Consider the following 45,092-nt stretch of genomic DNA (forward strand, 5'->3'; position numbering starts at 1 on the left):
TTATAATAATTGTTTTACGAACTTTTTCAATTTCATCTTTTTTAAGGAAATAGCATCCTCTTCTCTTAAACTCAGCCTTAACTTCATCATAAATCTTAGCATCTACGATGGCTGACTGCTCGGAAGCACAAATCATTCCATTATCAAAAGTCTTTGAATGGATGATTGAGTTTACTGCCATAAGAATATCTGCTGACTCATCAATAATAGCAGGAGTATTACCGGCACCTACACCGAGTGCAGGCTTTCCTGATGAATAAGCACTCTTAACCATTGCAGGACCACCGGTGGCAAGAATACAATCACATTCTTTCATAACCATATTGGTCATCTCAAGACTTGGAACATCAATCCAGTCAATAATTCCCTCAGGAGCACCGGCCTTAACTGCCGCCTCAAGCACTACTCTGGCAGCTTCTGCTGTACATTTTTTAGCTCTTGGGTGTGGACTTATGATAATACCATTTCTTGTCTTAAGAGCAATAAGAGTCTTAAAAATAGCGGTTGAAGTAGGATTAGTTGTAGGAATTACAGCTGCAAGTATGCCAAGAGGCTCTGCAACTCTGGTCACGCCAAATTCCCTGTCTTCTTCTATAACACCACAGGTCTTAGCATTTTTATATTTATTATAAATATACTCAGATGCATAATGGTTTTTAATTACCTTATCTTCCACTATACCCATTCCTGTCTCTTCAACTGCCATGTGTGCAAGAGGAAGTCTCTGCTGATTGGCTGCTGTAGCTGCAGCAAAGAATATTTTGTCTACCTGCTCCTGTGAATAGGTAGCAAACTTTTCCTGTGCTTCACGAAGTTTCTTAAGAGCCTTCTCAAGTGCTTCAACACTGTCAATGATGTTACGAGTCTTATTTTCCATCGAAAATCTCCCTTCAATCTACTAGATTACCATCGGTTTTAACCGAATAAAATAGCTTGTTATTTTTTTAACTAGCTTGTTAAAATTTTATCATTCTTTCTTCATTCTGTCAACTGTAATTTATTATGATACAAGTATCAACAGTATAAAAATTCGATATAGGCTTGCTTATAAGAGAATTTATTATCTTTTAATACTCACATCTTATTACAATTATAAAGGTAACCTTTAAAGTTTTCTGTTTATTTATTAATAATATCAAATCTTTATCAGTCGCCATTCTAACTATATCATTAATTAAGTCCACTTTCTAGTAAAACTTTTAGATGATTTATACCAAAATTATATCGCAAAAACTATGCATTATAATATTTGTTTAAATTATTCAAAATCTAATTCAACAGGACAGTGATCACTTCCTAAAACTGATGAATGAATCTTCGCCTCCTTAAGCCTGTCCTTAAAATCATCAGAAGTGATAAAATAGTCAATACGCCAGCCTGTATTCTTTTCTCTCGCCTTAAAGCGATATGACCACCATGAGTAAATATTCTCAAGGTCGGGATAAAAAAATCTAAACGTATCTACGTAGCCGGCCTCCAGAAGTTCTGTCATCTTTCCTCTTTCTTCATCTGTAAAACCAGCACTTCTGTGATTGGTCTTTGGATTCTTGAGGTCAATTTCTTCATGTGCCACATTAAGATCTCCACAAAGAATTACAGACTTTTGTTCTTTCAACTTATTTAAATAATTTCTGAAATCATCTTCCCACACCATTCTATATTCTAACCTCTCTAATTCTTGTTTTGAATTAGGAGTGTAGCACACTACCAAAAAATGATCCTCGTATTCTGCTGTAATTACCCTACCCTCATGGCTATGTTCTTCTATTCCTATGTCATAAGTCACACTAATCGGTTCTTTTTTGGTAAATAACGCTGTCCCTGAATATCCTTTCTTCTCAGCATAATTCCAATACTTATGGTATCCCGGTAAATCAAGCTCTAACTGTCCTTTAGAAAGTTTTATTTCCTGTAATCCAAAAGCATCAGCATCTATTTCATTAAAAAAATCCATAAATCCTTTAGTAATACAAGCTCTAAGTCCATTTACATTCCAAGATATATATTTCATTTTATTTCCTTTCTAAATACGCACAACTTGTACTTTACAGGTTTATACAAGTTATTCATTCCTCAGAGAGTTTTTGTTTAATAAAAAATTGGAGAGAAATTTCCTACTAACAATAAAAAAGTCCCTGAAAACAGGGACTAAATTTATTTCGCATAATCAACAGCTCTGGACTCACGTATTATACTTACCTTTATCTGACCCGGATACTCTAATGATGCCTCAATTTTCTTAGATACATCACGAGCCAACAATACCATTTCTGAATCTGCAACCTGATCCGGAATAACAACAACTCTTATCTCTCTTCCAGCTTGAATTGCAAATGATTTATCAACGCCTTCAAATTCATTGGCTATATCTTCAAGTTCTTTAAGTCTATTGGAATAAGTTTCCAACGTCTCCCTTCTAGCACCAGGACGTGCCGCTGAAATTGCATCTGCTGTCTGAACCAGATAAGAAATCAGATTATTAGGCTCAACATCACCATGATGTGATTCAACTGCATTAATAACCGTTGATGATTCCTTGTACTTCCTGCACATTTCAACACCTATCTGTACATGAGAACCTTCCTGTTCTTTATCTACTGACTTACCAATATCATGAAGAAGTCCCGCTCTTTTAGCCAATTTAACATCACATCCACATTCAGCAGCTAAAAGACCTGATAATTGAGCAACTTCAATAGAATGTTTCAACACATTCTGACCATAACTGGTTCTAAATTTCATTCTACCAAGTAACTTTATCAATTCCGGATGAATTCCATGTATACCACATTCAAGCGCTGCAGCTTCTCCCTCTTCTCTAATCTGAACTTCTACTTCTTTCCTTGCCTTTTCAACCATTTCTTCAATTCTAGCCGGATGTATTCTTCCGTCCACAATTAGTTTTTCAAGAGCAATCCTGGCAACTTCACGTCTTACCGGATCAAAGCCTGAAAGAACAACCGCCTCAGGAGTATCGTCAATTATAAGATCCACCCCTGTCAATGTTTCAAGTGTTCTTATATTACGCCCTTCTCTTCCTATAATCCTGCCCTTCATTTCATCATTAGGAAGCTGCACAACAGAAATCGTAGCTTCAGCAATATGATCAGCAGCACAACGTTGAATAGCTGTAACAACTATTTCCTTAGCCTTTTTGTCAGCCTCTTCCTTTGCTCTGTTCTCAAGTTCCTTTACCATAACTGCCATTTCATGTTTTACATCATCCTCAACTGACTTGATAATGTAATCTTTTGCTTGTTCGGAGGTAAGTCCCGATATTCTCTCAAGCTCAGCCAGTTGTTTTACATGAAGATCCTCAACAGCCTTCTTGTCCTGCTCAAGTTCTACTTCACGCTCATTAATCTTTAACTCTCGTTTCTCAAGCAGCTCACTTTTCCTATCTGTTGCCTCTTCCTTAGATAAAACTCGTTTCTCATACTTCTGTAGTTCTGCCCTTCTCTCCTTACTTTCCCTCTCAAATTCATTCTTTACTTTCAGAGATTCCTCTTTGGCTTCGAGCAAGGCCTCGCGCTTTTTAGTCTCAGCTTCTAAATTAGCTTTCTCTATTATATCCCTAGCTCTTTCTTCTGCAGTTCCAACCTTAGCTTCATAATTTTTAACACGATTAGAAATTGCAATTTTCCAAACAGTAGGAGCAGTAACTGCAGCAGTAACCACGACAGCAACCACTGCTGTGATAATTGGTTCCACTGGAGCACCTCCTTATTTAATTTTCATTGTACAAGAAATCTATGCCAAATTACCTTTACATAATTCAACCGACACATACAACAGTTAAATTCTATACTTTTTAACTAAAAAAGTCAAGTATCATAGAAATAATCACTGAGTACACGTGATATAAGTTCTGTATCAAATCCCTTTCTATATAGGTAAGAATACAGTTTTCTCTTTTTATCCAAATCTATTTCTTTTAAATTTTTAATTTTCTTTTTAATTAAATTATGTAAAGCTTCTTCATCAGTTCTATCATCTGTAATAATTTGTTCTATAATATCACTGTCTATCCCTTTTGAAAACAACTCCATTTTAATCTGTCGCAAGCTCTTTGAATTGCTCTTATAGTTGATAAAGTTCTCAGCATATCTTGCATCATTCAAATAATTAAACTTTTTAACATAAGATATTGCATTTTCAATCACTTCAACTTGATAATTTTTTAAATATAACTTTTTTCTTAAATCTGCTTCTGAACAATCCGCCCTACTTAGGATCTCTAATGCTTTTTTTCTGGCTCTTGGAATCATAGTTTTATTGATAAAATCCTCATAGATTTCATCAGGTAACTCTGTAGACTCTTTTATTGCATATTTCCTTATATCACTTTGATATACATAAAAAACAATATTTTCAGCCTTTATTTTATATCTATATTTCCCTATCTTTTCAACAGAATCGATAAACATTATAATTATCCCTATTCTTCATCATCAAAATCATCTAAATCATCTTCATTCTTCTCTAAAACCGGTTCCTCTAAATTTGTACTAGAATCTTTCTTTGTATGCAGTTCCCTAACTTTTCCTTCAATTTCCTTAAATACATTAGGATTAGTTTCAAGATAAAGTTTTGCATTTTCTCTTCCCTGTCCAATTTTTTCACCATTATAAGAGAACCATGCTCCCGATTTAACAATTATATTATCATCCACTGCAATATCAAGCACATCTCCTGTACGGCTTATACCCATTCCAAACATAATATCAAACTGTGCTTCTTTAAAAGGAGGAGCTATTTTGTTCTTAACAATTTTTATTTTAGTTCTATTTCCGATAACATCTCCACCCTGCTTTATCGCATCAGCTTTTCGAACATCCATTCTTATAGATGCATAAAACTTTAATGCACGTCCTCCAGTTGTAGTCTCCGGATTTCCAAACATAACTCCAATTTTTTCACGTAACTGATTAATAAAAACAACTATACAATTCGTTTTACTGATAACAGAGGTAAGTTTCCTCAACGCCTGACTCATAAGGCGTGCCTGCAAACCAACATGAGAATCACCCATGTCTCCATCAATTTCAGCCTTAGGAACAAGTGCTGCTACTGAATCTACTATAACTATATCCATAGCCCCACTTCTTACCATTGTCTCAGTAATCTCTAAAGCCTGTTCACCACTATCAGGCTGAGAAATATAAAGCTCATCTATATTTACTCCAATTGCCTTAGCATATACCGGATCAAGCGCATGCTCAGCATCTATGAATCCTGCTATTCCCCCTGATTTTTGAACTTCTGCGACCATGTGAAGTGCAACTGTAGTTTTACCACTTGACTCAGGGCCATATACTTCTATTATTCTTCCCTTAGGTATACCGCCAAGCCCCAGTGCCAAATCTATACTCAGACACCCTGTAGGAACTACCTCGATATTCATTTTTTCTAATTTAGCTCCCATTTTCATAATAGAGCCTTTTCCAAAATCTTTTTCTATCTGTGCAATTGCAGCTTCCAACGCTTTTTTCTTATCACCACCTGTATACACAGTTTTTTCCTTAGAATCTTTTGCCATAATTACCTCACTGTAAAATATTATTCACAAACAAATGTTCTTGATATTGTATATTATAAAACATAAGTTCGATAAAGTCAACTAAAACATTCTTAGTTACTTTATTTTTAATTAATATAAAGTAATTAAAGTATAATACATTTTCTCAATTCTGTAATCGGCAAATCAAACAATTTTTTTGCTTTTTCCTATACAAAATGAACAAAAATTAACTTCCACATTGTAAATACCACTCTATAATATCTTTTCCCCAAAATAGCGACACTAATATTCCAGCAGACAAATACGGTCCCAATGCCAGAATATTTTCTGATTTATTTAATTTCATTCTTATAGAGTGAATTATAGATGCAAATACGCATCCTAAAAAAAATGCAAGAACCACCTTACCAAAGCCTAAAAATAATCCAGAAACAGCCATCAACTTTATGTCACCGCCTCCTATAGCCCTTCCTTTCGTAACTAAGTATACCAGTATTAATAATAGACTTATCGAAAAAAAACCTAATACATAATCCACTAAATTAGTAAAATCTGTTACTATTTTTAATACTCCAATTAAGAATATAAAAAAATTTATTCTAGGTGGAATCTCATATGTTATCCAATCTATAACTGATAGCATTATTAGAGATAAAATAAATAAAATATTAATACATATTGTAACAACGTTTAAATCCATTTATTTTCCTTCAGTTAAATACACTTCTCCTCTTCATTTCGCAGCATTCTGGTGATGAATTTCTTTTTCCTTATACATCCTTTCATCCAACCTTTTTAGAAAAGCTGATGAAGAACCATCCACCTCACAGTCATACACTGCATACCCCAAGCTGAAAGATATGTCAAATGGAAATTTGCCTAGAGCATTGAAATCATCAAGACTTCTTCTAAGCCTATTCATAGCCACTTCAATTTCAGCCTCATCGCAGATATCTGTAAGTATACAAAACTCATCTCCTCCATATCTGGCAACAATATCTGTCTTTCTAAAATTTTTAATTACGATATCCGAAAACGCCTCTAGAGCATCGTCTCCAGCCTGATGTCCATAAGTATCATTAATATATTTAAATCTGTCAATATCTGCCATGATACCCGAAAACTTAACTTCACTAGCATTATTAACCCTTTTTGTAAGTTCTGCATCAAACTTTCGCCTATTTACTGCTCCTGTCAAAAAATCTGTATTCAAATCCCTACTCTGCATATAAATATAAAGCAAAACTGAATAGAAAAATACATCTGCATAATTATGAATCATGTTTTTCATTGAAAACTGCAAAATTGTAACAACTAATGCATATATAGGAAAAATCCACAAAACTACAGATAAATCATGTTTGTTCTTTTTATTCAAATATATTGTATATACCTGCATACTCATATACTCAATAGCAATTAAAAATATTCTTATATCATAGAATATACCTTTACCATATGTTGTTCCATCGAATTTATACAGAAGGTCTAATGAAAAAATTTGTGAAATACAAAGTATGATAAAATTTACAGCAGAAAATAATAAACAAATAATCAGTAAAATATTAGTTTTATTTTTACCATAATCCATACATTCATTTGAGTATTTTATTATAAAGCATCCTACAAGTGGTGTAAGTGCAAAAAGTAAAAAAGTTCCTGTCAAAGAAATGATATTTGAAATTACACCACATACTGCTACTTCACTCATTAGTTTTGAGATAACTATCATAAATAAGACTACAATTAAGTATTTGTACCACTTTTCTTTTTCTCTATTATTATTTTTACTTATGAATGCAAATATAGCAACAATAAACATCAGATTATATATATCTGATAGCAAACCACTGGAAATTTCCATAACTATCCACCCCCCCCCAAAAAAAAAAATACAACTATATTTTTAACAATACATGCGTTGTTATTATAACATAATACGGTTACATTTCGGTTACATTTTCATATTTTTATTACAATATTAGAACCGATATATGCAAAATTTCATATATTGACAAAATTACTTAATTGTGATTTAATCTTTTCTATAAACTGTGACGGGAAGAAGTAAGCTAGATGTTCACTTACAGAGATTAGCCGGTTGGTGAGAGGCAAAAGAAAGAGTCTGACTGAATACATCCCTGAGTTTCACACTGAACGTTTCTACAAGTAGGCTGTGACGGTGGACTTCCGTTATAGGGTCAGGGTATAGATAGATTGTACCTGTAAGAGGCAGATATTCTGCGAAATAAGGTGGTAACACGAAGCTTACGCTCTCGTCCTTTGTAGGATGGGATTTTTTATTTTAAAGGAGGAAAATATGACAGTTTATGAAGAACTTAAGGCAAGGGGACTTATTGCTCAGGTAACTAATGAAGAAGAAATCAGTAAGATGGTAAATGAAGGAAAAGCCGTATTTTATATAGGTTTTGACCCTACTGCAGACAGCCTTCATGTAGGACATTTTATGGCACTCTGCCTTATGAAAAGACTTCAGATGGCAGGTAACAAGCCAATAGCCCTGATGGGGGGTGGAACAGGTATGATAGGTGACCCTTCAGGCAGAACCGATATGAGAACTATGATGACTAAGGAAACTATCGAACATAACTGCGAATGTTTCAAAAAGCAGATGGAAAAATTTATTGATTTTGGCGAAGAAAAGGCTATTATGGTTAATAACGCCGACTGGCTCTTAAACCTCAATTATATTGAATTCTTAAGAGATATAGGACCACATTTTTCCGTAAATAGAATGCTTGCTGCCGAATGTTATAAACAGCGTATGGAAAAAGGACTTAGTTTCTTAGAATTTAACTACATGCTTATGCAGGGATTCGACTTTTATATGCTATACCAGAAATACGGATGTAATATGGAGTTTGGTGGTGATGATCAGTGGAGTAATATGCTTGCAGGTACTGAGCTTATAAGAAGAAAACTTGGTAAGGATGCTCATGCTATGACTATTACTCTTCTGCTTAATTCTGAAGGTAAAAAAATGGGAAAGACTGCCAATGGTGCTGTATGGCTTGACCCTGAAAAAACTACCCCTTACGATTTCTATCAGTACTGGAGAAATGTTGATGATGGTGATGTTCTAAAATGCCTCAAACTTCTTACCTTCCTTCCAATAGAAGAAATTCTTGCTATGGAATCTTGGGAGGGAGCTAAGCTTAATGATGCAAAAGAAATACTCGCTTTTGAACTTACCAAACTTGTCCATGGAGAAGATGAGGCTAATAAGGCTCAATCTGCCGCTAAGGCTCTTTTTGCAGGTGGAGGCAATCTCGAAAATATGCCTTCCTTTACTATATCTATGGAAGATACCAGAGACGGTCTCTTTGATATAGTTACTATCCTCCATAAATCAGGTCTTGTAGCTACTCGTTCAGAGGGCAGACGTGCTGTAGAGCAGGGTGGTGTTGTTGTAAATGATGATAAGATAACTGACTTCGCAGCTACTTTTAGGCCTGAGGAATTACAAGGCGATGGACTCATTGTGCGCAAAGGCAAGAAAAAATTCTGTAAAGTTGTGCTTGGCTAAATTGCATTTATTTTCTGATTTTTAAGAAAATTTCAGGCTGTTACATTAAGAATTTGGGATTATTATTCTTTAATGTGACAGCCTATTTATTTTTTAGTTATTATTAATATTTATTTATAAGTTCTCTATACCTAGGTTTATCTTCCTCCGAAATACCTACTGCATCAAGTGCCTGATCTAGATTCAACTTCAAATTTACCATAAGCTTACTCACAGCTGACAATAATGCATCTAACCTACCTTTATCTATTCCTTGTTCTATCCCTTGTTCTATTCCTTGTTCTATCCCTTGTTCTATTCCTTGTTCTATCCCCTGTTCTATTCCTTGTTCTATTCCCTGTTCTATTCCTAGCTTTATCCCTCTCTCCAGTCCTCTATTTTCTATTTTATCTAAAACTTCTTTTATATCACACATACCATCACAGCTCCTTTCTCCATATGAGGCAATTATACTTTCTCTTATTTCTTCAAACCTTTCATCCCCAACAAAAGCTCCAAAAAAATCTAACATCTCAGGTAAATGGGTTATAGTTTCTGTTTCTACTTTTAGGTTATCACCATTTTTTAAAAAGTCAACTATAATCTTAAAATCCCTTTTAAGCCTTGCTATTTCTTCATCCGGAATAGTCCCAAGATTATATACATTTACCTTATATTCCGGAATTATATTCTTTAATTTATCAGGAATATTTAATCTTTTTCTAAGTGACAATGGTGACTCCCATTGCTTTTTACCATAATATAACACTATAGTTATAACCGGATATACATCTTGTATTGTACTTAATTCTTTTTCAAGCTTTTCCTTCATCTTTTTACTGTTTTCATCCATTTTATTCTTCAACTTACAAAGCTTATTTCTTATTGTTTCTTCTTTATTTATCTGACTTTTATAAGACATAATATCATACCCCATAACTCTAAATATCATATTTTTGTCTATTTCAGTTTGATTTTCAAGTCCAAATAAAGAGATAACTACTCCACCTTTTTTCCAGAGTTTAGATACATCCCTTTCCTGATAGCCTAATCTACCATCAGCTTTTCTCAGATTACTTTTAGATGGAATATCCTCCAGTTCTTCCTCTTTTACTACTTCTTCTCCTGAAAATAACAATCCGTTTACAGCATCTGCAAATACATCATTAAATTCAAATAGTTTTCTTTCAGATAAATCTTTCTGCCCCATAAACCTGCCTTTCTTAAATTTTTAATTTCTGTTTTAGTTTTGAAAATTTTTAGATACTTCCCGAACTTTCTTAATTTAAAATAATTGATTTAGTTCTTTGAAATATAGATATTTTTTATATCTTTAAGAATATTATAGGCTAATTTTAGAAACAAGGCAATTAGTTATTATTCTGAATTTGAGGTTTGATTTTTGTGGTATATGTACAAAAAGGGCTGCAACCATCATAGTTGCAGTCCTTAAGAATTTGATGTTATTGGGTTAATTCCTCTCCATAAAATATCTTATAAAAATCTTTTAGTTTAAAATTATTACCGTTATTTGTCCCTTCAATAAAAAATTTATTACTTTTAGCCTCAGCTCCCATGCCAGCTTTCAAATATTCTTTCATATTACTTACATAAAGACTATTCTGATTTCTAGGAATTATCCATATATCAACTGTAACATTGGATTCTTTTCCATCCCAAAAGTCTTCACCCACACCATCCCCTTTAACAGGTATAAATTTATCAAGTTCTATTGAGGTAGTATGATGATTCACAGCAACCATGCTTCTTTTGTCATTATTCTTATTTTCTTTAATTCTTTTTGCCACTGAGCTCAATTCTGTATATTCAAATTCATTCTCAACATTTTGGTAATCATTTTCCGTAGAAGTAAGGTTATATGAACCTAAATTCCCCTCACTAGCTAAAACTGAAATTCCTGCGATAATATCGTATGTAGTTGCATTATCTACCTCATCCCACTTCAATAGCCACTTTCCACTTTCATTAACAAGTCTAATTGTATTCCCAGTACCATCTTTATGCTTAAACTCATTTCCATCATATTCATACACAGGTGGTCTATTTGAGTCACCACCCCACTTTTTCTCTAGCAGTTTCACTTCTTTTTCATTAGACTTTCCTATCTCCACACCTTTTAAATGCTTAAAGTCCTTAACAAGTTTTACAATATATTTACCAACTCCTGCCTTTCTCATCTGTTTCAAAAGGTCAATCCTATCTACTCCTGCTTGTAGGTCTTTGCTTTCTATCGTATTGTTTTCATTTTTAATAAGCTCATACTTTGCTGCCACATTTAATACATCAAATAAAACAACTCCATTATCTCCTATTGTAGGAGCACTAGCTGTTCTCTTAAACTCTTCAATTTTCTTATACTCTTCAACTTCAGCTTTTATCTCATTATATAAGTCTACATTACCTAATTTTGTCTTAAAAGCTTTTTCAGATATAGTCTTTCTTTTCTCTTCAATGGCATCTACTGCTGTCTTAGCTGTCTCCGGATCAAGGTCATTACCTGCTTTAATATTTTCATAAGCATTTCCTATCGCCTGTACAGCTGCATTCTCAGCATCTTTTAAATTTCTTATTTTTTCTTCTAATTCTTTTACCTTAGTTTCAACATTCTTTTTGTGCTCTGCCCAATTCGCTTTATTATCATGTCCATTTATTTTTTCTTGAATTTTGGCTGTAAGCTCTGCACCCATATTATTAACATCTTCATAGATATCCTTATTAAGCCTATCAGCAGTATAAGTTAAATACTCTTTTATTCTATTTTCTAAAGCATTTGAATCCTGATTATTAATTGTTATCTCTGTTTCAGCTTTAACATTACTTCCACTAACTTTAGCCTCTATCTTGCATGTTCCATTAGCTAAAGCCTCTATCTCAGCCTCATTAGAATTTGAAGAGATTATTTTGGCTATACCTACGCCTTCCTTTATAGTCCATACAAGATTTTTATCAGTGGCATCTGATGGTTCGTATGTAACTGTAATCTTGGTCTTACCTGCATCAGTTGTTATATCGCTAGTTTTGTTTAAAGTAATTTTTGTAGTCTTTTTCTCTGGCTTGCTTGGAGTAAATGAGCCACCTCCTGCACTTCCACCACCATAATAACCACCACCTGTATTACCTGTTGGCGTAGTTTCTTTAGTTTTTTCTTTTTCTGCTTTTTCTTTCTCAGCCTTTTCTTTTTCTGCTTTTTCCTTCTCAGCCTTTTCTTTCTCTGCTTTTTCCTTTTCTACTTTTTCTTTCTCAGCTTTTATTCTTTCAGTTTCTTTATCTTGAATACTGGAGCCGGCCTCATTTTTTATGTCTCCAACCTTCTTCTCTATGTCAATAACAGCTGTATTAGCCTTTTTACTTGTTTCAAGAGTTTCTGCATTTATATTTACAGTTAGAGAAACTGGACTTTCTACTCTTATCTTTGATATAGATGCATCTTCGCCCTTTCCTTTAATATTTAATTTTGAAGTTATATCTGCTTTTTTTACTACTACACTCGCCTTACTATTTCCCATAGTAAGAGCAATATCAGTAGCCTTACCTAATTCAGCTGTGATTTTTTTGCCATATTCCGACAAATCTACTTTAGCCATAGTATTTTTAGCAACTTTCAATATCAAATTCTTATTATTAAAATCAGATTCTTTATTAAGCTTTATCTTTGTATCTGTTCCTGTAATTTTGAGAGTTTTTACAGAAGATTTAGATGATTTTAATACATAATTTCCTTTTTCAAAAGCCAGTTCGCCTGAAAGCTTTACATTTTTAAGCTGAATTGTAGCCTTGCCTACACTTTTCTTAATAACTATCGACTTAGCTGTCTTTTTTGATATAACAACCTTTCCATTTTTTACATCTTTTTTTGTTACATAAATTACGCCCTTTTTCTCAGTCATGGCCTTAGCAGTATAAGGCAGGGTTGAAAATGTACTTGTTATAGCTGTAGCTAAAATTAAACTACATATTTTTGCTTGCTTACTTCTCATTACAATCCTCCTTGAAATAATTACTTATTTTCAGTTACATTTTTTAAATATATTTAATTAAATATAATTCATGTAACTTTTTTAGTCAATGATTTAAACATAAATTTTAAGTTTAAATCATAAATTAAATTTAATAATCTAAGCTATTTACCCATATTAAGAGCAAGCTTTCCTATAATAATCAGTTGCTAAACAGATATAAGTATATTAAAATATTCATATGCAATGCTATTATATGATGTGGGTGTCAAAAGATAATAAATTCTCTTGCAAGCAAGCCCCAATCGAATTTTTATACTTTTGACACTTGTATCATTATATAAAATAAATAAAATTTAGGAGATTTATGATTAATAACGAAAAAGTTGCTGCAATTATTGCTGAATACAATCCTTTCCATAACGGTCATGCTTATCATATCAAAGAAACCAAAAGACTTACCAACGCCAAATATATCATCATACTCATGAGTGGAAACTTTGTGCAAAGGGGCGAGCCTTCCATCATAGATAAATATCGAAGGGCAGCATCTGCCCTTCTTTCCGGTGCAGATGCTGTGTTTGAGCTGCCTGTTACCGTATCTACAGGGAGTGCTGAAATTTTTGCTGATGGCTCAGTTGCTCTTGCAGAGAAACTTGGCATAATCGACTATCTCTCTTTTGGAGCAGAAAATGATAACATAACAGATCTTATAGAATGTAGCAAATTACTTATCCAAAAAAATCATAATAAAGACATTGCTAAGATTATGTCATCCGGTACTGCCTTTCCAGAATCAAGAGATATTTATCTTAGAAAAAATGGTTATGTAAAAGAGGCCGATTTACTTAAAACCTCAAATAATATACTGGCAATATCATATTTAAACAAGCTTAACCTCCTCAATTCCAATATTGTTCCAATCGCCATAAAAAGAGCTGAAGTTTTACATGATTCTGAAATTATTGATGATAAAAATTTAACAATTGCTTCTGCCAAAGCAATCCGTAAAGATTTGCATGACAGCTTAACTAAAAACAGCCTTAAATATATGCCCGACTCTACTATAACCAGATTAAACCCAAATGGATTTTATATTAAAAATAATGATTTTTCTGATATTTTATTCTATAAACTGGGAGAAATTATTTATAAAAATAACAAGAAAGATGCAATAAGAATTTTAAGCAATTACAGTGATGTAACTACTGATCTAGCCTGTAGAATTTATAATCTATTTGGAAAATCAAGTTCATATGATGAATTTGCAGCCTCCTTATGGTCTAAAAATTATACCTATGCAAGAATCGACAGAGTTTTATTCCATATAATAGGAGGAATAACCAGAGAACTTATTGAAAATAATAGGGCTTATGGTTTCTGTCCATACATCAGACCTCTTGCAATCAAAAATGAGTCAATAGATATATTAAATTCTATTGGAAAATTATCCAAAGCTAATGATGATATAAAACTGATTGCAAGGATAGGTGACGCTAAAAAACTTGAAAATAAAGCAGCCATAGAAACTTTTAGAATAACAAGTTTTATGACTGCCTTATATAATCAGATTTCATTTAATAAGTACAACTTAAAATGTCATGACGAAGTATCTGAGAGTTTTATCCTTCGACAAAAATTCTAATCTTCTTCAAAATCATCTGAATTAACATTTACTGTAAATTCTTCCTCTGTTTCCTCAACCTCAGTATCATCTTCGTCAAAATCGTCTTCTGCCTTGATAATCTGAGTTTTAATTTCACTGCGATTATTCTTTACAATTTCTAATGTACTCTTCAATTTATCTATAACACTGCTTGAACCGGCCATCACAGTATCAAGATTATGTGAAACCATTTTCTCAACAGTAGCAAGCATTTCTTCTGCATAAGAAAGTGCTCCAAGTTTTATCTGAACAGCCATTTCTTCTGCTTCTTTCACAATATTGTCAGCACTTTTTTCAGCATTTTCAATAATATAATCTGCTTCTCTTTCTGCTGCAATTACGATTTCATCATCCTGAATAATCGCATTAATTTTTTCTTCTGCCTTAGCCTCTATTTTAGCTGCCTTGCTTTTTGCAGCTCTCAAAATTTCATTCTTAGCCTCATTTACCTTCTTTGCCTCTTCAAATTCTACTCTTACAGCCTGCCTAAGCTCATCTGTAAAATCAAGTAATCTTTCCTTAGAAATTTTTATCCTATCTTTTGACAGTGGTACAATATTCTGATCATCAATGTATACTGCCATCTTATCTATAAGTTTCAATATCCTATCTTCTGCCATAGCCAACTCCCCAAATTTATTTTTTTCTTAAAAACAGATGTCTACTATTTTTATACAGCTTATCTTTGACAATTTTAAGACCAAGTTCATCTATATATAAAAAATCAGTATTCTTACTTGCTTCAACTATTATTATAACATCCTCGTTAAGTATGGAAGAATTTACAAGAGCATTTAGCACACTCTGTTCCACTCCCTTATCGTATGGAGGATCCATAAAAACAAGGTCAAATTTCTTTTTTTCAATCTCCAAAGTCCTTATTCCAGATAAAACTTCCATCTTAAGGACTAGAGCCTTATCATTAAACTTTGTTTTATTAACATTATGCTTAATACATTTGATCGCTTCGTCTGATTTTTCGATAAATGCTGCAAAATCAGCTCCACGACTTAAAGCTTCTACACCTATCTGTCCACTTCCTGCAAATAAATCTAAAAACGACCCTCCCTCTACATATCCTTGTAGCATATTAAACAAAGTTTCTTTTATTCTATCTGAAGTAGGCCTAGTTTCTAAACCTGTAGGCGTAATTAGTGGAACAGTCCTTGCACTACCTGCTATGACTCTCATTATACACCACCTTTTCTTAAAATTCAAAATCTTCAGCTGTTATTATTGATAAATCTTCTATGGTAGGCTCTTCTAAGTGAGATAGTCTATTTGCCTGCCCCACAAGCATTTTTTCAAAAAGATTTCTTATACCTCTTGCATTTCCAAATACCCTTTTAGAAGTTTTATCCATCCCTGAGAGATAGCTCCTGAGCTTTTCCACAGCCTTATCTTCAAGTTTCATTTCCATTTTTCCGGACATAGCATCCATAATTGCGATAAGATCGTCTTCATTGTAATCCTTAAATTCAATAAATTTATTAAACCTTGAAATTAATCCTGTATTAGTCTGAAGAAAATCATTCATCTCCTTGGTATAACCTGCAACTATAACCACCAAGTCATTTCTATGATCTTCCATAAGTTTTACTAATGTATCGATAGCTTCTCCACCAAAGTCATTTGCAGCCCCCGGAGCTGAAAGCGAATAAGCCTCATCTATAAATAATACTCCACCAAGTGCTTTATTTACTACTTCAGTTACCTTCAGTGCTGTCTGTCCTACATATCCGGCAACCAAGCCGGAACGATCTACCTCTACAAGTCCTCCCTTAGAAAGCACTCCCAACTCTTTGTAGATACTTGCAATAAGCCTTGCTACAGTTGTCTTGCCGGTTCCCGGACTTCCTGTAAATACCATATGGTAGGAGATAGCCGGAGAAGGGAGCCCCTTCTTCTTCCTTAGCTGTCGAATATTTATAAGATTTATTAATGAATGAACTTCATTTTTAACATCGTCCAATCCTACTAAAGCCTCTAACTCAGCAACCAGTTCATCAAGCCTCTTCTTCCTATCCTCTTCCTTAATTGGAATAGGCTCCGGCTCTGCCTGTTTAGGCAGTTCTTCATTTTTTATCATATTCTCATTTGCCCTAACTTCTTTTAGGATAGGAACAGCCTCATCTTTTTCTTCTTCAACATCCTCATCCTTAAATCCTTCCCCCGGCATTGTAATATCGCCTGAGGCCTTACGGAACAAGTACCTTTCGTTTATGCGTTCTGCCCTGTCTGAAAAGAAAATAAAGGCCTGAACTGAATGGTAGTAGTCCATTATAAATTGTGGGAGAAACTCATCCCTATTAGCATTTAAATATGACATTGCAACTATAATATTTAATATCATATCCATATAGGCACTGGACATATTAGAATTTTTTTCTCTATCACGCAAAGAACAAAGCTGCATTATTATCGGAGGCGATTTTACCACTGATTCAGCCTGTCTTATTATTTCATTACTTATGTCTTCAACCTCAGAAATGTCATACTGTTTGCTATCCGGCAGAGAAACAATAAATTTTACCTCATCCTCACCTAATTTCCCACCATATATCGCAATATTGATTAACATTGACTGTATATACAGATCCAAAGTCTGAAAAATAGTCTTATGCAAAATCTTCTCTGCCTGCATAAAATATCCTTCACTCTCAAGCTTAGAGCAATAACCAACCAAAGTTCTGTAATTAGCTTTTGCTATATCAAAAACCTGTCCTGCATTTGTATACATATACATCCCCTATCTTATAATATGGTACACTTCTAAAGTGTCATTATATCTTCTCCGTAAACAAAACCATTTTTATAAAAATTACTCCCTCTATAATAACATTCATTTTTGATTTTGTCACTCATGCATTTTACAGTTTCCGAAGTAAGTTTTAAAATATCTGCATCTCCTATCACATCTCCCAGATTAAATGCCATTTCACCACTCTGTCTTATGCCGAACACATCGCCCGAACCACGCATTTTCATATCCTCTTCTGCTATTTTAAAACCATCATTAGATGTGTTCAATATTTTCAACCTTTCCATCGCCTCTTTTGAAGTATTTCCTGACATAAATATGCAATAAGACTGTGCACTACCTCTACCTATTCGTCCTCTTAACTGATGAAGAGAGGCAAGCCCAAACCTGTCAGCATTTTCAATCATCATCACTGTTGCATTCGGAACATTAACACCGACCTCTACTACTGTAGTAGAGATAAGTATATCTGTCCTTCCACTTGCAAAATCTTCCATTATCTCATTTTTTTCATCATTCTTCATCTTTCCATGAAGATATCTGATTCTTGCTCTATTACCTATAAGTTCCGTTAGTTCTTCAGTATAGCTTATTACATCTGCTAATTCATCATTTTCTTCTGATTTTTCAACCATCGGGCAGATAATATAAGCCTGATTCCCTTTCTTTACCTCATCTAATATAAACTTATACGCAGTAAATCTATAATCTTCATCTACAACACAGTTTTTTATAGGCAACCTGTCAGCAGGAAGTTCATTTACTATGGAAATATCAAGGTCACCATATAAAATCACTGCTAAAGTTCTTGGAATTGGAGTTGCACTCATTACTAAGATATGAGGTTCATTCCCTTTATTCGCCAATTTTTCACGCTGCTTTACCCCAAATCTATGCTGCTCATCCGTTATTACAAGGGCTAGATTATCATATGCAACCTTTTCTTGTATAAGAGCATGCGTGCCTATAATAATATCAGCATCATGTTTTTCAATCTTTTCTAAAATGTCTTTTCTTTCTCTGCCTTTTACAGAGCCTGTCAATAATACAACCCTTATTCCTAAGGGTTCTAGCATTGTAAAAAAACTTTCAAAATGCTGTCTTGCAAGAACTTCTGTAGGAACCATTACACTTGACTGGTAGCCATTTTCAGCCATTAATAAACAAGCAAGGATAGACAGTATGGTTTTTCCTGAACCAACATCACCCTGAATCAGCCTGTTCATTCTAAAGCCACCTAAAATATCATTTTCTATTTCTTTCCAAACCTGTAACTGTGCATTTGTAAGTGAAAACGGAAGATTTGATATAAATTCTACCACTGTAGACTTTCTTTCTATAATAGTAGAATTTCTAAATTTTTCTCGCTCACCCTTTAACCTGTCTATTGCAAGCGCAAACAAAAAGAACTCGTCAAACACCAATCTTCTCCTTGCATCAACTAAGGTAGTGTAAGACTTTGGAAAATGAATTTCATGTAAAGCCTCTTTTAATGAAATTAAAGAATTTTCTTGTTTAATTTCTTTCGGTAAATATTCTATCTTAGAAGTTACTTCTGACAGTACCTCAGTTATAGATTTTCTAAGCAGATTACTTGTAACTCCTTTGGTAAGTCTATATATAGGCTGTAAAACCTCAGATTTTCTGTAATACTCAGGTTCAGTAAGAATTTCAGGCTGCACAAGCTGTAAAAATCTGCCTTTCTTTACCACCCTTCCTCTAAAAATCATATGCACACCTTTTTTTAGTTTTGCCTTCATAAAGGGCATATTAAACCAGTTTAGTTCAATTGTTCCACTTCCATCACTTACTTCACAGGTTAAAATACTCTTCCTTCCCATCTGTTTGAGTATAGGTACTGTAACAGGCATCGCAAATATTACTGCCATCATTCCTGTTTTAATAGTATTTATAGGCATTATCTTACTATATTTATCATAGTTTCTTGGAAAATATCTTAAAATATCACCTTTTGTGTATATCCCAAGTTTATTTAGGAGGGCTGCAGTTTTATTTCCAATACCTTTTATGGCAGTAATATTTTCTTCTAAAACCATATTTCCTCCTAATTATGATAGTGTTATTTGAATATCAGTGCCTTATCTTTGTCTAAATCAACCTGTTTTTTTAGAGCACCTAAAGATTCAAACTTCATTTCAGGCCTTATAAAGTCCAAAAATTCTACTTTTGCAAAATGCCCATATACATCCTCATTAAGACCAAAAAGCCAAGTTTCAATTCCTACGGAATTATTCTCACTTATAGTAGGCTTTACACCGATATTGGTTATGCCCCTATATACCTTTCCATCCAGTTTTGTATCAGAGGCATAGACTCCGTATGGAGGAAGTATTTTATATTCTTCAGGTTTTATATTTATAGTAGGCATACCTATCGTATGTCCTATATGATTACCATGTACAATCTCTCCTGAATAAGAAAATGCCCGTCCCAAGAGTTCGTTGGCTAGTTTAATATTACCTTGTCCAATAAGATTACGGATTCTTGTACTTGAAATCTCCTCTCCATACATTATCTTTTTCTCTATAACTTTTAATTCATAACCTAAATCTGCTTTTCTTTTTTCAAGAAGTGTAACATCTCCCAGTCTACCCTTACCAAACCTAAAATCAGTACCTACTACAAGTTTTTTTGCACCTAGTTTATTATGAATTATTTTTTCTATAAATTCATTTGCATCTGTATCAATAACATCTTTAGTGAATGGAAAATTTATCATATAATCTAAGCCAAATGCCTCAGCTAATAGTTTTCTTTCTTCATTAGTATCTATTACCTTCATATCCTGTTCAAAAAGAATGCCAAAAGGATTTACCTCAAAAGTAAATAACACCTTCGTAAGTCCACTGGTTTTAAGCACTTCATCAATTAGTTCCTTATGCCCTAAATGAACACCGTCAAATTTACCCAAGGTTACAACTGTATCATATAATTTAAAGTCACTTCCCTGTATATACTCCATTCACCTACCACCTTAAAACATCTTATCTATTTTAAATGCCTTAAGCATCTCATTATAACTGTAAATAGCCCTAAACTCACCGTTATTATACATCCTAAATTTTTCACCATCTATCACATCAGAGCTTATATCTATCTGTTTCACTTCTTCTAATTTTATAATTCCACCATTTTCGAGTAAAATCCCTGAATAGCCTGAAACATCAATACTTCTTAAATCCTTAAATATATCTTCTATAGGAATTACTATTTCATCTAGCCTATTTTCGCTCACTATCTTTTCTATTTCATCCAATTTATAGCTATTTTCAAGATAAAAATCCCCTGTCTTTGTTCTTAATAGACTTTTCATAGCAGCTTTACAACCTAAAGCCTCTCCAATATCTTTGCACAAGGTTCTAATATAAGTACCCTTTGAACAAGCTACTTTTATAGTAATTTCTCTATTTATAATATCTGTATTTTTAATTTCTATACCATAAATAGTAATCTCGCAGGGCTTTCGCTCTATTACCTTGCCTTCTCTTGCTAACTCATACAGTCTTTTTCCATTTATCCTCTTAGCCGAATACATAGGTGGTGTCTGAAGTTGTGTACCAAGAAACCGACTTATAACTTTTTTAAGATTATCACCTGACATCTGATTTTCGTACCATTCTTCAGCATAATCCGTACTTTCAATAATCTCACCTGTAGTGTCTTCTGTATCAGTAGCTATGCCCAGTTTCATTACTGCAACATACTCTTTTCTATGGTCTGTAAGCAATTCACATAGCTTTGTTGCTTTACCAACACACATAGGCAGCACACCTTCGGCTGCAGGATCAAGTGTTCCTGTATGTCCGACTTTGCGCTGCCTAATAATGCCTGTAAGTCTAGTTACTGCATCTCTTGAAGTATAACCTACTTCTTTATATACATTTATGACTCCATTTATCATTAAATATAACCCTTTGTCTTTAACTGGAATTGTAATTGTTTTGTAATATTATTTATTACATCATGCACCGTTCCACTTGATATGGTACAACCAGCAGCCATCTTGTGTCCTCCGCCACCAAAGAATGCCGCAACCTTGCTGACATCTATGTCTGTTACAGTAGAACGCATACTTACCTTAAACAGATGAGGCTCTTGTTCTTTGATTAAAATAGCAACCTTCACTCCCTCAGTAAGCCTAAGCTGATCTATAATTCCACCTGCATCATTGGAATCAATCATATAAAAATCCATTTCCTTGCGTGTAAGATAAGAAACTACACCCACACCATCCCAAAGGATCATACTTTCCATCAAACATCTACCAAGTACCTGATTCTGTTTATATGTTTTGGAATAAAAATTATGATCTATAATATGTCCAAAATCTATCCCCTTGTCCATAAGTTCACCTGCAATCTGCATTGTACGCTTTGATGTACATCCATGATGAAACACACCTGTATCATGAATAATACCAGTATAAAGGCAGGCTGCAACATCTTTATCTATTAAATCCAAGTCCATCATTTCGAATACAAGTTCACAAGTGGAACTAAGTGAAGTAATAATAAAATTCTCATCAGCTACACCCTTACTTGTTATATGATGGTCTATACAAACAGTCTTTTTTGCCTTTGAAAAAAGTTCAGATACTACTCCTATCCTGTCTACATCTCCAAGATCTAACATAAAAAACACATCATAAACTGTATCTTCAGGTTCATTTTTTATGACCTCAGAACCCGGCAATTCGTTAAACTCTTTGCCAATTGGCTCTAAATACACATCCACTTTTTTACCCATCTTTGTAAGATAATTGTATATAGCCAATGTAGAGCCTATACAATCTCCATCCGGATTATTATGACCTGTAACAGCAATAGTTTCAGCATCTTTTACAAGCTCTAAAATATGAACCAAATTATAATTTCCTATAAACATCCTGTCTCCTCTCTCAGGCTGTTAATCGTTGTCTTCTGTATCCTTATCTTTTACTTTAACCTGATCAATAAGTGCAGACATATGCATTCCATACTCAATAGAAGTATCTAACTGAAATCTGAGTTCAGGAGTATTTCTTAAATTTATACTCTTTGCAAGCTGACTTCTAAGGTAGGGCATGGCACTCTTAAGTCCATCTAAGGTGTCTTTCTGCTTTTTTTCATCTCCGAGAACACTGATAAATACCCTGGCAGTCTTCAGGTCAGGAGCTACTTCAACATCTGTTACCGAAGTAAGCGAGCTTACCCTTGGGTCTTTTACTCCCATTCGGATAAGTTCACCAAGAGCCCTCTGTACCTCGGAATTTATTCTTACATTTTTAATACTGTTTTTACGCATTTTAACTCCTTGGAACTTCTACCATCTGATAAAGTTCAACCTTATCTTCCTCTTTCACATCATTAAACTTTTCAAATACAAGACCACATTCATAGCCTGCATTAACTTCCTTAACATCATCCTTAAATCTCTTAAGTGATGCAAGATTTCCTTCAAAAATAAGCTCTTTATCTCTTGTAATTCTAGCTTTACAGCCTCTTATTATCTTACCGTCAAGTACAAATGAACCTGCTATATTTCCAATACCCGATGCCTTAAATACCTGCCTAATCTCTGCATGTCCGATTACCTTTTCTTCATAAATCGGCTCAAGCATACCCTTCATAGCTGACTCAACATCAGATATAATATCATAGATAATCTTATAAAGCCTTACATCAACCTTTTCTCTATCTGCTGCCTCCTTAGCCACTGCATCCATTCTCACATTAAAACCGATAACAATAGCATTTGATGCACTTGCAAGAGAAATATCAGATTCATTGATAGCACCAACTGCTCCATGAATTACCCTTATAGCAACCTCATCATTATTTAATTTAGTAATACTCTGTTTAATTGCCTCAACCGAGCCCTGAACATCTGCCTTAATAATAACATTCAGGTCTTTAACTGTACCGGCCTTAATCTGGTCAAAAAGTCCGTCAAGAGAAAGTTTCTTTCTACTCTCGTCAATAAGCCTTGCCTTATCCTGAGCAATAAATGTCTCAGCAGCAGCCCTTGCTTCTTTATCATCCTTAAAACTAAGCATGGTGTCACCTGAATTAGGAACTCCGTTTAATCCAAGTATTTCAACAGGTATAGAAGGTCCGGCCTCTGTAACATTATTTCCCTTATCATCAATCATTGCTCTCACCTTACCAAAGGAAGAACCTATAGAAATAGAATCACCTACATGTAAGGTACCTTTCTGTACAAGAACTGTTGCAACAGGACCTCTGCCCTTATCAAGACTAGCTTCTATAACGATACCCCTAGCATCCCTGTTTGGATTTGCCTTATAATCAGCCACGTCTGCTGTAAGAATTACCATCTCAAGAAGTGTTGGTATTCCTTCTTTAGAATGAGCTGAAACCGGTACAAACACTGTAGAACCGCCCCAGTCCTCTGAAATAAGCTCATGCTCTGTAAGTTCCTGTTTTACCTTATCTATGTTTGCACTAGGCTTATCTATTTTATTAATTGCAACGATAATTTCAACGCCGGCAGCCTTAGCATGATTAATCGCCTCTACAGTCTGTGGCATTACACCATCATCAGCAGCTACTACAAGAATAGCTATATCAGTAGACTTAGCACCACGCATACGCATTGCTGTAAATGCCTCATGTCCCGGAGTATCAAGGAAGGTAATCTTATTACCATTAATTGTTACAACAGACGCACCTATACTCTGTGTAATTCCACCAGCCTCACGACTTGTAACATTTGTCGAGCGGATTGCATCAAGCAGAGAAGTTTTACCATGGTCAACATGACCCATTACACAAACTACCGGAGGTCTCTTCACCATAAGAGCCTCATCTTCTTCATCTTCCTTAAGAAGTTCTGCAACTAAATCAACAGGCTCTTCAAGTTCACAGATTATATTATACTCTAAAGCAATCTCTTCTGCCTCTTCAAAGCTAATATCCTGAGTTACTGTATACATCTTACCCTGTAAGAAAAGTTTTTTGATAATTGCAGAAGGCTGAATCTTCATCTTATCTGCAAGTTCTTTAATTGTAAGGGTATCAGGAATAATAATATTTTTAATTGTATCTTCTTCAGCCGGTTTTACTACAACCTCAGGCTTAATAAAAGCTCCCTTTCTGTTAGGATCTTTTTTCTTTCTATGTGTTACATTTTCATCATCATCTATGTTTGAAAGAACCTTATTCTTATCAAAACGCTTACTAAGATTTTTCTCTGAACGCTCTCTCTCTTTAGCTTTTTCACGCTCACGCTCACGCTCTCTATCACGAGAACCTGTCTTTGTTATGATGCGTTCTTCTCCACCAGATGCACCTTGAGTCCTTGTCTGCCCACCTCTTGCCTGTGTAGTTCTTCCTCCTGTATTGCCTCCATGATTATTTCCTGATGGCTGCCTTCTCTCATTAGAACCGTCTTTATTAAAAGGTCTGTCATTCTTTTGTCCCTGAGGTCTGTCAGAATTTCTATTGCCCCTAAAATTCTCATTGTTTTTATTCTGACCATCTCCCTGTCTTGAACGATTCGCTCTAGTTCCTTCCTTATTAGAATCTTTCTGATCTTTTTGTCCCTGAAACCTGTCATTTCTCTTTTTATCTCCAAATTTCTGAGACTTATTATTAGATCCGGTATTTTTAACTACCTTATCATTATTTAAAGCTGCAGCCTGACTTGCCTTCTTTCTTGCAAACGCAATAGCAGCCTCTTCAGGTGTCATTGCAGGTTTTTCAGGAGTCTGCTTAACTTCTACAGTTTTAACTTCTGTATTTTTATCATTAGTAATCTTTACTTCAGAGTCCGGCACTTCTGAAATTATTGTTTCTGATTTTTTAACTTCTTTCTCCAATTTTTCTGCTTTTTTCTTTACTTCCTTAACAATTCCCTCTTCTTTTTGTAAAGTTTTCTTGCTCTCTTTTTCAGCAGAATTTTTCTTTGCCTTTCTTTCTGCTGCTTCACGAACCTCTGGAGACCTACCATCAAAAGTCTGTTTCATAGGCTTTGCAACAGCTGCAGGCTTTGTCTGTTTAGGCTTAGCTGCTGTTTTAGGTTCAGGCTTAGCCTTTTTAATACTTTCAGGAGCATATTGCATACGCACTGTTGTCTCTTCTTCATCAGTCAACACACTGTTCATATTCTTCACATTGTCATAACCTTTTTCATGAAGAAAATCAACAATCTCTTTACTTTTTAACTTTATCTCAACTGCCAGTTCACTTACTTTCATTTTAGACATTTTATCGCCTTTCCCATTTAATAGCTAATTCAATATATTTAAGATAGCTTTTGAAAACCCTTCATCAAGTACTGCCATTGATGCCTTTATCGCAGCTCCTGTAGCATTTCCAAGTTCTTCTTTAGTTCCATAAAACTTAATTGGCACTTTATGATGTGTGCATCTGTCAGTAAATTTTTTCTTAGTATTGTCAGATGCATCTTCTGCAATTATTACAAGAAATGTTTTTTTTGCATAAATAGCATTTTCGGTAAGGAATTCACCCGTTGCCAACTTTCCTGCCTTTTTTGCAAGTCCTAAATAAGATAATACCTTATCCATCTTCACCTTCCTATAATAAATTTAATTCATCAATCAGTTTATCATATACTTGTGCAGCAATCTGCGATTTGAAAGAACGGTCTAAACCTTTTGTTTTTTTTAATATTTCAAAACACTTTATATCATTACAGATATAAGCTCCTCTCCCATTCTTTCTACCTGTTTTATCGATTTCTATCTCTCCTTCTTTAGTACGTACAATCCTAATAAGTTCCTTTTTTTCCTTTATATTTCTGCAGGCAATACAAGTTCTTTGTGGATTATTCATACTATACCTCTTTATTCAGATAATATCTGTGATTCACTCTTAATATCTATCTTGTATCCGGTAAGCCTTGCTGCCAATCTTGCATTCTGTCCTTCCTTACCTATAGCAAGTGAAAGCTGAGAGTCAGCAACAACAACCTTAGCTGTTTTTTCTTCCGGATTAGCCTCAACTGAAATTGCCCTTGCAGGAGAAAGTGCATTCATAATAAATACTCTAGGATCTTCACTCCATACAACTATATCAATTTTTTCTCCCCTAAGTTCCCTTACAACTTCTTCAACCCTAAAACGATTTAATCCTACACAGGCTCCTACCGCATCCACTTCCGGATTATTAGAATATACTGCTATCTTAGTTCTTGAGCCTGCTTCCCTTGAAATACTTTTTATCTCAACTGTTCCATCCTTAATTTCCGTAACAACTGATTCAAAAAGTCTTTTAACTAAATCCGGATGAGTCCTTGAAACCGTAATTTTAGGGCCTCTTGAATGATCTTTTACTTCTACTACATACAACTTAATTCTTTCTGTAGGTCTAAACCTCTCTGTCCTAACCTGTTCAGCTTCTGACAGTATTGCATCTACCTTTCCAAGATTTATATTAATACTACCTCCATTATATCTTTGAACTATTCCTGTCACAATATCATGTTCCTTAGCAAAATACTGATTAAAAAGTGATTTTCTCTCTTCTTCTCTTATCTTTTGTATTACAACCTGTTTAGCTTTTTGAGCAGCAATCCTTCCAAAATTCTTAGGAGTGACTATCCAGTTTACAACCTGCCCTTCCACTGCATTAGGAAAAAGTGTTTTTGCATCCTCTAAACTTATCTGAGTTGGCTCATCTTCGACCTTATTTACAACAGTTTTTTCTGCAAATACATTTATTTTACCATTTTCTCTATTGATAATAACCTTGATATTATCAGCTTTTCCAAACTGATCCTTGCAGGCAGCAAAAAGTGAATTCTCAACTGCTTCAAGTATTTTTTCCTTACTTATATCATTTGCTTTTTCAAGCTGATTCAGAGCTTTTATCAGCTCCATTCCATCATCTATCTGTGCATTTTTTCCCATTTTCCAATTACCTCTCTTTATCAAAAATCAACAGCTAATCTTATAAGAGCTATGTTCTTTCTTTCAAATGTCTTTTTTATATCATTTTCAAACTCTAGTGTCACAGTCATCTCATCATAAGCATCTAAAGTCCCTGAAAACTCTTTTTGTTCTTCAATAGCCTTGTATAGCTTAACTTCAACCTCTTCTCCTAAACTTCTCTCAAAATCTTTGTCTTTCTTAAGAGGCCTCCCAAGTCCGGGAGAACTTACTTCTAATATATAGGACTCTTCAATAAAATCTTCCTCATCTAAAAGATCTGAAAATTCACGACTTACCTTTTCACAATCATTAACAGTGAAACCACCCTCTTTATCTACATAAGCTCTTAAATACCAGTTAGATCCTTCTTTTACAAATTCTACATCTACCAGCTCATAATTATTTTTTGTAATGATTGGTAAAATAAGCGTTTCTGCTTTCTTCTCATATATTTCTCTTTTATTCATTCAAGACTCCTTTTATTATAAAAAATTCAAAGAAAAACCCCATTTAACAAAAAAAGCGAACCTCCAACGGTTCACTCTTATAAAAATCATAGCCTGTAGGGGAATCGAACCCCTGTTTCTGCCGTGAGAGGGCAGCGTCTTAACCCCTTGACCAACAGGCCTTAACTTGTTGCATTGCTTAACAATGCAAAGCAAGTATACAACATAAAGAATAATATGTCAATAGGGTTTTAAATATTTTTTTGTGAAATTTATTTAAAATAGAACAAGCCGGCATAAATACCGACTTATTCTTATTAAAGCAAACCCTACTTTTATAAACATAAGTTAGATTTTATTTCCTTTCTTATCTACGCACTCAAATTCTACTGCTATAGGATTTACGATATAAGACAGCATTCATAAATACACATTATAACTTTCCCTATCTCCTCTGCCAACGGCTTTTGGGCAGAAAGTGTTAAATGAATCCCATCCTTCCCCACAGGTAAATCAAGATTTCCTGCATCTGCAAAGTATAAATCTAATTCCTCCGCAACCTTTTTCAAAGCCTTTGACAAATCTCCGTTCGGAGTACTAAATTTTTCATAATACCTATCTCCTGTAAAATCTAGCTTAGGTGGAGCTATAAGTAATATTTTTGTCTTTCTACTATTGTAGACTTTATTTTTAAATAATCTCCTTATAAAATCCCTCATCCTGTCTGCAACCCTATTAACATCAGGCTTGCTATAACTTAAATAATCATTAGTACCAAGCATAATTGCTAATAAATCTATTTCCCCTGCTTGCTCAAGTATTGTTTCAAACTCATTAAGCTCAAATTCCATAGACGGAATACATCTTCCTACCTTCGCCTCTACTACAAACTCCCACTCAGCTTTCAGCTTTTCCTGCAAAATACTTGTAAACCTTAAATTTTCTGGGTATCTTGCACCGCTATGCCCTCCTTCAGCATCAAATCCATAAGTGTTGGAATCCCCATAAAATAAGCACTTTTTCATCCTAACCTCCATTAATAAATAAAAGGAAGTTATCCCAAAATATTCTAATAAATATTTCAGGATAACTCTATACTATAATTCTTTGATATTTACTTTATAAAGCCCTGCTATTATTCTCATAATATCTTTACATCCGTCCGACTGTCTGTTTTTCTTCTCAGTTACCATATATAGTTTTCTATATCCCCCCTCTTTACTAAGCTCAAATTCAAGAAGTTCACCTCTTTCAAGCTCTCCTGTCACAGCAAGTTTTGACATTATAGCTATTCCAAGTCCATTGATAACTGCATTAATAACTGTTACCGTTTTCCCAAAAGTAGCACTTATCTTTAGTTCATCCTGAGATATTCCACAGCTTTCAAGCAGTTTCATTGCCTCTCTTCTCGTACCTGAGCCGGTTTCTCTCATAATGAAATCTTCATCTCTTATCCAATTAAGACCTGCCTGTGTTGCTTTAATTTTTCTGTATTTTTCAGAATTTTCAGTAACCAAGATTAACTCATCATCATAAAACGGTATGAAGTTACATTTGCTCGTATTAATCTCAGTTCCTGCAAGCCCTATATCTGCCATGTGATTTGTAATATCCTCTACAACTCCTGCACTATCAGTTTCTCTCACCTTAAATTCAACTTTCGGAAATTTCTTTTTAAATGTAGAAAGTATTTCAGGCACAAGAAACTGTCCCGGAATAGAGGAAGTTGAAATAACTACCTGCTTTACTTTTTTCTCGTTTTCATCCTTTAAAAATGATCTCTGAATTTTATCTGCAAGTTCCAGCATCTCCTTAGCATACATATATATACCATCACCTTCTTCTGAGAGCTGTACTTCTTTGGTTGTCCTATCAAAAAGCCTTGCTCCAAGTTCCTCTTCAAGGTTGTTGATATAGGCACTTACCGTAGGCTGGGTTATAAACAATTCCTTGGCAGCAAGCGTGAAACTTTTATTGTTTGCAATTTTTACAAATGCCTCAAGCTGTTTTAATGTCATTAATAAGCCACCCTTTCTGTTTCTGCTCCAACCTTTTTGGTCACTTTAATAACATCCATATATTCTATTATAGGTTTAGCACATTTTCTGCTGGTTTCAAACATCTCTCTTACCTCTGAAATAGTAATCATTTCATTAGTCTTAAAATGATCTCTTATTCTTTCCTCTGCCACATCCATAAAGTGTTTCATGGTGTACATTTCAAGTTCAATACCAACCTTCACTACCTTTCCTTCGTCAATCATAACTCTTAATACATCCATAACAACTTCATCGCTATATTTCTTCTTATCTATTTCCGAAAATCTAAGAAAGGCATATCCTGCAGTTTCAAAAGTATCCGTCAGCAGTTTTTCTATACAAAGGTAAGTCTCATCCTTATTTACTTCATAATTAGACAGGCATACATACTCGTTTCTCACCTCTATTAAATTCTCAGAAACAAGTTTACCTATACATTCTTCAAACACATTAATTTTTACTTTTTTCATATATGTAGAATGTATTTCTGCCTTTTTAATCCCCATCCTATATGGGTACTTATCATAAAATTTCTTCAAATCCCTTGTAATTTCTTGAGAAACTATGAAAGCGTTATCCCTATGCCAATAGAACACATCTTTATTCTTTGGAAATTCAAAGACAATGCCTGATTTTATCAGTTCTTCAAGATAAGGCAATAATTCTTCCGCAGAATGAGACATATTCTTAGCAAGTTCTTTCAATGTAATCAAATCCTCTGTTTCTGCCCTTATATTGAGTTCGCATACATCTGCCAAAGAACCTGATTCTTTCTTTAACAGTTCTTCTATTGCATCCTCGTTAAATCTTTTCTTCTTACGAGGATTAGGCTCTAATACCATTCCACCCCCGATAGTTTCAAGTGGACTATAAAAACGAACTATGAACCTGTCTCCTCTTTTTGTTGCAAGCTCCTCTTCCAACAAAAGTTCTGCAAGCCCTGTCTCCCCCGGCATAAGCTCGTCCTTATCAAGCAGAATCGCCCTGCAAAGAATCTCACTTGTGCCTGTAAAAAGGTGAAGTCTATCTCGATTTTTAATATTTCTCTTAGAATCTTTGAGTACAGTGAGTTTTACATCCATAAGTCTAGAGTTTTCCATACTCCCTATCGGAGCAATAACACTTCCTCTATGAAGTTCATCCTTATGTATATTGGAAATATTTAAGGCTACTCTCTGCCCTGCCTCACACATATCCTGATTAGTCTCATGCACCTGAATATTCCTTATTTTACACTCTTTTCCAAGCGGAAATACTTCAAGAGTATCATTTTTACTAATAGAGCCTGAGAGAAGAGTTCCTGTAACAACAGTTCCAAAACCCGGCATAGAAAATACTCTATCCACCGGAAGTCTGGGAATACTGTTTACATCTTTTTCTTGTACATCGTCCTTCACTAATTTCCATATCAGCTCCTTAAGTTCATCTATTCCTTCTCCTGTCATAGCTGACACCTTAGCTACCGGAGCACCTTCCATTATAGTTCCCTTAAGCTCTTCCTTTACATCCTCTTCCATCATACTAAGCCATTCTGCATCAACTGTATCGCATTTATTAAGTACCAGAATGGTCTTTTCTATTCCCAAAAGTCCTAAAATATCAAGATGTTCCTTAGTCTGTGGCATGATTCCTTCATCAGCCGCCACTACCATAAGCACAAGATCCATTCCAACTACACCTGCGACCATGTTGTTTATAAATTTTTCATGACCGGGTACATCTATGATGCCACATCTCGTCTGATCTTTAAGGTCAAACCAGGTAAAACCTAACTCTATGGTTATACCTCGTTTCTGTTCTTCTTTAAGTCTATCAGTATTTCTCCCTGTAAGTGCATGAATAAGTGTAGTTTTTCCATGGTCGATGTGTCCCGCTGTACCTATAATAATATGTTTCATTAGCACACACCCCCAAACAGACTGCCAATAGTATCAAAATCTTCATCAGAAAGGGTACGTACATCCATCCATATCGCATCTTCTGCTGTTCTTGCAACTATCGCAGGTTCAAAACTATGCATCATTTCTTCTAATACGCTGACACTTATATTATTAGGTTTAATAACTACTGATACACTTTTTATTCTTTCAAGCGGCAGAGAACCTCCACCTACCTGTGACTCACAATCTGCTATGCTTATTTCAGCCTTTTTACATTTATTCTTAAGAATTCCCGCTAACTTATCCGCTCTTTCTTTCACACTCTCATAAGATTCGCTCATCATCTTAAGTACCGGAATTTCTGATATAGCTTTTTCTTCATTTAAATATGAAAGCAGTACAAGTTCAAGAGCAGTTACTGTGAATTTATCTACTCTTAATGCACGTGTCAGCTGATTCTTTTTCATCATATTTATATACTTCTTCTTACCTATAATAATACCTGCCTGAGGTCCTCCAAGTAACTTATCTCCACTAAAGCAGACCACATCCACTCCTGATTCTATAGCCTCCTGAACCGTAGGCTCATGAGTCAACCCAAACTTTTCCAAATCTATAAGCACACCACTTCCTAAGTCTTCAATTATTGGTATATCAGTCTGTTCAGACAGTGGTTTTAATTCCTTTGCTTGTACACTTTCGGTAAAGCCCACAATATTATAATTACTTGTATGTACCTTAAGAAATGCCTTTGTATCTTCTGTAACTGCATCTTCATAATCCGAAAAATGTGTCTTGTTGGTTGTACCGATTTCAACCAACTTAGCTCCACTCTGCTCCATAACATCAGGTATTCTAAATTTACCGCCTATTTCTATAAGTTCTCCTCTTGATACTATTACTTCGCCACCTTTTGCAATAGAACTCAAAATCAACATAACAGCAGCTGCATTATTATTAACTACCATAGCTGCCTCTGCCCCTGTTATCCTGCAAAGTAATTTTTCAAAATGAGAATATCTTTCTCCTCTTTTTCCCTCTTCCAGATTATACTCAAGATTTGAATAACCACAAACAATATCAGCCAATTTTTCTGCCTGTACTCTGGTAATAGGTGCTCTACCAAGGTTTGTATGGAGTATAGTTCCCGTACCATTTATTACCTTTCTAACTTTCGGCTTAAAAAGATTGGTCACTTCTTTTACAATCAATCCTACAATATTTTCTATCTTACATCTAAGTTTTTTTTCATCATCCGACTCAGCAATCATCAGACGAAGTTTGTCTGTCTCCTCCCTGATTATGCTTATTACAGCTTTCTGTCCATATTTAAAAATTAATTCTTTAATCTCATCATTTTCAAGGAGTATATCTACTTTCGGTATACTCCTATACAGTAAATTCTTATCCATGTTCTTCCCTTTCTCTGCAGAAAATTCTCCCAAATCCGACAATTTTCTGCCAGATTTAGAGAATTATCTTACATATATCAGTTTTTCTTTTTTAGGTATAACCCTACCTATTATAGCCACCTCAGTTGCAAGACCTGATTTTTTTAATGCATCAATTATTTCATCACCATATTTAGCCTCTACTGCATACATAAGACCTCCTGAAGTCTGTGGATCAAAAAGTAAATCTCCTATAACTTCTTTAACTTCAGTAGTATCAACTTTAGAGCCAAAATATTCCTTATTTTTATATGCACCTGCCGGTATAAGTCCCATTTCTGCCAATTCCCTTGCCTCTGTAACAAAAGGAATCTTGTCCGCAAATATTTCAAAAGAAACATTACTTGGTTCAGCCATTTCTATACTATGTCCCAAAAGTCCAAATCCTGTTACATCTGTACAAGCATGTACCTCATAATTATCCATTACTTCTTTAGGCTTACGATTTAGGGTAGTCATAACCTTAACTGCCTCATCTACTGCTGTTTTGGACGCCATATCTACCTTGGCAGCTGTACTTATTATTCCTGTGCCTACCTGCTTGGTGAGGATTAAAATATCTCCCTCTTTCGCCCCATAATTTTTCTGTATTTTTTTAGGATGAACAAAACCTGTTACACTTAATCCATAAAGTGGAACATCATTTTGAATTGAATGTCCTCCTACCAAAAGAGCACCTGACTCAGCTACCTTATCAGCTCCACCTTTCATTATATCGCCAAGAATACTTGGCGATAAACAGTTTGGAAATGCTACAATATTCATGGCTACCTTAGCAGTTCCACCCATCGCATATATATCACTCAAGGCATTAGCAGCAGCTATCTGTCCAAACAAATAAGGGTCATCTACTACAGGAGTGAAGAAATCAAGTGTCTGTATGATAGCTACATCATCACTTACCTTGTACACTGCAGCATCGTCTGAAGTGTCTAAACCTACTAAAAGGTTTTCATCATATCTTAATTTAGGCAACTTGCCCATAACCTGAGCAAGGGTTTCCGGCCCTATTTTAGCCGCTCAGCCCGACGCCTTTGTAAGTGAAGTTAGCTTAACATTTTCTTTACTCATACTTCCTCCTTTATATCATCATAATTAATGTAAATTTTATACAGATAATTTTAATTATACTATACAAGTTCATTAGTTTTCAAGCATAACACGATTTTACCAATTTTTTGCAAATTTACTATTCATTTACTGTTAAATTTTTAACAAAAAAACAGAGACCGATTTCTCAGTCTCTGTCATTAATCTATTTTACGATATTATTTACATCTTTACATTCTCACCCTTAGCAAATCTTGCAATTGTTCCACCTAAGAAGAGAAGAGCAATTATATTTGGAAGTACCATCAGAGCATTGAAAAGGTCTGAAAGATTCCAAACAAGGTCTACCTTAAGAAGTGAACCACAGAAGATACAAATGATAACTATAACTGTGAAAGGAACTATAGCCTTTTCTCCAAAGAGATACTTGATGTTCTGTCTTGCAAAGAAATACCAACCAATAATAGTTGAAAATGCAAAGAACAATAAACAAAGTGCTACAAACTTAGGACCAATACTACCAAAGCCATGCTCAAAAGCTGCCTGTGCTACTGATGTACCTGTAAAATCCTTATTGTCTGCACCAAACTGACCATTAAGTACACCTGTTGAAAGAATAACAAGAGCTGTCATTGTAAGCACTACGAAGGTATCAATAAATACACCTACCATAGCAACTTCACCCTGATCCTGTGGCTTACTAACCTTAGCAATAGCATGTGCATGTGGAGTAGAACCCATACCGGCCTCATTAGAGAAGAGACCTCTTGAAACACCTCTTCTTATAGCCTCTCTAACTGCTATACCTGCTGTACCACCTACAATCGCCTCCGGAGTAAATGCTCCTGTAAAGATAGATGCAAATGCTCCCGGTACATTCTTGATATTGATTATAAGTATGATAAGACCACCTAAGAGATAAAGTGCTGCCATTATAGGAACACATTTCTCTGTGAAAGATGCAATACGTCCAATACCTCCAAGGAAGATAAATGCAGCAATTATAGCTACACCAACACCTATTATCCAAGTAGGTACACCAAAGGCTGTCTTAAACGCATCACTTATAGAGTTAGACTGAACCATATTACCCATAAAACCAAGTGCAAGAGTAATTGCTATTGCAAAGAAACCTGCAAGGAACTTTCCAAAAACTCCACCAAAGGCTTTGGTAATATAGTAAACAGGGCCACCAGTAACTTCTCCGTCCTTATCTGTTATCTTTGTTGCCTGAGCAAGACAAGCCTCTCCGTAGATTGTAGCCATTCCGAAGAAAGCTGCAAGCCACATCCAGAATATAGCACCCGGACCACCACCTACTATAGCTGTAGCACAACCGGCAATATTTCCGGTTCCAACCTGTGCTGCTATTGCAGTTGCAAGTGCCTGGAAAGAACTCATACCCTCTTTACCTGCCTTAGATCCACTAAGAGAAAAATCACCGAACACTCTGTTCCAGCCTCTTCCAAAATGACGAATCTGAACAAATCCTGTTCTTATTGTAAAATAAAGACCTGCACCAAGAAGAACAAATAAAAGAATATTATTCCATACAAATCCGCTCATATTATCAACAACTTTTGCCGCCTTATCCATTGCACTTGGCTCTTTCGCTACGTCTAAAGCCATTACAAAAAACTTTGTTAAACCTGTCATACCCTTTCCCTCCTCATATATTATTTATTCTAAGCCTCAACCTTGCTTAGAATTATGAACTAATTGGGTATCTTAAAAAGCATCCCCCACAAGTTTAGTCTTGTGGGGAAATGCCAAAACTAAACTTTATTTATCAAACACTGTCTGCTTATCAACCTCTGTGCAGAGAGCATCAAGAGCCTTCTGAACAATCTTACGACGAAGTTCTTTTTCTTCACCTGCAGGTAATGCAGGATTACCAAGTGGATGAGGAATTGCAATAGCAGGAACAATTCTATTTGCACCAACCGTAAGTGAAATAGGTGTAACTGTACAAATATGAACTACAGGAAGTCCTGTTGCCTCAATAGCTTTTACCATCGTTGCACCGCAACGTGTACAGGTGCCTCACGTGCTGGTTAGAATTACAGCATTTACTCCGGCAGCAAGAAGTTTCTGACCGATTTCTTCACCAAACTTCTTAGCAGAGGCAACTGCAGTTCCATTACCAACTGTTGAATAATAGAACTCATGAAGTTTTCCAATAACTCCCTCTTTCTCCATATCACGAAGTACATCAAGAGGAACTACTCTGTTTGATAACTCATTTGCGTATACAGGATCATAACCACCGTGTGCTGTTTCTGAGTTAGTACTGTCAAGAGAGTTAATACCTGCTATACTGTATGTTCCATATTTAGATGCATTTGAGCTTTCAATATGATCAGGGTTACCCTTTGGAACAGTACCACCTGAGGTAACTACAGCTATAGTAGCCTTACTCATATCCTTAATTGCCTTACCAGGCTCAACTCTATCAAATACAGGCATTGGATACTCTGTAACAAATGGCTTGTCAGCTATCTTCTTAAGGAGCATTTCTACAGCTCTCTTTGAGCCTCTCTTTGCCTCGAAGAAGTTAACACGCTGATTCTGATTGAAATATCCTTCTTCTACAGATGCTCCAATAGTCTCTCCCTTTGCAAGCTTAAGTGCAAGAGGTGCCATCTTCTTAACTGCATCTCTCATACCTGCTGCATTGTTCTTAGTAGATACGATATATACTTGATTCTTAAACATATCTACACCAGGGTTTTCCTCGTACATACCTGTAACTACAGGAATATTTAACTCTTCTTTAATAGCTGCAGCGATAGTTGCACAAGCAACACCGTAACGACCTGCGTTAAATGCAGGACCTGCTATAAATAAATCAGGCTTTTGCTCCTTAACCATATTAATGATCTCAGCCTTAGCCTTATCAAGATTTTCATTAAAATAACTATCTCCACAGATAACAGTAGCAACTATTTCTGCTTCTTCGCCAAACTCTGCAGCAAGCGCCATACCAGGGCCTACTTTTTCTCCTATGCGGAGTTCAGCTGCATAATCAGCCTTTTCCTCGCCACCAATCTGTGCAAAGAACTGGTTGATATAATGAACAACTCTAAGTTTTGCCATGATTTTCTCCTTATCTCGCACTAAGTGTATTAAAGCCCATCTCGTTTGTTGCTCCGGTAATTACCTGAAGTTCAACTTCAAGTGTGCCGTCTTCTCTAAGTGTATGCTCGTTAGCACCTGCAATCTTGTTTACATAAGCAAGAGTACCGATAACCTTATCAAGCTTAGGAAGAATAACAACCTGGTTAGCATTACCACCGGTTACAAGCGCATTTGCAGCCACATTTGCATCTGCAAGTGACTGTGACTTACCATCACGACCTGCATACTCATCAGTGATAATAACTGTTTTAATTCCCTTAGCCTCAATCTTTGTACAGTTCATAATAAGGTCGGTATCCGGATTACCAAAGCCTTCCTCAGATATGATAACTGCATCAAGTCCCAGCATCTCGCAGAGCTTTGCTGTCTGGTTTGAAGAACGCTGTTTATCTGCAAGGTAAACATTCTCATTTGTAATAATGTGAGCAACAAAATTAATTGTCTTGCCATGCTCTGCATATAAATCTTCGATAACAGGATTGTTCTGATGTGCATAAGTCTGGTTCTTATCACAAGAAGAAACACAGTTACCGGAAATAATAGCACCGTCCATATCCTCTGTCGGATAAAGTACTGTAGGGAGAATCTTTTTAGCATCTACACCATATACATAGGTATCGTGAAGAAGTCCCTGACTCTGGAGCATCTGCACATAACCAACTCTTGGAAGTCCTGGGAACTTCTCAAAACCTTCTTTAAGTGTAGGAGCCTCATATACTACTGTCTCATCAGGTGTGAGATTCCTTGCAAGTTCTCCAATGTAGGTAGCTACATTAAGACCTGCCATACGAACTGCATGCTCATAATCATGAGGAGCAACTCCGTCTACACCCTCACATATTAAGCAAAGGTTAAGCAATTTTGAATATGGTGTATACTGTGCGCCAAGTCCGGTCATATCGATGATACCTTCCTGGAAACCAACAATAGGTCCACAAGTAACTACTGCCATATCCTTAAGGCAATAAGTCTTTCCTGAACCGACTGTATCTACAGGTGCTACAACACCAGGGAAAATGCCTCCATTTCCTTCTACCTTTACTCTAGGCTCAATTACATCCTTAACAGGAGTAATTCTTACGGACTCGCCCGGTTTAGCAATGTCAAAGTCTGCACATTTAAGTTTCTCCTGCTCAAGAACTATCTTGATAAGTTCTTCTTTGTTCACATAGAGAACTCCGTCTTCAATCTTTGACGCTGTTGCAAATTGGATGTCTTTGATGAAAATCTTTCCAAGTTCCAGTTTCACAACTCATACCTCCTAATTATATTGTGTATTATTTTCAAACAGTCTAAGCATTTTACGCCCGAACCATTTATAGGAAAAATAAATAATTATTCCCTACTTGAAACCTCTTTTATTATATCATATTATACTAAAAATGTAATCTAAATTTTCATTATTTTTTATATCTTTGATGTTTTTCCTAATATTTCCTTATATAAAAATACTTTTATTGATAGTTTTGCACAAAGATATTTAATTTCTTTCAAAGCACCAACAAAGGGTAATTTATAGCATTTTATAATAATTGTATATTATTGCATAAAATATTTATAAAATTGTAATTTTTTGCACTTACTTCAATGCCTCAAAAGACTCTATTCCACTTAAAATAAGTGTGTAGTCAATAAAGCGTTTATCCTCATCAGTGCCTTCTCTAAACTCATCCACCCTTTTAACGAATTTTTTACAATTATCAATAGCATCCTCAATCATAAGTAAAGAGTCTGCATCTACATTCCCCTTAACTATATGGATCATAACCGATTTGTAAGGAGTCTGTCCCGGCTTTACACTCCCTGACAACGGATGTGTAAGAAGAATGGATCCTGTATGTATCATATCTCTAAGTTTTTCCATCACTTCAAGAATACCGCCATCCACAAAATCAATATTATAATTTCCCTCAATTTTTTCTTTAACCAAGGGATTATTAGTTACAATCAAAACTTCCTGTTTCTTCATTTATCATCTCCATCTAAAAAATATCGGCTACAGCTATCTTTATCTTAGTGGTAAAGAAACTGCAGCCGTATTATTTACATTATTATCTTAACTTACATATCCTGCCTTCTTAAGAATATCAAATGATTTATCCTTATTTGCATCAGAAACACGAATAATAGGTCCTGTACAGCCCATTCCACTCTCAGCATAGATATTTTCTTTCCAAAGTGCCTTAACAGCATCCTCCAAATCCATAACTTCTATGCCCGGAATCTGAGCAGTTACTATCTCCTTGGCAGGCTCTTTAACATCCTCACTAGGAGCAGCACTCTTCTCACGAGCCGCTTTAAGTTCTGCTAAAATTTTGTCAAGCCCTGCCTTCTTAGCTGCTGCAAATTCAGCAGCAGCAACTTCAAACACTTTTCCTCTTACTAACTGCGCCGCATAACGAATAGCATTTGCTATAACAGGTGTACCGGATGCACGAGAAATAATCATAACAAGATTTTTATACCCCTCACCTATACCCGGTCCATAACCAAAGCCTGTTGCCTCATAACTTCCACCTGTTGTGAAAGAAGAAAGCATCTTACTCATTACATTTCCGGTAAGAGAATCCATAACCATAATGTCAGGTGTAGCTCTAAGAACATCATTTCCTCTCATCACACAGCCGCCATCTGCCCTGCTTGACTCTGTAAAACGAATATCGTAACCGCCTTCCTGCAATTTCTTAAGCTCTTTCTCTGCCTGCCTTGCACCATCTACATTAAGAATTCCAACTGTAGGCTCTTTTAATCCACAAGCCTTAGCAGTAATTATTCCATAGATAGCATTCTTTATCATTCCCTCTATCCTATCAGTACTTGAAGTACCGGTAGTATTTGCAATGAATAATTCCTTACCTATTCCGGGTGTAACTGCACGACCTACAGTAGATACACCAATAGGAAATGGATAATGCATAGTAACTGCACCATCTATCTCTCCTGATGCAAGCATTTCATCCATTCTGTCATGACCTTCTTCGTCATTACTTACCTTAATAGTAGTAACTCCTTCTGCCTCAAGAGTACCGATATAATATACATCTATTCCATCTCTTGCAGCCTCAACCGCAGCTTTCATTGTGGTTTCTTCACCATGTTCAGAACCCATACCGGTAAGTGCAATTTTAGGTTTTTTACCAAAACTTCCTGTTTCAAGGCCTTCAGCCATCTCAAGAAAGGTATCGGCAATTATTTTTTCAATTCCTTTTCCCATTACATTTCCACCTTCCTCAGATTATTCTGTTATCAAAGATGCTGCAAACTCTTTCATAGCCTTTGCAATAAGACCCTTTACTTCTTCTTCAGATACTCCGCTTTCTTTATTCTCAGCTGAAGTATTTGCCTGAATAACAAATGATACACCATCGAAAAGGTTAGTCATTCTTCCAAGGAAGAGTGAGCCCTTACCAACTATCATCGCTCTCTTAATATTTCCTGCTAAAATATCTTCTCTTGCAAAGCCAATGTATGGTGCACCTGATGGAATATGTCCCTGTGTTGGGGCAAAGCCTACAAGACCATGCTTTGTAATAAAATCAGGAATTTCTTTTCTATCAAGCTGCCCCTTCTTAACCGCAAGTGCAGCTATCATCTTATAGTTAGCCTCAGGAACATCACCAGCTCCGGCAGGCTTTGTAATATCCGGATTCTGCATCTCTGTTGAATACTTATCTATATCTGTAATCTTAAGACCTACTCTCTCAAGAGGATCAGCTACAAGACTACCTATTACATTCTGAGGAGCTGAACCTGTTCCAACTGTATGACGACCAATAATATCAAGATTGATCTCAGGACTTACTCCATCATTCTCAGAAATGATAATACAGAAAGAGGCAATACAATCCTCAAGAAGAGGAACATCTTTCTTTACATGATCCTTACCGTTCATACCAAGCTTAGGTACGCAACCTCCACCAATAACAGCTACAGTCTTATAAGCACCTGCCTTAACAAGAGCAGCAGCCTCAATAAGAGCATGTGCAGGGCCGGCACAAAAACCTCTTGCATCAGAACCAGTAGCATTTACAAGACCAGCTATCTCAGCTACTGCCTTAGCAAAGTTACCTCCACCACGCTGGTTTACATCACCACAAGCCTCTTCTGAACAGTCAACTACATATTCAACTTCTTCCTTACCTACGCCTGTACTCTTAAGAGAATGAAGTACAGCAAGTACGCTGGATGCCTTATTTACAAGATTTTCATGCATAACCTCTGCTGAAAGGTTCACATCAATATCATGCGCTCTCTTAACACAACCTACCAATGTTTCTCCATAGTAAAGACCTTCAGCACCATCATTATTAACAAACTGCTCAATTTCTGAAAGCTCAGACCCTTCATGAACTCTTGCCATTATATCTTCTGTAATAACAGGATCTGCTGCAAGCTCAGCCTTATGAGCTGCTACAAAGCCCTTCTCAAGCATTACTACTTCAAATACATCACTCGCCTGTACTAAAAGCAAGAATTCAGCCTCCGGCATAATTTCACCAAATTTACCATATCTATTCGCACCTTCCATATGCTTGTCAAAATATGGAAATTCAACTTCTTTAAACTGTGCAGGAGTAGCATTTCCGATATAAACCTGATTTGGCCAATAATCTACAACATCCTGATAGCTTCTTATATGGCTTGGAATAGCCTTAAGGAAATCTGAATCCGGATTAACAATTTTTTCAGTCACCGCTGTTGAACCATTGTGAATTATCATGCTTGGTGTATGTGCAAGAGCATAACCGGTTCCTTTAATAATACTGTTCATACTTTCCACCTCGTTTTATATTGTTTTTATTACCTTCTAATCACTTGGTTATAAATATCCCCCAAATGTTGTTTTTCTTTATTAAATCATTACTTTGTAAAGTATTGTGAAGTAATTTTACCATAAATACAAGAAAAAGCGATGAGGCAGTTAAACCTCATCGCCACCTCTTAAAATTGCAAAGTCTGATTATAAATATTTGCAATACTCGTTTCTGATATTAGTCATTTCCTCGATGATTCCATCAACATCAAGAACCATCTCCATCATACTAACCTGGTCATCATAAACGCTTTCATCAACTTCTGCTTTAATCTCTGGTTCGCAAATATGGTATACTGTGAGTCCAAGCTGAACTCCTGTCAATGGACCTGCATAAGTAGGATCTCCAGCAGTAACGGTTTCAGCCGCAAGACCTGAAGCCTCGCCCTCTGCTGCGCCGAGAACTACTACTACATTCTCCGGACCGTACTTCTCTGAAAATTCCTTAACTCTTTTCTGGTTTTCAAGATCCATTGCACCTGCGCTCGTTCAAACGAAGCACTCAGTAGATGCAAAAATTACTTCACCACCGGCTGACTCTACACAGGCACTAATAGCAGGACCCGGTACACCGTCACGATCGCCGATGATTACTACCTTTTTGTCTTTTAAGATAGCCATCATATTCTCCTTTCAAAGTGTTTAACATATATCGTTAAAGCTAATGCTCTAAACGCAATCTCGTGTACATAAAAATTTTATCACAGTTACAATAATATTGCAATACTATGTAAAACCACCTAAATTATTGATAATTTTCTTACAAATTATCTTATTTTTTAGATTTTTTTGCAAAAATATTGCGAATAATTTTTCACTACATTGCTGCGTACTTTTCAACCATAGCTCTAATAGCAGGCTCTGTACAATCTTCTTTAGCAAGTTCTTCAATTCTTGCTCCATCTTTATAAATACCCATAACAGGAAGTCCTAAAACTTTCTGTCCTATAGCAAGACGACGAGCCTGTGTAGTATTAAGAGCACAGAATTTAAGTTTTCCTTCAAACTCATCAGCAAGACCATGCACAAAAGGCATAAGAGCCTGGCAAGGAACACAACCATCACCATAAAAATCTACAAATACATATCCTTCTGCCTCAAGTACCTCAGGTCCAAATGTTTCCTTATTTACTTCTAACATATTTATATCCTCCTAAAAATTATATTTAAATATCATTAAATGAGTCCATTTACATATTTATCAGCCATAGTTGCCGCAATAGCACCATCTGCTGCTGCTGTAACAACCTGACGAAGTTCTTTAACCCTTATATCACCGACTACATATACACCCGGAATATTGGTACACATATTGTCATCAGTAATAAAATATCCTCTCTCATCAAGTTCGAGGCCTGTATCTTTAAAGAGATCGGAGTTAGGAATTCTTCCAATGAATCCGAAAAGCCCAAACATACCATCTTCCTCATCAGCTACAATATGAGTAATCTCACCTGTCTTTACATTCTTAACATCCATTTCTGAAAGAATACCGTCACCATAAAGTTTTGTAACTACACTATCCCACATGAAATGAAGATTTTCAATCTTGAAAGCCTTTTCCTGAATTGACTTAGCTGCTCTTAATTCATCTCTTCTATGAATAATGGTAACATTTCTTGCAAATTTAGTGAGGTACATAGCCTCCTCAACTGCAGAATCTCCACCACCAACTACATATACATCAAATCCCTCAAAGAAGTTAGCATCGCAAGTAGCACAATAAGACACTCCCTTACTTGCGAACTCTTTCTCACCCTCACAACCTATTGGTCTTGGATAAGCACCTGTTGCAATAATAACTGTCTTGCCCTCATAAGAACCATTATTACAAGTAACTTTCTTAACATCTCCCTTAAGTTCAACAGAAACAACCGTATCACTTACTCTCTCACATCCAAAGTGTTCACACTGTTTTGTCATTCTAGCAATAAGACTTGGTCCGCTCTCATCTTCAAGTACCTGACCGGGATAGTTCTCAATTTCATCTGTGATTGCTATCTGTCCACCATCACTTCCTTTTTCAATAATCAAAGTAGAAAGTCTGGCTCTTCCACTGTAAAGACCGGCTGCAAGCCCTCCAGGTCCTGCCCCAAGAATAATTACATCATACAGCTTACTCATAGTTCACACTCCTTTTTCTTATTAAATCAAATTATAATAATATTATATAAAATATCGTATTATAAAAATTTTCATGATAAATTTGATTTATAGTATAATTCACATCATATTATACAACATATTCACCATGTTTGTAAAACACTTTTTATATCATTTCTCTATTTTTGTACTTTTTTATCATTTATTTTTATAATTATTGTAGAAAATTTATCTTAGCTCCTATTATTATAATTAATCAGACAACCACTTACTATTATATCTTTTTCCTCATCAGTCATAGCACCAAGAGATAACTCTATCTCCTTAGTTCCATTTTCATTTACAATTACAGTCTTTACACTGCTCTCTCCATTTTCTATAACAGATTTAATTCCCTTTATATAAAGAAAATCTCCTTTATGAAAAGGAATATCCTCCTCATAGATAAATGGTATCATGCCCCAGTTCATTAAATTTGAACGGTAACGCTTTGTAGCGTAACTCTTTGCAATATTAGCAAGTCCTCCAAGTACACGCTGGCAGCTTGCCGCCTGCTCTCTAGCCGAGCCGTCGCCTGGCTTAACTGCATATATAGCACTTCCTATCTCTGTAAGTTCTGGCTTAAAGTCATTGTCATAGGCCTGTAATATGGCTATAACCTCTTTTAGTCCGTCATCAGTAAAAGCTTTACCGTTAAGTCTCTCCTCTTCCATACTCCTAACCTTCTTTGCCTCACCCACATAATCAGGATCTTTCCTTGAAAGAGTGAACTCTGCAAGTCCAAGAGGATTGGATCGGTAAGAACTGG

Annotated in this window: 38 protein-coding genes, 1 tRNA gene, 1 pseudogene and 1 other annotated feature; of the genes and pseudogenes, 2 read left to right on the forward strand and 38 right to left on the reverse strand. The window is 35.5% G+C overall.

The window, feature by feature from the left end; genetic code table 11:
* From ACTTG8_RS04765 to ACTTG8_RS04795, 7 genes are all read right to left on the reverse strand, one after another.
* On the reverse strand, nucleotides 1-877 hold an 877-nt coding region (locus ACTTG8_RS04765), incomplete at its 3' end, for an aldehyde dehydrogenase family protein (protein WP_442560982.1).
* A gap of 381 nt (nucleotides 878-1,258) precedes the next feature.
* Nucleotides 1,259-2,011 carry an exodeoxyribonuclease III gene (locus ACTTG8_RS04770; RefSeq protein ID WP_442560983.1) on the reverse strand — a complete coding sequence of 251 codons (753 nt, stop codon included), beginning with the start codon at nucleotides 2,009-2,011 and terminating at the stop codon, nucleotides 1,259-1,261.
* A gap of 143 nt (nucleotides 2,012-2,154) precedes the next feature.
* Entirely contained in the window at nucleotides 2,155-3,639 is a 1,485-nt protein-coding gene (gene rny / locus ACTTG8_RS04775) for a ribonuclease Y (protein ID WP_442561015.1), read from the reverse strand.
* Nucleotides 3,640-3,824: 185 nt separating this feature from the next.
* Nucleotides 3,825-4,427 carry a regulatory protein RecX gene (locus ACTTG8_RS04780; RefSeq protein WP_442560984.1) on the reverse strand — a complete coding sequence of 201 codons (603 nt, stop codon included), beginning with the start codon at nucleotides 4,425-4,427 and terminating at the stop codon, nucleotides 3,825-3,827.
* 11 nt (nucleotides 4,428-4,438) lie between these two features.
* Nucleotides 4,439-5,539 carry a recombinase RecA gene (gene recA / locus ACTTG8_RS04785; RefSeq protein ID WP_442560985.1) on the reverse strand — a complete coding sequence of 367 codons (1,101 nt, stop codon included), beginning with the start codon at nucleotides 5,537-5,539 and terminating at the stop codon, nucleotides 4,439-4,441.
* 208 nt (nucleotides 5,540-5,747) lie between these two features.
* Nucleotides 5,748-6,221 (reverse strand): prepilin peptidase, encoded by a 474-nt coding sequence (locus tag ACTTG8_RS04790; protein ID WP_442560986.1) that lies wholly within the window; start codon nucleotides 6,219-6,221, stop codon nucleotides 5,748-5,750.
* A 33-nt stretch (nucleotides 6,222-6,254) separates the two neighbouring features.
* Complete coding sequence (locus tag ACTTG8_RS04795; protein ID WP_442560987.1) at nucleotides 6,255-7,385, reverse strand: GGDEF domain-containing protein; 1,131 nt, start codon at nucleotides 7,383-7,385, stop codon at nucleotides 6,255-6,257.
* Nucleotides 7,386-7,566: 181 nt separating this feature from the next.
* Nucleotides 7,567-7,808: a binding site (T-box leader), on the forward strand.
* A 33-nt stretch (nucleotides 7,809-7,841) separates the two neighbouring features.
* Here ACTTG8_RS04795 and tyrS point away from each other — a divergent pair.
* On the forward strand, nucleotides 7,842-9,068 hold the full coding sequence (gene tyrS, locus ACTTG8_RS04800; RefSeq protein WP_442560988.1) for a tyrosine--tRNA ligase: 1,227 nt from the start codon (nucleotides 7,842-7,844) through the stop codon (nucleotides 9,066-9,068).
* Between the two features lie 103 nt (nucleotides 9,069-9,171).
* On the opposite strand, the gene ACTTG8_RS04805 is transcribed toward tyrS, so the two are convergent.
* Both ACTTG8_RS04805 and ACTTG8_RS04810 read right to left on the reverse strand, forming a co-directional pair.
* Nucleotides 9,172-10,257 (reverse strand): Rpn family recombination-promoting nuclease/putative transposase, encoded by a 1,086-nt coding sequence (locus ACTTG8_RS04805; RefSeq protein ID WP_442560989.1) that lies wholly within the window; start codon nucleotides 10,255-10,257, stop codon nucleotides 9,172-9,174.
* Nucleotides 10,258-10,510: 253 nt separating this feature from the next.
* Nucleotides 10,511-13,045 carry an Ig-like domain-containing protein gene (locus ACTTG8_RS04810; RefSeq protein ID WP_442560990.1) on the reverse strand — a complete coding sequence of 845 codons (2,535 nt, stop codon included), beginning with the start codon at nucleotides 13,043-13,045 and terminating at the stop codon, nucleotides 10,511-10,513.
* Between the two features lie 346 nt (nucleotides 13,046-13,391).
* Between ACTTG8_RS04810 and ACTTG8_RS04815 the strand changes: the two genes are divergently transcribed.
* The gene (locus ACTTG8_RS04815) at nucleotides 13,392-14,669 is read left to right on the forward strand and encodes a tRNA(Met) cytidine acetate ligase (protein ID WP_442560991.1); all 1,278 of its coding nucleotides are present in this window, start codon (nucleotides 13,392-13,394) and stop codon (nucleotides 14,667-14,669) included.
* On the opposite strand, the gene ACTTG8_RS04820 is transcribed toward ACTTG8_RS04815, so the two are convergent.
* From ACTTG8_RS04820 to ACTTG8_RS04960, 29 genes and pseudogenes are all read right to left on the reverse strand, one after another.
* Nucleotides 14,666-15,310: a hypothetical protein gene (locus ACTTG8_RS04820; RefSeq protein WP_442560992.1), complete on the reverse strand. Its 645-nt coding sequence runs from the start codon at nucleotides 15,308-15,310 to the stop codon at nucleotides 14,666-14,668. The two genes, ACTTG8_RS04815 and ACTTG8_RS04820, sit on opposite strands and share 4 nt — an antisense overlap.
* Nucleotides 15,311-15,326: 16 nt before the next feature.
* On the reverse strand, nucleotides 15,327-15,881 hold the full coding sequence (gene rsmD / locus ACTTG8_RS04825; RefSeq protein WP_442560993.1) for a 16S rRNA (guanine(966)-N(2))-methyltransferase RsmD: 555 nt from the start codon (nucleotides 15,879-15,881) through the stop codon (nucleotides 15,327-15,329).
* Nucleotides 15,882-15,897: 16 nt separating this feature from the next.
* A complete protein-coding gene (locus ACTTG8_RS04830) occupies nucleotides 15,898-17,430 on the reverse strand; it encodes an AAA family ATPase (RefSeq protein ID WP_442560994.1) in 1,533 nt (510 codons plus the stop codon).
* A gap of 32 nt (nucleotides 17,431-17,462) precedes the next feature.
* On the reverse strand, nucleotides 17,463-19,508 hold the full coding sequence (gene recG, locus ACTTG8_RS04835; RefSeq protein ID WP_442560995.1) for an ATP-dependent DNA helicase RecG: 2,046 nt from the start codon (nucleotides 19,506-19,508) through the stop codon (nucleotides 17,463-17,465).
* A gap of 23 nt (nucleotides 19,509-19,531) precedes the next feature.
* The gene (locus ACTTG8_RS04840; RefSeq protein WP_442560996.1) at nucleotides 19,532-20,434 is read right to left on the reverse strand and encodes a bifunctional riboflavin kinase/FAD synthetase; all 903 of its coding nucleotides are present in this window, start codon (nucleotides 20,432-20,434) and stop codon (nucleotides 19,532-19,534) included.
* Nucleotides 20,435-20,446: 12 nt separating this feature from the next.
* Nucleotides 20,447-21,373: a tRNA pseudouridine(55) synthase TruB gene (truB, locus tag ACTTG8_RS04845; RefSeq protein WP_442560997.1), complete on the reverse strand. Its 927-nt coding sequence runs from the start codon at nucleotides 21,371-21,373 to the stop codon at nucleotides 20,447-20,449.
* Complete coding sequence (locus ACTTG8_RS04850) at nucleotides 21,373-22,356, reverse strand: DHH family phosphoesterase (protein ID WP_442560998.1); 984 nt, start codon at nucleotides 22,354-22,356, stop codon at nucleotides 21,373-21,375. The genes truB and ACTTG8_RS04850 overlap by 1 nt, the downstream gene beginning before the upstream one ends.
* A gap of 21 nt (nucleotides 22,357-22,377) precedes the next feature.
* Nucleotides 22,378-22,755, reverse strand: a complete 378-nt coding sequence (gene rbfA / locus ACTTG8_RS04855) for a 30S ribosome-binding factor RbfA (protein WP_442560999.1) — start codon at nucleotides 22,753-22,755, stop codon at nucleotides 22,378-22,380.
* 1 nt (nucleotide 22,756) lies between these two features.
* Nucleotides 22,757-25,678 (reverse strand): translation initiation factor IF-2, encoded by a 2,922-nt coding sequence (infB, locus tag ACTTG8_RS04860; protein WP_442561000.1) that lies wholly within the window; start codon nucleotides 25,676-25,678, stop codon nucleotides 22,757-22,759.
* Between the two features lie 24 nt (nucleotides 25,679-25,702).
* Nucleotides 25,703-25,999, reverse strand: coding sequence for a L7Ae/L30e/S12e/Gadd45 family ribosomal protein (locus tag ACTTG8_RS04865; protein WP_442553449.1), 297 nt, complete (start codon nucleotides 25,997-25,999; stop codon nucleotides 25,703-25,705).
* 10 nt (nucleotides 26,000-26,009) lie between these two features.
* A complete protein-coding gene (gene rnpM, locus ACTTG8_RS04870) occupies nucleotides 26,010-26,267 on the reverse strand; it encodes an RNase P modulator RnpM (RefSeq protein WP_442561001.1) in 258 nt (85 codons plus the stop codon).
* Between the two features lie 11 nt (nucleotides 26,268-26,278).
* Nucleotides 26,279-27,343: a transcription termination factor NusA gene (gene nusA / locus ACTTG8_RS04875; protein ID WP_442561002.1), complete on the reverse strand. Its 1,065-nt coding sequence runs from the start codon at nucleotides 27,341-27,343 to the stop codon at nucleotides 26,279-26,281.
* Nucleotides 27,344-27,363: 20 nt separating this feature from the next.
* On the reverse strand, nucleotides 27,364-27,831 hold the full coding sequence (rimP, locus tag ACTTG8_RS04880) for a ribosome maturation factor RimP (protein WP_442561003.1): 468 nt from the start codon (nucleotides 27,829-27,831) through the stop codon (nucleotides 27,364-27,366).
* A gap of 89 nt (nucleotides 27,832-27,920) precedes the next feature.
* Nucleotides 27,921-27,992: transfer RNA gene (locus ACTTG8_RS04885), tRNA-Glu, on the reverse strand.
* 219 nt (nucleotides 27,993-28,211) lie between these two features.
* Entirely contained in the window at nucleotides 28,212-28,835 is a 624-nt protein-coding gene (locus ACTTG8_RS04890) for a GDSL-type esterase/lipase family protein (protein ID WP_442561004.1), read from the reverse strand.
* 72 nt (nucleotides 28,836-28,907) lie between these two features.
* On the reverse strand, nucleotides 28,908-29,828 hold the full coding sequence (locus ACTTG8_RS04895) for a selenium metabolism-associated LysR family transcriptional regulator (protein WP_442561005.1): 921 nt from the start codon (nucleotides 29,826-29,828) through the stop codon (nucleotides 28,908-28,910).
* The gene (selB, locus tag ACTTG8_RS04900; RefSeq protein ID WP_442561006.1) at nucleotides 29,828-31,747 is read right to left on the reverse strand and encodes a selenocysteine-specific translation elongation factor; all 1,920 of its coding nucleotides are present in this window, start codon (nucleotides 31,745-31,747) and stop codon (nucleotides 29,828-29,830) included. The genes ACTTG8_RS04895 and selB overlap by 1 nt, the downstream gene beginning before the upstream one ends.
* Entirely contained in the window at nucleotides 31,747-33,141 is a 1,395-nt protein-coding gene (gene selA, locus ACTTG8_RS04905) for an L-seryl-tRNA(Sec) selenium transferase (RefSeq protein WP_442561007.1), read from the reverse strand. The genes selB and selA overlap by 1 nt, the downstream gene beginning before the upstream one ends.
* Nucleotides 33,142-33,204: 63 nt before the next feature.
* On the reverse strand, nucleotides 33,205-34,251 hold the full coding sequence (gene selD / locus ACTTG8_RS04910) for a selenide, water dikinase SelD (protein WP_442561008.1): 1,047 nt from the start codon (nucleotides 34,249-34,251) through the stop codon (nucleotides 33,205-33,207).
* Nucleotides 34,252-34,452: 201 nt separating this feature from the next.
* Nucleotides 34,453-35,826 carry an alanine/glycine:cation symporter family protein gene (locus ACTTG8_RS04915; protein WP_442561016.1) on the reverse strand — a complete coding sequence of 458 codons (1,374 nt, stop codon included), beginning with the start codon at nucleotides 35,824-35,826 and terminating at the stop codon, nucleotides 34,453-34,455.
* 186 nt (nucleotides 35,827-36,012) lie between these two features.
* The gene (gene grdB, locus ACTTG8_RS04920) at nucleotides 36,013-37,326 is read right to left on the reverse strand and encodes a glycine reductase complex selenoprotein B (RefSeq protein WP_442561009.1); all 1,314 of its coding nucleotides are present in this window, start codon (nucleotides 37,324-37,326) and stop codon (nucleotides 36,013-36,015) included.
* Nucleotides 37,327-37,336: 10 nt separating this feature from the next.
* Nucleotides 37,337-38,617, reverse strand: coding sequence for a glycine/sarcosine/betaine reductase component B subunit (locus tag ACTTG8_RS04925; RefSeq protein WP_442561010.1), 1,281 nt, complete (start codon nucleotides 38,615-38,617; stop codon nucleotides 37,337-37,339).
* A gap of 330 nt (nucleotides 38,618-38,947) precedes the next feature.
* Nucleotides 38,948-39,337 (reverse strand): GrdX family protein, encoded by a 390-nt coding sequence (locus ACTTG8_RS04930; protein WP_442561011.1) that lies wholly within the window; start codon nucleotides 39,335-39,337, stop codon nucleotides 38,948-38,950.
* A gap of 87 nt (nucleotides 39,338-39,424) precedes the next feature.
* A complete protein-coding gene (gene grdD, locus ACTTG8_RS04935; protein ID WP_442561012.1) occupies nucleotides 39,425-40,582 on the reverse strand; it encodes a glycine/sarcosine/betaine reductase complex component C subunit alpha in 1,158 nt (385 codons plus the stop codon).
* A gap of 21 nt (nucleotides 40,583-40,603) precedes the next feature.
* Nucleotides 40,604-42,139, reverse strand: a complete 1,536-nt coding sequence (gene grdC, locus ACTTG8_RS04940; RefSeq protein ID WP_442561013.1) for a glycine/sarcosine/betaine reductase complex component C subunit beta — start codon at nucleotides 42,137-42,139, stop codon at nucleotides 40,604-40,606.
* Between the two features lie 189 nt (nucleotides 42,140-42,328).
* Nucleotides 42,329-42,802, reverse strand: coding sequence for a glycine/sarcosine/betaine reductase complex selenoprotein A (grdA, locus tag ACTTG8_RS04945; RefSeq protein WP_315102236.1), 474 nt, complete (start codon nucleotides 42,800-42,802; stop codon nucleotides 42,329-42,331).
* 196 nt (nucleotides 42,803-42,998) lie between these two features.
* Nucleotides 42,999-43,322, reverse strand: coding sequence for a thioredoxin TrxA (gene trxA, locus ACTTG8_RS04950; protein WP_442552539.1), 324 nt, complete (start codon nucleotides 43,320-43,322; stop codon nucleotides 42,999-43,001).
* 35 nt (nucleotides 43,323-43,357) lie between these two features.
* Nucleotides 43,358-44,305, reverse strand: a complete 948-nt coding sequence (locus ACTTG8_RS04955; protein ID WP_442561014.1) for an NAD(P)/FAD-dependent oxidoreductase — start codon at nucleotides 44,303-44,305, stop codon at nucleotides 43,358-43,360.
* A 212-nt stretch (nucleotides 44,306-44,517) separates the two neighbouring features.
* A pseudogene (locus ACTTG8_RS04960) lies at nucleotides 44,518-45,092 on the reverse strand (hydratase); the annotation flags it as partial.

The sequence above is a fragment of the Catonella sp. genome, assembly GCF_052173895.1.
In the GTDB taxonomy this organism is placed as follows: domain Bacteria; phylum Bacillota; class Clostridia; order Lachnospirales; family Lachnospiraceae; genus Catonella.

Bases quoted from the DNA above. Each gene is read 5' to 3' on its own strand.
- ACTTG8_RS04805 (WP_442560989.1), bottom strand. From the start codon at position 10,257: ATGGGGCAGAAAGATTTATCTGAAAGAAAACTATTTGAATTTAATGAT.
- ACTTG8_RS04840 (WP_442560996.1), bottom strand. From the start codon at position 20,434: ATGGAGTATATACAGGGAAGTGACTTTAAATTATATGATACAGTTGTA.
- grdD (WP_442561012.1), bottom strand. From the start codon at position 40,582: ATGGGAAAAGGAATTGAAAAAATAATTGCCGATACCTTTCTTGAGATG.
- rsmD (WP_442560993.1), bottom strand. From the start codon at position 15,881: ATGAGAGTCATAGCAGGTAGTGCAAGGACTGTTCCACTAATTACGCCT.
- tyrS (WP_442560988.1), top strand. From the start codon at position 7,842: ATGACAGTTTATGAAGAACTTAAGGCAAGGGGACTTATTGCTCAGGTA.
- rnpM (WP_442561001.1), bottom strand. From the start codon at position 26,267: ATGAATAATCCACAAAGAACTTGTATTGCCTGCAGAAATATAAAGGAA.
- ACTTG8_RS04810 (WP_442560990.1), bottom strand. From the start codon at position 13,045: ATGAGAAGTAAGCAAGCAAAAATATGTAGTTTAATTTTAGCTACAGCT.
- trxA (WP_442552539.1), bottom strand. From the start codon at position 43,322: ATGTTAGAAGTAAATAAGGAAACATTTGGACCTGAGGTACTTGAGGCA.
- ACTTG8_RS04915 (WP_442561016.1), bottom strand. From the start codon at position 35,826: ATGGATAAGGCGGCAAAAGTTGTTGATAATATGAGCGGATTTGTATGG.
- grdC (WP_442561013.1), bottom strand. From the start codon at position 42,139: ATGAACAGTATTATTAAAGGAACCGGTTATGCTCTTGCACATACACCA.
- selA (WP_442561007.1), bottom strand. From the start codon at position 33,141: ATGGATAAGAATTTACTGTATAGGAGTATACCGAAAGTAGATATACTC.
- ACTTG8_RS04795 (WP_442560987.1), bottom strand. From the start codon at position 7,385: ATGGAAATTTCCAGTGGTTTGCTATCAGATATATATAATCTGATGTTT.
- ACTTG8_RS04815 (WP_442560991.1), top strand. From the start codon at position 13,392: ATGATTAATAACGAAAAAGTTGCTGCAATTATTGCTGAATACAATCCT.
- recG (WP_442560995.1), bottom strand. From the start codon at position 19,508: ATGGTTTTAGAAGAAAATATTACTGCCATAAAAGGTATTGGAAATAAA.
- infB (WP_442561000.1), bottom strand. From the start codon at position 25,678: ATGTCTAAAATGAAAGTAAGTGAACTGGCAGTTGAGATAAAGTTAAAA.
- ACTTG8_RS04770 (WP_442560983.1), bottom strand. From the start codon at position 2,011: ATGAAATATATATCTTGGAATGTAAATGGACTTAGAGCTTGTATTACT.
- ACTTG8_RS04890 (WP_442561004.1), bottom strand. From the start codon at position 28,835: ATGAAAAAGTGCTTATTTTATGGGGATTCCAACACTTATGGATTTGAT.
- ACTTG8_RS04830 (WP_442560994.1), bottom strand. From the start codon at position 17,430: ATGTATACAAATGCAGGACAGGTTTTTGATATAGCAAAAGCTAATTAC.
- ACTTG8_RS04820 (WP_442560992.1), bottom strand. From the start codon at position 15,310: ATGGCAGAAGATAGGATATTGAAACTTATAGATAAGATGGCAGTATAC.
- ACTTG8_RS04955 (WP_442561014.1), bottom strand. From the start codon at position 44,305: ATGAGTAAGCTGTATGATGTAATTATTCTTGGGGCAGGACCTGGAGGG.
- selB (WP_442561006.1), bottom strand. From the start codon at position 31,747: ATGAAACATATTATTATAGGTACAGCGGGACACATCGACCATGGAAAA.
- ACTTG8_RS04865 (WP_442553449.1), bottom strand. From the start codon at position 25,999: ATGGATAAGGTATTATCTTATTTAGGACTTGCAAAAAAGGCAGGAAAG.
- rimP (WP_442561003.1), bottom strand. From the start codon at position 27,831: ATGAATAAAAGAGAAATATATGAGAAGAAAGCAGAAACGCTTATTTTA.
- nusA (WP_442561002.1), bottom strand. From the start codon at position 27,343: ATGGGAAAAAATGCACAGATAGATGATGGAATGGAGCTGATAAAAGCT.
- rbfA (WP_442560999.1), bottom strand. From the start codon at position 22,755: ATGCGTAAAAACAGTATTAAAAATGTAAGAATAAATTCCGAGGTACAG.
- ACTTG8_RS04930 (WP_442561011.1), bottom strand. From the start codon at position 39,337: ATGAAGAAACAGGAAGTTTTGATTGTAACTAATAATCCCTTGGTTAAA.
- recA (WP_442560985.1), bottom strand. From the start codon at position 5,539: ATGGCAAAAGATTCTAAGGAAAAAACTGTGTATACAGGTGGTGATAAG.
- ACTTG8_RS04850 (WP_442560998.1), bottom strand. From the start codon at position 22,356: ATGTTTATAGGAAATTATAATTTGGTTCATATTTTAGAGCTTGTAAAA.
- ACTTG8_RS04895 (WP_442561005.1), bottom strand. From the start codon at position 29,828: ATGACATTAAAACAGCTTGAGGCATTTGTAAAAATTGCAAACAATAAA.
- ACTTG8_RS04780 (WP_442560984.1), bottom strand. From the start codon at position 4,427: ATGTTTATCGATTCTGTTGAAAAGATAGGGAAATATAGATATAAAATA.
- truB (WP_442560997.1), bottom strand. From the start codon at position 21,373: ATGATAAATGGAGTCATAAATGTATATAAAGAAGTAGGTTATACTTCA.
- ACTTG8_RS04790 (WP_442560986.1), bottom strand. From the start codon at position 6,221: ATGGATTTAAACGTTGTTACAATATGTATTAATATTTTATTTATTTTA.